At 73.7% G+C, this 48,471-nt stretch carries 40 protein-coding genes, 1 tRNA gene and 1 pseudogene (1 of these 42 cut by a window edge); 16 read left to right on the forward strand and 26 right to left on the reverse strand.

Annotated features, from left to right (window positions below):
• On the reverse strand, window positions 1–1,411 hold the 5' portion of the coding sequence (gene htpG, locus SM793_RS14390; RefSeq protein WP_320438559.1) for a molecular chaperone HtpG. Its footprint begins 557 nt before the window's first position; the window shows 1,411 of its 1,968 coding nt (coding positions 1–1,411); it begins with the start codon at window positions 1,409–1,411; the stop codon falls past the left edge of the window.
• A gap of 162 nt (window positions 1,412–1,573) precedes the next feature.
• Here htpG and SM793_RS14395 point away from each other — a divergent pair, with 162 nt between their 5' ends.
• Window positions 1,574–2,425, forward strand: coding sequence for a hypothetical protein (locus SM793_RS14395; RefSeq protein ID WP_320438560.1), 852 nt, complete (start codon window positions 1,574–1,576; stop codon window positions 2,423–2,425).
• 231 nt (window positions 2,426–2,656) lie between these two features.
• Window positions 2,657–3,883 carry an NlpC/P60 family protein gene (locus tag SM793_RS14400; RefSeq protein ID WP_320438561.1) on the forward strand — a complete coding sequence of 409 codons (1,227 nt, stop codon included), beginning with the start codon at window positions 2,657–2,659 and terminating at the stop codon, window positions 3,881–3,883.
• An 88-nt stretch (window positions 3,884–3,971) separates the two neighbouring features.
• On the opposite strand, the gene SM793_RS14405 is transcribed toward SM793_RS14400, so the two are convergent.
• From SM793_RS14405 to SM793_RS14440, 8 genes and pseudogenes are all read right to left on the reverse strand, one after another.
• Window positions 3,972–5,618 carry a hypothetical protein gene (locus tag SM793_RS14405; protein ID WP_320438562.1) on the reverse strand — a complete coding sequence of 549 codons (1,647 nt, stop codon included), beginning with the start codon at window positions 5,616–5,618 and terminating at the stop codon, window positions 3,972–3,974.
• Between the two features lie 176 nt (window positions 5,619–5,794).
• On the reverse strand, window positions 5,795–6,358 hold the full coding sequence (locus SM793_RS14410; protein WP_320438563.1) for a dihydrofolate reductase family protein: 564 nt from the start codon (window positions 6,356–6,358) through the stop codon (window positions 5,795–5,797).
• A 133-nt stretch (window positions 6,359–6,491) separates the two neighbouring features.
• Complete coding sequence (locus SM793_RS14415) at window positions 6,492–8,552, reverse strand: PQQ-dependent sugar dehydrogenase (RefSeq protein ID WP_320438564.1); 2,061 nt, start codon at window positions 8,550–8,552, stop codon at window positions 6,492–6,494.
• Between the two features lie 16 nt (window positions 8,553–8,568).
• Window positions 8,569–8,979: a carbohydrate-binding protein gene (locus SM793_RS14420; RefSeq protein ID WP_320438598.1), complete on the reverse strand. Its 411-nt coding sequence runs from the start codon at window positions 8,977–8,979 to the stop codon at window positions 8,569–8,571.
• Window positions 8,962–9,801, reverse strand: a pseudogene (locus tag SM793_RS14425) (hypothetical protein); the annotation flags it as partial. The pseudogene SM793_RS14425 and the gene SM793_RS14420, both read right to left, overlap by 18 nt.
• Before the next feature lie 414 nt (window positions 9,802–10,215).
• A complete protein-coding gene (gene pgm, locus SM793_RS14430; RefSeq protein WP_320438565.1) occupies window positions 10,216–11,868 on the reverse strand; it encodes a phosphoglucomutase (alpha-D-glucose-1,6-bisphosphate-dependent) in 1,653 nt (550 codons plus the stop codon).
• Window positions 11,869–12,126: 258 nt separating this feature from the next.
• Entirely contained in the window at window positions 12,127–12,426 is a 300-nt protein-coding gene (locus SM793_RS14435; protein WP_320438566.1) for a YciI family protein, read from the reverse strand.
• A gap of 87 nt (window positions 12,427–12,513) precedes the next feature.
• A tRNA-Tyr gene (locus tag SM793_RS14440) sits at window positions 12,514–12,593 on the reverse strand.
• 352 nt (window positions 12,594–12,945) lie between these two features.
• Here SM793_RS14440 and SM793_RS14445 point away from each other — a divergent pair.
• Both SM793_RS14445 and SM793_RS14450 read left to right on the forward strand, forming a co-directional pair.
• The gene (locus SM793_RS14445) at window positions 12,946–14,475 is read left to right on the forward strand and encodes an FAD-binding protein (protein WP_320438567.1); all 1,530 of its coding nucleotides are present in this window, start codon (window positions 12,946–12,948) and stop codon (window positions 14,473–14,475) included.
• A 224-nt stretch (window positions 14,476–14,699) separates the two neighbouring features.
• Window positions 14,700–15,038 carry a helix-turn-helix domain-containing protein gene (locus SM793_RS14450; protein ID WP_320438568.1) on the forward strand — a complete coding sequence of 113 codons (339 nt, stop codon included), beginning with the start codon at window positions 14,700–14,702 and terminating at the stop codon, window positions 15,036–15,038.
• Between the two features lie 67 nt (window positions 15,039–15,105).
• On the opposite strand, the gene SM793_RS14455 is transcribed toward SM793_RS14450, so the two are convergent.
• From SM793_RS14455 to SM793_RS14475, 5 genes are all read right to left on the reverse strand, one after another.
• A complete protein-coding gene (locus tag SM793_RS14455) occupies window positions 15,106–15,561 on the reverse strand; it encodes a carboxymuconolactone decarboxylase family protein (protein ID WP_045943066.1) in 456 nt (151 codons plus the stop codon).
• A gap of 72 nt (window positions 15,562–15,633) precedes the next feature.
• Window positions 15,634–15,831 carry a DUF397 domain-containing protein gene (locus SM793_RS14460; protein WP_320438569.1) on the reverse strand — a complete coding sequence of 66 codons (198 nt, stop codon included), beginning with the start codon at window positions 15,829–15,831 and terminating at the stop codon, window positions 15,634–15,636.
• A 125-nt stretch (window positions 15,832–15,956) separates the two neighbouring features.
• Entirely contained in the window at window positions 15,957–16,133 is a 177-nt protein-coding gene (locus tag SM793_RS36405) for a Scr1 family TA system antitoxin-like transcriptional regulator (protein ID WP_413815957.1), read from the reverse strand.
• Between the two features lie 196 nt (window positions 16,134–16,329).
• Entirely contained in the window at window positions 16,330–16,527 is a 198-nt protein-coding gene (locus SM793_RS14470; RefSeq protein WP_320438571.1) for a DUF397 domain-containing protein, read from the reverse strand.
• Between the two features lie 11 nt (window positions 16,528–16,538).
• Window positions 16,539–17,390 (reverse strand): helix-turn-helix transcriptional regulator, encoded by an 852-nt coding sequence (locus SM793_RS14475; RefSeq protein ID WP_320438572.1) that lies wholly within the window; start codon window positions 17,388–17,390, stop codon window positions 16,539–16,541.
• Between the two features lie 151 nt (window positions 17,391–17,541).
• Between SM793_RS14475 and SM793_RS14480 the strand changes: the two genes are divergently transcribed.
• Complete coding sequence (locus SM793_RS14480; protein WP_320438573.1) at window positions 17,542–17,868, forward strand: hypothetical protein; 327 nt, start codon at window positions 17,542–17,544, stop codon at window positions 17,866–17,868.
• Window positions 17,869–18,159: 291 nt separating this feature from the next.
• Here the strand turns inward: SM793_RS14480 and SM793_RS14485 are convergent, their stop codons facing one another.
• The 8 genes from SM793_RS14485 to SM793_RS14520 form a co-directional block, all read right to left on the reverse strand.
• Window positions 18,160–18,699 (reverse strand): hypothetical protein, encoded by a 540-nt coding sequence (locus SM793_RS14485; RefSeq protein ID WP_320438574.1) that lies wholly within the window; start codon window positions 18,697–18,699, stop codon window positions 18,160–18,162.
• A gap of 95 nt (window positions 18,700–18,794) precedes the next feature.
• Window positions 18,795–21,854: a bpX6 domain-containing protein gene (locus SM793_RS14490; RefSeq protein WP_320438575.1), complete on the reverse strand. Its 3,060-nt coding sequence runs from the start codon at window positions 21,852–21,854 to the stop codon at window positions 18,795–18,797.
• The gene (locus SM793_RS14495) at window positions 21,851–23,632 is read right to left on the reverse strand and encodes a hypothetical protein (RefSeq protein ID WP_320438576.1); all 1,782 of its coding nucleotides are present in this window, start codon (window positions 23,630–23,632) and stop codon (window positions 21,851–21,853) included. The genes SM793_RS14490 and SM793_RS14495 overlap by 4 nt, the downstream gene beginning before the upstream one ends.
• Complete coding sequence (locus tag SM793_RS14500) at window positions 23,629–24,060, reverse strand: hypothetical protein (protein WP_320438577.1); 432 nt, start codon at window positions 24,058–24,060, stop codon at window positions 23,629–23,631. The genes SM793_RS14495 and SM793_RS14500 overlap by 4 nt, the downstream gene beginning before the upstream one ends.
• On the reverse strand, window positions 24,057–25,244 hold the full coding sequence (locus SM793_RS14505) for an AAA family ATPase (protein ID WP_320438578.1): 1,188 nt from the start codon (window positions 25,242–25,244) through the stop codon (window positions 24,057–24,059). Before SM793_RS14505 ends, SM793_RS14500 begins: the two co-directional genes overlap by 4 nt.
• A 122-nt stretch (window positions 25,245–25,366) precedes the next feature.
• Entirely contained in the window at window positions 25,367–25,909 is a 543-nt protein-coding gene (locus SM793_RS14510; RefSeq protein ID WP_320438579.1) for a DUF4240 domain-containing protein, read from the reverse strand.
• A 129-nt stretch (window positions 25,910–26,038) separates the two neighbouring features.
• Window positions 26,039–26,902 (reverse strand): ABC transporter permease, encoded by an 864-nt coding sequence (locus tag SM793_RS14515; RefSeq protein ID WP_320438580.1) that lies wholly within the window; start codon window positions 26,900–26,902, stop codon window positions 26,039–26,041.
• Window positions 26,899–27,816, reverse strand: a complete 918-nt coding sequence (locus SM793_RS14520) for an ABC transporter ATP-binding protein (protein WP_320438581.1) — start codon at window positions 27,814–27,816, stop codon at window positions 26,899–26,901. Before SM793_RS14520 ends, SM793_RS14515 begins: the two co-directional genes overlap by 4 nt.
• 135 nt (window positions 27,817–27,951) lie before the next feature.
• Here SM793_RS14520 and SM793_RS14525 point away from each other — a divergent pair, with 135 nt between their 5' ends.
• The 9 genes from SM793_RS14525 to SM793_RS14565 all read left to right on the forward strand — a co-directional run bounded on the left by SM793_RS14525 (window position 27,952) and on the right by SM793_RS14565 (window position 44,179).
• Window positions 27,952–29,226, forward strand: coding sequence for a sensor histidine kinase (locus SM793_RS14525; RefSeq protein ID WP_320438582.1), 1,275 nt, complete (start codon window positions 27,952–27,954; stop codon window positions 29,224–29,226).
• Window positions 29,223–29,990, forward strand: coding sequence for a response regulator transcription factor (locus SM793_RS14530; protein ID WP_320438583.1), 768 nt, complete (start codon window positions 29,223–29,225; stop codon window positions 29,988–29,990). The genes SM793_RS14525 and SM793_RS14530 overlap by 4 nt, the downstream gene beginning before the upstream one ends.
• 365 nt (window positions 29,991–30,355) lie before the next feature.
• On the forward strand, window positions 30,356–30,862 hold the full coding sequence (locus SM793_RS14535) for a polysaccharide biosynthesis/export family protein (RefSeq protein ID WP_320438584.1): 507 nt from the start codon (window positions 30,356–30,358) through the stop codon (window positions 30,860–30,862).
• Window positions 30,863–31,319: 457 nt separating this feature from the next.
• Window positions 31,320–33,275, forward strand: coding sequence for a DUF6603 domain-containing protein (locus tag SM793_RS14540; protein WP_320438585.1), 1,956 nt, complete (start codon window positions 31,320–31,322; stop codon window positions 33,273–33,275).
• On the forward strand, window positions 33,272–36,136 hold the full coding sequence (locus SM793_RS14545) for a hypothetical protein (protein WP_320438586.1): 2,865 nt from the start codon (window positions 33,272–33,274) through the stop codon (window positions 36,134–36,136). The genes SM793_RS14540 and SM793_RS14545 overlap by 4 nt, the downstream gene beginning before the upstream one ends.
• Window positions 36,133–40,695 carry a hypothetical protein gene (locus tag SM793_RS14550; protein WP_320438587.1) on the forward strand — a complete coding sequence of 1,521 codons (4,563 nt, stop codon included), beginning with the start codon at window positions 36,133–36,135 and terminating at the stop codon, window positions 40,693–40,695. The genes SM793_RS14545 and SM793_RS14550 overlap by 4 nt, the downstream gene beginning before the upstream one ends.
• 50 nt (window positions 40,696–40,745) lie before the next feature.
• Complete coding sequence (locus SM793_RS14555; RefSeq protein ID WP_320438588.1) at window positions 40,746–42,515, forward strand: hypothetical protein; 1,770 nt, start codon at window positions 40,746–40,748, stop codon at window positions 42,513–42,515.
• Window positions 42,516–42,518: 3 nt separating this feature from the next.
• Window positions 42,519–43,445, forward strand: a complete 927-nt coding sequence (locus SM793_RS14560) for a peptidoglycan-binding domain-containing protein (RefSeq protein ID WP_320438589.1) — start codon at window positions 42,519–42,521, stop codon at window positions 43,443–43,445.
• A 104-nt stretch (window positions 43,446–43,549) separates the two neighbouring features.
• Window positions 43,550–44,179, forward strand: coding sequence for a transcriptional regulator (locus SM793_RS14565; RefSeq protein ID WP_320438590.1), 630 nt, complete (start codon window positions 43,550–43,552; stop codon window positions 44,177–44,179).
• Here the strand turns inward: SM793_RS14565 and SM793_RS14570 are convergent.
• The 4 genes from SM793_RS14570 to SM793_RS14585 all read right to left on the reverse strand — a co-directional run bounded on the left by SM793_RS14570 (window position 44,137) and on the right by SM793_RS14585 (window position 46,533).
• The gene (locus SM793_RS14570; protein WP_320438591.1) at window positions 44,137–44,667 is read right to left on the reverse strand and encodes a GNAT family N-acetyltransferase; all 531 of its coding nucleotides are present in this window, start codon (window positions 44,665–44,667) and stop codon (window positions 44,137–44,139) included. The two genes, SM793_RS14565 and SM793_RS14570, sit on opposite strands and share 43 nt — an antisense overlap.
• Window positions 44,664–45,506: a protein kinase domain-containing protein gene (locus tag SM793_RS14575; protein ID WP_320438592.1), complete on the reverse strand. Its 843-nt coding sequence runs from the start codon at window positions 45,504–45,506 to the stop codon at window positions 44,664–44,666. The genes SM793_RS14570 and SM793_RS14575 overlap by 4 nt, the downstream gene beginning before the upstream one ends.
• Window positions 45,470–46,012 (reverse strand): hypothetical protein, encoded by a 543-nt coding sequence (locus SM793_RS14580; RefSeq protein WP_320438593.1) that lies wholly within the window; start codon window positions 46,010–46,012, stop codon window positions 45,470–45,472. Before SM793_RS14580 ends, SM793_RS14575 begins: the two co-directional genes overlap by 37 nt.
• 104 nt (window positions 46,013–46,116) lie before the next feature.
• Complete coding sequence (locus SM793_RS14585; RefSeq protein ID WP_320438594.1) at window positions 46,117–46,533, reverse strand: hypothetical protein; 417 nt, start codon at window positions 46,531–46,533, stop codon at window positions 46,117–46,119.
• A 237-nt stretch (window positions 46,534–46,770) separates the two neighbouring features.
• Between SM793_RS14585 and SM793_RS14590 the strand changes: the two genes are divergently transcribed.
• Together SM793_RS14590 and SM793_RS14595 are read left to right on the forward strand one after the other, a co-directional pair.
• Entirely contained in the window at window positions 46,771–48,027 is a 1,257-nt protein-coding gene (locus tag SM793_RS14590; protein WP_320438595.1) for a helix-turn-helix transcriptional regulator, read from the forward strand.
• A 15-nt stretch (window positions 48,028–48,042) separates the two neighbouring features.
• A complete protein-coding gene (locus SM793_RS14595) occupies window positions 48,043–48,399 on the forward strand; it encodes a hypothetical protein (protein ID WP_320438596.1) in 357 nt (118 codons plus the stop codon).
• Window positions 48,400–48,471 lie beyond the last annotated feature (72 nt).

Below are 48,471 nucleotides of genomic sequence, written 5' to 3' on the forward strand. Positions count from 1 at the left end.
CCTCCATGTGCGGGGAGTTCTCCACCGTGGCCCGGGTCTCGCCGGTCAGGTAGTAGATGGCGTCCTGGCCCTCCTTCATCCGCTCCACGTACTCGCGCAGCGTGGTGGGCCGCTCGGTGTCGTGGGTGGAGGGGAGCGACAGCAGCTCCAGCAGGGCCTGGGAGTTGTCGGGGTCCTCGACGAGGCCCTCCTTCAACGCCCGGCCGAACTGGTCCCACAGCTTGGCGTAGCGCTCGGCGTCGTTGGCCTGCACGGCCTTGAGCGCGCCGAGGACCTTCTTGACCAGGCGCCGCCGGACGGCCTGGATCTGGCGGTCGTGCTGCAGGATCTCCCGCGAGATGTTCAGCGACAGGTCGTGGGCGTCCACCACTCCCTTGACGAAGCGCAGGTAGTTCGGCATCAGCGCTTCGCAGTCGTCCATGATGAACACCCGCTTGACGTACAGCTGCACGCCGCGCTTGGTCTCGCGCGAGAACAGGTCGAACGGCGCCTGCGCGGGGACGAAGAGCAGCGCCTCGTACTCGAAGGTGCCCTCGGCGCGCATGTGGATGGTCTCGGCGGGGGCGAGCCAGTCGTGGCTGATCTGCTGGTAGAACTCGGTGTACTCGGCCTCGGTGACCTCGCTGCGCGGCCGGGCCCAGAGCGCCTTCATCGAGTTGAGCGTCTCGACGGCGGGCTCGGCGGCGGGCTCCTCGTCGGTACCGGTACTCGCGGTGCTCCCGCTGTTCTCGCTGCTACCGGTGCTCCCGCTGTTCTCGGCGGCCATCCGGATCGGCCAGCGGATGAAGTCCGAGTACTGCTTGACGATCTGGCGGATCTTCCACCCGGCCAGGTAGTCGGCCAGGCCGTCCTCGCCGTCCACCGGCTTGAGGTGCAGGGTGACCGAGGTGCCCACCGGCAGGCCGTCGACGGCCTCGAGCTCGTAGGTGCCCTCGCCGTCGGACTCCCAGCGGGTACCGGCGTCGGTACCGGCCCGCCGGGTACGCAGGGTGACCTTGTCGGCGACCATGAACGCCGAGTAGAAGCCGACGCCGAACTGTCCGATCAGGCTCTGCGCGGCGGCGGCGTCCTGGGACTCCTTGATCTTCTCCAGCAGGCCGGCGGTCCCGGACTTGGCGATGGTGCCGATCAGGTCGACCAGCTCGTCCCGGCTCATGCCGATCCCGTTGTCACGGACGGTCAGCGTGCGGGCGTCGCGGTCGACCTCCAGGGTGATGTGCAGGTCCGAGGTGTCGGCCCCGACGGTGGAGCCGGTCAGCGACTCCAGCCGCAGCTTGTCCAACGCGTCGGAGGCGTTCGAGATCAGCTCGCGCAGGAAGATGTCCTTGTTCGAGTAGATCGAGTGGATCACCAGCCGGAGCAACTGCCTGGTCTCGGCCTGGAATTCCAGCGTCTCGACACTACTGGCCACTCTGGGGCCCCTTTCAGCACTACAGCATGACGGTGTTGATGGTGATGACGGACGGACACGGTGCGGCTCCGCACGGAGACCTACCGGCCAACGGAAATCGTAGGCCCTCCCCCCGGCGTGCCGGAGCCCAGCTCGGGCGGCGGCGGACCGTACCGTCGGCGCATGTCCCCCGGCCTGCTCGCGGCCCTGGCCGCCGCCCTGCTCACCGGCTCCGCCACCGTGCTCCAGGCGGTCGGGGCCCGTCGCGCCTCGGCCGGGCTGCCGCCGGGCGGGGCGGCGGCGCTCGCCGGGGCGTTCCGGCAGTGGCCGTTCCTGCTGGGCGTCGGGATGGACATACTCGGCTTCGGCGCCGAACTCCTCGCCCTGGACCGGCTCCCGCTGTACGAGGTCGAGGCGGTACTGGCCTCCGCCCTCGCCGTGACCGCCGTCGGCGCCGCCCAGGTGCTGAACGTGCGGCTGCGGCGCAGTGAGTGGGCCGGGGTGGCGGCGGTCTGCGCGGGACTGTGCGTGCTCGCGGTGAGCGCCGGGCGGGACGGCCCCGGCCGGGGCGGCACGGCGCTGCGGCTCGGTGTGCTGCTCGCCTCGCTGCTGCTGATCGGCGCGGGCTGGGCGGTGGTCCGCCTCACCGACCACCGCCGGGCCCCGTTGCTGGGCCTGCTGGCCGGCCTCCAGTTCGGCGTGGTCGGCGTCGCCGTCCGGGTCCTGCCCGATCCCCGGCTGCCGGACCTGCTCGCCGAACCCTCCGCCTATGCGATCGCCCTGGCCGGCCTCGGCGGTTTCGCCGCCCTCACCTGGGCCATGCAGACCGGGTCGGTCACAGCCGCGACGGCCGCCATGGTGCTCGGCGAGACGCTGGGACCCGCCGTCGTCGGCGTCCTCCTCCTCGGCGACCGCACCCGTCACGACCTCACCCCGCTGGCCGTCCTGGGCTTCGGCGCCGCCGTCCTCGGCGCCCTGACCCTGGCCCGCTTCGGCGACGCCGAACAGCCCGCCGTCGCCCGTCCGGCGGGCTGAGAACGGCGGGCCGGGGACCGTGGGCCGACGACGGTGGGCCGACGGCGGCAGGCCGGGAACGGCGCGCGACCGACACCTAGGCGCCGCCCACCCAGCGGCGGCGCGGGGCGGGTTCCCGGTCTGCCCCACCGTGCCCTTTCGGGCCGCCCCGCGCCCCGGGCTGAACCCGCGAAGATCCCCGGAACGTTTCTTCAGTGTCCGTTCAGGCCACCCGAAGGAGCACCCACCGCCATGGGAAAGCGTCGCAAGCCCAGCCCGCCGAGCCGGGCCCGCCTGGCGGTCATCACCACGGCCGTGGCCGGCGGGGCGGTGCTCGCCTCCGGCACGGCCCACGCCGAGCCCGCTCCCACCCTCGCCTCCGTCAAGGAGCAGGTGGACCGGCTGAACGAGGAGGCCGAGCAGGCGATCGAGCGCTTCAACGGCTTCCAGGAGAAGCAGCAGAAGCTCCAGGGCGAGGCCAACCGGATCCAGGAGAAGGTCGCCCGCGGCCAGGAAGCCATGAACGAACTGCGCACCCAGCTCGGTGTGGTGGGCGCCGAGCAGTACCGCAACAACGGCATCGACCCGGGCATCCAGCTGATGCTCGACTCCGATCCGGCCACCTACCTGGGACGCGCCTCGGTGCAGGACCAGGTCGCCGGCTCCTGGACGAACCTGCTCAGGCGGGCCCAGGACGAACAGCGCAAGCTCGACCAGGAGCGGGCCGAGGCCGCCGCGACCCTCGCCGACCTCGACGCCGTCGGTGCCTCGCTCAACGCCCAGAAGAACCAGGTCCAGGGCAAGCTCGCCGAGTCCGAGGCCCTGCTCAACAAGCTGAGCGCCGAGGAGCGCGCCAAGATCAACGCCCAGGAGGCCGCCGAGAAGGCCAAGGCCGCCGCCCAGCAGGCCGCTGCCGCCGAGCGTGCCAAGGCCGCCGACAAGGAGGCCGCGGACAAGGCGGCTGCGGACAAGGCCAAGGCCGCCGCGAAGGAGAACGCCGGCAAGGGCGGCGCCACCGCCCCGCCGGCCCCCGCCACCAACGCCCCGACGCCAGCCGCGAACACCCCGGCGCCGCCCGTCACGAACACTCCACCGCCGCCGGCCGCGAACACCCCGGCGCCGCCCGCCGCCGGTGGACGCGCCGCCGCCATCGTGCAGTTCGCCTACGCCCAGCTCGGCAAGCCCTACGGCTGGAGCAAGACCGGCCCCAGCAGCTTCGACTGTTCCGGCCTCACCGGCGCCGCCTACCGCGCGGCCGACGTCAGCCTCCCCCGGACGTCCCAGGAGCAGTGGAAGGTCGGCACCCGAATCGGCCGCGGCGACCTCCAGCCCGGTGACCTGGTCTTCTTCTACCCCGACCTGCATCACGTGGGCGTCTACATCGGCGACGGCAAGATGATCCACGCTCCCCGGACGGGCAAGAACATCGAGGTCCTCGCGATCGGCGTCATGCCCTACATGGGCGCCGTCCGGCCGTAGTGAAGCGCCGGGAGGCCGCCACGGCGCCGTGGCGGCCTCCTGGCCTCGCCCTGCCTCGCTGAGCTCCGGGCCCGGCCGCGCGCCGGGGTCAGACGGTGACGCGGACGGTGGAGACGGCCAGGTCCGCGTCACCGAGGTCGACGCTCCCGGTCCCCCCGGCCCCGGTGGAGCCGCCGGAGCCGGTGGCGGACCAGTGGCCGCCGCTGCGCCGTCCGGTGAAGCGGATCTCGTACGTCCCGGGGCCCAGGTCGGGCCAGGTCACGGTGGAGCGGGAGACGGCGCCGGCAGTGGCGGAGAAGTGCCGGTCCTGGTCGCTCCGGTGCTCCAGGCGCTCGCCGCCGTCCGGCGCGGCGGCGACCTCGTAGAGGGCGGCGCGGCCGGTGATCGCGGCGGTGTCGGCCTGGTAGCAGAAGCCCCAGTAGTACTCGGCCCGGACGAGGGCCTCGGCCAGGATTCCCCTGGTGGCCCGGCCGTTGTCGTCGAACTCCGCCGCACCGGCCTCGACGTGGGAGCGGGCCCGTGACCAGCCGCCGCCACCGTAGCCCTCCACCGTGGCGCCGACGACCCAGGCGCCGGTGCCGGTCACCGACGGCTCGGCGGGCGGGGCCGGGCGCGGGGGCGGCACGAAGTCCTCCACGCCCCGGTGGACCATCAGCAGCGCGCTCCGCCGGTCCCCCTCCGGGCCGTCGGTGAGGGCGAGGAGGCCCGGGGTGTGCCGGGAGTCGTGCCCCGCGACCGCGACCGGCGCCGTCCAGGCCGCGCCGTCGAAGACGCTGTGGAACAGCCGCGGTCCGCCCCGGCCGGGGAACACAGCGTGCAGGGCGCCGTCGAGCGAGGCCAGCGCGACCTTCGCGGAAACCTCGGCCTCGACCGCGACCGGTGCCGTCCAGGCCGCGCCGTCGAACACCACGTGCACGAGCCGACCGGGCCGTTCCCCGCTGCCGTCCCCGGCGAGGACGTGGATGCCGTCCCCGTGCACGGCGGCGGCCAGGAACGACGCTCCCGCCAGCGCCTCGACGTGCCCCTCCAGCCGCCGCCACCGCCCCGACGCGTCGTCACGCACGCAGTGGACACCACCGCCGAGGTCCGGGACGAAGGCGTGCAGCGCGCCCCGGTACGAGACCAGGGCCACCCCTTCGGCGCCCGGGACGGGAAGCGCGTGGCCCTCCCGCCACCCACGGGCCGTGTCCGCTCCGGCCCCCTGCGGCCGGCCGTACGCGAGTTCCACGAGCTGCGCCGGGGAGTCGGGCTCCTCGGCGTCCCGCACCGTCAGCAGGACGTGGACGGCGCCGTGGTGCACGGCCGCGGCCGGGGTGCCGCTGCTCACCGCGTTCTCGTACCGGACGCGGGTCCTGCCCTCGTAGTGGACCGCCGTGTCGACGACGGCGTCCGGGGCCCAGGTGACCGCCTCCGCCACCGCCGCCTCGGCGGCCGCGATCCCGCCGTCCAGGTCGGCCCTCCGGGCGGCCACCCCGTCCTTCAACGCGTCCAGTTCCGCCGTCCGCCGCCGGGCCTCGGCCGGGACGAGCCCCGTCCACCGCACGTCGAGGACGTCGTGCTCGCCCTTGCCGTACGGCTCGCCCCGGTGCAGGCACAGCAGTTCGTCGTCGAGCGCCACCAGGACCGGCTCGGCCGCGCTCCGGTGGCCGGGGAACCGCGAGTCCGCGCCCCAGCCGCCCTCCGTGCTGTACACCGACCGCCACAGGTTCCGGTCGTCCACAGTCTGATCAGCCATCCGCCGTGCTCCCCGCTCGCTCCACCGGCGCCGCCCCCTGGACGGGCGGGCCTCCCTGCCCCGGAACGTAGCCCGCCGCCCACCCCCGCGCAGCCAGTGGCCCGAACCGGCCGGACCACGGCCGGGGAACGGCTCGAAGGCGCGGCCTCCGGGGAGCGCCCGGACGCCGACACGCCCTACCGCACGACGCGGTAGCGGAGGTGGAGGACCCGGGAGGTGAGGGTGCGGGCCTCCAGGAGTTCGAGGTCCTCCCGGCGCTCGTGCCGCGGGAAGTACGGGATTCCGCCGCCGACCAGCACCGGGTGCACCCGGGGCCGGTACTCGTCGATCAGGCCCGCCGCGGCCACCGCGGCGGCGAGGGTCGCGCCCCCGATGGCGATCTCCCCCTCCCCCGGCTCGGCCCGCAGCCGGGCGATCTCCTCCGCGACGGTGCCGGTGGCCAGCCGGGCGTTGCCCCGCACCTCCGACAGCGTGGTGGAGAACACCACCTTCGGGAGCGGATTCCAGAGCGCCGTCCACTCCCGCTCGACCTCGTCGAGCGACTGGTCCTGCTCGGCGGTCTCCCAGTACAGCATCGTCTCGTACAGCCGCCGCCCCATCAGATGGACGCCCACCCCCCGGAGCTCGTCGAGCGCGAGCCGGAACACCTCCTCGTCCGGATCCGACCAGTCGAAACCGCCGTCGGGCCCGACGATGTAGCCGTCGAGCGAGATGCCCATCGAGTACGTCACCTTGCGCATGCCGGCCCTCCTCCGTGTCACCGGGCTCCGACACTAGGGCCGGCGGACACGGGGCGGGCCGTCATCTCCGGCGGGGTCCCCCGGACGGAGTCACCCCGCCGGAGCGGCGGCTCACTATCGGCTCAGCGGCGGCTCAGCCGATGGTGATCCGGAAGATCTTGTCCGAGCCGTCCGGCTGGTTGCCCTTGTTGTCCGCGTTGGTGGTGGTCAGCCAGAGCTGGTCGGCGCCGGGGACCTTGGTGACGGTGCGCAGGCGGCCGTAGGTGCCGACGTAGTAGGAGGTCGCGGTGCCGACCGACTCGGTGTCGCCGTTGATCGGGATCCGGTACATCCGGGTGCCGCGCAGCGCCGCCAGGTAGACCACGTTGCGCACGATGGCGATGCCGCTCGGGGAGGCGAGGTTGACCGGCCAGCTGGCCTTGGGGTCGGTCAGGCCGGACTTGCCGCAGGTGCCCTCGCAGGTGGGCCAGCCGTAGTTGCCGCCCGGCTTGATCAGGTTGAGCTCGTCGTACTTGGAGTCGCCGAACTCGGCCTCCCAGAGCCGGCCGTTGCGGTCGAAGTCGAGGCCCTGCGGATTGCGGTGGCCGAGGCTGTAGACGTAGTTGTCGAACGGATTGCCGGGCGCGGGCTTGCCCGCGGTGGTCATCCGCAGGATCTTCCCGTTGAGGGAGTTCTTGTCCTGCGCGAGGTCGGGCGTCTGGCCGTCGCCGGTGGTGGCGTAGAGGTAGCCGTCCGGGCCGAAGGCCAGCCGGCCGCCGTTGTGGTAGCGGTTCTTCTTGATGCCCTGGAGCAGAACCGTGTAGCCCCCGAGGGTGCTGCCGTTGTACGTCATGCGGACGATCCGGTTGCCCTCGGCGGCGGTGTGCATGAAGTACACGTAGTGGTTGGTGGACCAGTTCGGGTCGACGGCCACGCCGAGCAGGCCGCCCTCGCCGTCGGTGGTGACGGCGTTGGGCACGGCGCCGATCTCCGTCCTGGTGCCGCTCCTGGCCTGCTTGAAGACCTTGAAGCTGTCCCGCTCGGTGACCAGCGCACTGGCGCCGTCCGGCATCCAGGAGATGCCCCAGGGCACGGACCAGCCGCTGCTGAGGGTGGCCGGCGAGCCGGGGACGCCGCCGTCGGCCGGGCAGGCGGCGGTGGTGAAGGAGACCGGGGCGGAGGCCGGGGAGACGCCGCCGGCGGCGTCCTTGGCGACCACGGTCAGGGCGAACGGCGCGTCGCAGGCCAGGCCGGTGACGGTGGTGGTGGTCGCCGGCGGGGTGCCGGTGACGGTGGCCAGCACGGCGCCGCCGCTGCGGACTTCGTACGCCACCACGCCCTTGTCGTCGGTGGCGGCGCCCCAGCCGAGCTTGGCGGAGGTGGCGGTGACGGCGGAGACGGTGGGAGCACCGGGCGCGCTCGGCGGCGGGTCGTCGCCGGCGCCGGTGGTGCAGTCGACGGCGACGCTCGCCGGGGAGGCGTTGCCGGCCGCGTCCCGGGCGATCACGCTGAGGTTGTAGGTGGTGCCGGGGGTGAGGCCGGTGAGCACCTTGGCGGTGGTGTCGCCGGGCGTCTCGGCGAGCTTGTTGCCGTGCTCGTAGACGTCGTACGCGGTGACGCCGACGTTGTCGGTGGCGGCCGGCCAGCCGAGGGTCAGCCCGTTGGGACCGATGCCGGTGCAGGACGGCTGCCCCGGGCGGCTCGGCGCGGTGGTGTCGGCAGCGGCGGCGCCGACGGTGAGCCGGTCCAGGTTGGGGCCGCCGTTGGCGGTGGTGGCGGTGGCGCGCACGGTGTTGGTCCCGGCCCGCAGCGGCGCGTCGAGCGTCCGGCCGGTCCAGGTGTTCCAGTCCGCCGTGGCCGGGAAGGAGACGCCGGAGGCGACCACGGCGCCGTTGACGGAGATGTCCATCGGCCGGTCGGCGGCGGTGCCGTTGGCGTAGCGGAAGGTCACCGGGGCGGTGCCGGCCGAGGTGGCGGCGACGCCGAACTCGACGTAGGAGCCGGCGACGTTGGTGTAGTCGACGAAGCCCGTGCCGGTGTACCCGGTGTGGTTGGTGGCCACGGCGCCCTGGCCGATGACGGCGTTCTCCGCCTGGTAGTCGGTAGCGGCGGCCCGAGGCTGGGGCTGGGCCTGGGCCGGGGGGACGGCCCCGGTGGCGATGATCAGTGCGGCGGCGACGGTGAGACCCACGCCGCCGGCGGATGTCGGACGCATGCGCTCCTCCAGGAGGTCAGCGGACGGTGATCCGGTCGAGGTTGGGGCCGCCGTCGGCGGTGGTCGAGGTGAACCGGACGGTGTTCGCCCCGGCCCTCAAGGACACCGGCAGGGCGGCGGTCGCCCAGCTGTCCCAGTTCCCGGTCGGGGGGAAGGCCCGCCCGGCGGCGATCCGGGTGCCGTTGACGGCGATGTCCATCGGACGGTCGGCGGCGGTGCCGTTGGCGTACCGCAGCTCCAGCGAGGCCGTCGAGGCAGCCGCCGCCTGGACCGTCCACTCGGCGTAACTCCCCTGCGCGTTCTCCAGGTTGACGAAGCCGGCGCCGCTGTGGCCGGCGTGGTCGGAGTCCACGGTGCCGCGCGGGACCCGCGCCTCGTCCGCCCGGAACACTCCGGAGGGCCCGGCGGCCAACTGGTAGCCGCGCATCGCCCTGGTGAGCAGGTAGCAGTCCTGGAGCGAGCCGGAGGTGTCGCCGAGCGAGCGGTAGATGCCCCACTTGGGCCGCACCCGGTCGGCGAGGAAGGTGTCGACACCGGCCCGCTCGACGTCGAGGACGGTGGCGCCGGCACTGCGCAGGATCCACCGGACCGACCCGGAGGAACCGTCCCCCACCGTGATCCGGAAGTCCACGTCCACCCAGCGGTCGTGCAGCGGGTCCAGGCTGGTGCGCCCCACCAGTACCCCGCTGATGGGAAGTTGGAGTTCGATCGTCTGCGCGCCGGCGACCCGGCGCAGCGACTGGACGACGATCGGCGAGGTGCCGTTGCCGGGCTGCTTCATCTGCATGATGTGGGTGAAGCTGGTGGTGGCCTTGAGCGCGGACGGGATGTACATCGCGTAGGTGGTCCGCCAGGTCTGGCCGGACTTCCACTCCAGGAAGTCGCCGCCCGCCGGGCTGCGCATACCGGTGACCTCCTGCCGCTGCCGGTCGGTGGCGGAGTCCCGGTCCACCATGTGCATGGTCCAGCGGTAGGTGTCGTTCTCGACCCGGATGTGCGGGTGTCCGGCGGGGTGGGAGTCGGCGCGGTCGTCCTCGATCGTCTCGAAGGCGGCGAGCCCGTCGGCGGCGGCCGACGGCGCCCAGCGCTGCTGCCAGCTGGAGACGCTGAGCGCGGCGGCCGAGGCGGCCGGGGCTTTGGTGACGGGAGTGGTGGCGGGGGTAGTGGCGGCGGCGGTTCGGGGAAGTCCGGCGGCGGTGACGGCGGAGAGCGCGGCGCCGAGGACGGTTCGACGGGTGGGCCTGTTCACGTGACTCCTTGCGGTCGGGGGGAGAGCGCCGGAGGACAGCGGAAGGAGGAGGCGGCGAGTTGGGGGGTCCCTGCGACGAACGGGCCATCAGGGCAGGTGACGTACAGAATCCCGGCGTGAGGGTGCACGGTCAAGGTATTTGGTTAGGAAACTTTCCCAATTATTGCCACCGGCGTCGCGCCGGGCCACCCGGGGGCTTCGAACGAGGGACCGAGTGGTGGACCGGCCGGGGGTCGAACGGGACCGCCGCCGGCCAGGACATCGCGACGCGCCGCGGCCCGGTGGGTACACCCCACCGGGCCGCGGTACATCAGCTCCACTCAGCTCTACTCAGCTCGACTCGGCGCCGGGCGGCGGTCCGTCGGGCCGCCAACCCGCCGGGCCGCCAACCCGTCGAGCCGTCCCGTCAACCCGTCAGGCCGACGCCGACCCCGCGAGCACCCCGTTCACCAGCTCCCGCGCCTCCTCCTGGACCCGGGCGAGGTGCTCGGGCCCCTGGAAGGACTCCGCGTAGATCTTGTACACGTCCTCGGTGCCGGACGGGCGGGCGGCGAACCAGGCGTTCTCGGTGCACACCTTGATGCCGCCGATGGCCGCGCCGTTGCCCGGGGCCTCGGTGAGCACGGCGGTGACCGGCTCGCCCGCGAGGTCGCCGGCCTTGACCTGCTCGGCCGACAGCCGGGAGAGCAGCGCCTTCTGGTCGCGGTCGGCCGGGGCGTCCACCCGGGCGTACGCGGGGGCGCCGAAGCGGTCCGTCAGGTCGCGGTAGTACTGGCTGGGGGTGCGGCCGGTGACGGCGGTGATCTCGGCGGCCAGCAGGGCGAGCAGGATGCCGTCCTTGTCCGTCGTCCACACCCCGCCGTCCCGGCGCAGGAAGGACGCGCCGGCCGACTCCTCGCCGCCGAAGGCGATCGAGCCCTCCAGCAGGCCCTCGACGAACCACTTGAAGCCCACCGGGACCTCGACCAGCGCGCGCCCGAGGTCGGCGGCGACCCGGTCGAGCATCGAGGAGGACACCAGCGTCTTGCCCACGGCGGCGTCGGCCGGCCAGTCGGCGCGGTGGCGGTAGAGGTAGTCGACGGCGACCGCGAGGTAGTGGTTGGGGTTCATCAGGCCGCCGTCCGGGGTGACGATGCCGTGCCGGTCGGCGTCGGCGTCGTTGCCGGTGGCGATGGCGTACTCGTCGCGGCGGGCGATCAGCGAGGCCATCGCGGCGGGCGAGGAGCAGTCCATCCGGATCTTGCCGTCCCAGTCCAGCGTCATGAAGCGCCAGGTCGGGTCGGTGACCGGGTTGACCACGGTCAGGTCGAGGCGGTGGGTCTCGGCGATCCGGCCCCAGTAGGCGACGGAGGCGCCGCCGAGCGGGTCGGCGCCGATCCGCAGGCCGGCCGCGCGGATCGCGTCCAGGTCGAGGACGGAGACGAGGTCCTCGGTGTAGGAGGTGAGGTAGTCGTGGCGGCCGGTGGTCGCCGCGGCCAGGGCGCGCGTGTACGGCACCCGCTTGACGCCGCGCAGGCCCTCGCGGATCAGCGCGTTGGCACGGTCCTGGATCCAGCCGGTGGCCGCCGAGCCGGCCGGGCCGCCGCTCGGCGGGTTGTACTTGAAGCCGCCGTCGCGGGGCGGGTTGTGGGACGGGGTGACGACGATGCCGTCCGCGAGCGACTGCGGGCTGCGGCGGTTGTGGGCGAGGATCGCGTGCGAGACGGCGGGGGTCGGGGTGTAACCGTCGGCGCTGTCCAGCAGGACGGTCACGCCGTTGGCCGCCAGCACCTCGACGGCGGTGGCGCTGGCCGGCTCGGACAGCGCGTGGGTGTCGGCCCCGAGGTACAGCGGGCCGGTGATGCCCTCGGCGGTCCGGTACTCGCAGATCGCCTGGGTGGTGGCGGCGATGTGGTCCTCGTTGAAGGCCGCGTCCAGGGACGAGCCGCGGTGGCCCGAGGTGCCGAACGCGACCCGCTGGCCCGGCTCCTCCGGATCCGGGTGCAGGGTGTAGTAGGCCGTCACCAGCCTCGCCACGTCCACCAGGTCGCCCGGCTGCGCCGGCTGACCGGCCCGTGCGTGTGCCATCGTCTTCTCCCACTGGAATGTCTCGCCGTGCGCCCGGCCCGCGGCCCGGCGCTTCCTTGCCCCGTGCTCACCGATCGTAGCCAGTGCACGACCGGTCGCCGAACCGGGGCGAGGACGCGCCCGTGCCGTTTCCTCGCCGACACCGCACGGGCGCCGCACCGACACCGCACGGGCGCCGTACCGACACGGCACGGGCGCCGCGCCGACACCCGGCGGACGCCTCGCCGAAGGATTACGGACCGGCGGCGGGCCCGGGGCTCAGCCGGGGAGCTGCTGCCGGTGGGGTTCCAGGACGGGGGCGACGACGGTGGCGAGGAACTCCGTGACCGTGTAGGTCGCCAGGCCCTCGACGGCGAACGGGTCGGTGCGGACGAGGGCCTCGACCGCCGCCCGGTCCTCGCCCACGGCGAGGATGATGCCGCCGTCGCGCGGCACCTTGCGCCCGGAGGCCAGGAAGGTGCCGTCCGCGTAGTGGCGGTTCAGCCAGTCCACATGGGCGGGCAGGCGGGCGTCGATCCGGTCGAGCGGCACGGTGTACGTCAGTTCCAGGACAAACATGCGGCCGAGCCTATCCGGAGGGCCTGCCCGCCGGATCGGACGGATCCGGCGGGCAGGACGCGACACAGGGCCGCCGCGGTCCGAGGGTGGGCGAGGATGGATTCGAACCATCACAGCCGAAGCGGGGGCTTTACAGGCCCTTGGGCTCTCCCAGGCCCAGCTCGCCCTCGGTCGTCGGGATCCGTTCCTTGCGGTTCCTTGCGGTTCCTTGATCCCGACAGCTCCACTCTCTCCCGGGGCCCCGGTGCCGGACAACCGGGTTTCCGGCCACCGGTCGCCCACGGCCGAACCGCTTCTGACGCTCGTTCGCCCTGGTCGGGGGCGTGGCAGGCGGGCCCGACGGGTGTCCGGATCCTTACCCCCGCCCCTCGGTGTGGTGTAGACCACCCTCCGCACTCCGGACGAGACCGCACCGCCGGACCGACCGTTACAGCACCGATCCGTTCCCGGCCGGTGCCCGTGGACGTCCGGACTGCGATACAACACTGCTCATATGACGATTGATCGGAGAAATCTGAAATGAGCAAGTCAGCTCTGCCCCGCCGCAGCGTGATCGTCGGTGCGGCGGCCACCGTCGTCGGATGGAACACGGTGGGCCGCTCCTGGGCCGTCGAGGCTCCCGCCCCGGACACCCCCACCACACCCGCGCCCGAGGCCGCCGACACCGACACCGACGCGCTCGCGGCGCTGCCGCGACTGGACGGCACCCTGGTCGCCGACGCCGCCACCCTGGCCCGGTTCGGCGGGGACTTCGGGCACCTGGTGACCGGTACCCCGCGGGCCGTGCTGCGACCGGGCTCCGTACGCGACGTCTCCGCCCTGGTCGCCTTCGCCCGCCGCCACCGCATCCCGGTCGCGATGAACGGCCAGAGCGGCACCGGCGAGGCGGCGGAGCTGGAGTCGCACTCCAACTACGGCCAGGCCGCCGTGCGCGGCGGTGTGGCGATCGACTCCCGGGGGCTGGACCGGATCATCCGGATCACCCCCGGCCGCGCCGTCGTGGAGGCGGGTGTCACCTGGGCGCAGCTGACGGACGCCGCACTCGCCCAGGGCTGGATGCCGCCCTGTCTGACGGACTACCTGCACCTGTCGGTGGGCGGCACGCTGAGCGTCGGCGGCATCGGCGGCGGTGTGCAGCGCCACGGCTTCCAGGTGGACACGGTCGAGTCGGTGGACGTCGTCACCGGCACCGGCGAGCTGGTGACCGCTTCGGCGAGTGCCAACCGCGAGCTGTTCGAGGCCGTGCTCGGCGGCGGCGGGCAGGCGGGGCTCATCGTCCGCGCCACCCTGCGCCTGGTGCGGGCCCGGGAGCGGGCGCTGGTCCTCAACCTGTTCTACGACGACCTGGGCGCCTACCTCGCGGACCAGGAGAAGCTGATGCTGGAGCGGCGGTTCGACCTCCAGGTCGGCGACGTGTCGCGCAACGCGGCCGGGACCGGCTGGCGCTACAAGGTGGAGGGCGTCGTCCACTACGACGGCTCCGCCGCGCCGGACCGGGCGAAGCTGGTGCGCGGCCTGCGCTGCGTCGCGGCCGACACGACCTTCACCGACCAGACGGCGCGCGAGTACGCGTACCGGGTGGACGCCTTCGCCGGGTTCCTGAAGGGAGCGGGGCTCTGGTCGCAGCCCAAGCCCTGGATGAGCCTGTTCCTGCCCGCCTCGACTGCCGAAACGTTCACTCGTGAGGCGCTCGCCCTGCTGACGCCGGAGGACCTGGGCGCCGGCCTGCTGCTCTTCTACCCGTTCCGCACCGATGTGTTCACCCGCCCGATGACGGTCATGCCGGACGAGCCGGTCGGGTTCCACTTCGACCTGCTGTCCTTCCCGTTCCCGGGCGCCGACCACGCCGCCGCGCTGCGGCGCAACCGCCGGCTGTACGACCGGGCGGTGCGGCTGGGTGGCAAGCGGTACCTGATCGGCGCGATCCCGGACGTCACCCGCGCCGACTGGCGCCGCCACTACGGCACCCGGTGGGGGCGCGTGGTGGCGGCCAAGCGCCGCTTCGACCCGGCCGGGATCCTCACCCCGGGGCAGGGCATCCACTCCTGACACCGCGCCCCGCGTGCCCGCCGCGACCGCCGACGCGGTGCCCCGGCGGGCACGCGGGGCGGCCGGTCCGGCCGCCCCCTCCGGCCCTTCCGGCCCGGCCGGACCGGTCCGCCGACCAGGGCCGCGGCACCGCGACCCCGCATCCTCGCAACCCGGCTTTTCCCGCGTCCACTTGGGACGACGGTGCGGGCCGGCCGGTGTACACCCCGCGTTACGGTGGGGCCATGAGCTACCGCCACCCCGACCGCGAGCAGATCCGGATCGAACACGTCCTTTCCGCCCTCGGCAACCCTGTCCGCCTCTCCGCCGTCCGGGTCCTGAACGGCGGCGGCGCGCACAACTGCGGGAGTGTGCTCACCGCGATCGGCATCACCGCGAAGTCGACGATGACCCACCACTGGCGGGTGCTGCGCGACAGCGGCGTCATCCACCAGCTGCCGTCCGGCCGGGAGAACCTCCTCCTCCTGCGCCGCGAGGACCTCGACGCCCGCTACCCCGGCCTCCTCGACGCTGTCCTCTCCGGCGCCCACGACGACGAGCGCCACGGCACCACCACCGGTTGAGGCTCGGCGGCGCGGGGCGCGCTCCCGCGTCGGTGCCCTTAGCTCCCTTGGGCTGCCGTCCCCTCGCCTACCAGGTGTCGCCGGCGGGCTGGCGGGTGGTGGCGTTGATGCGGTTGAAGAAGTTGGTCAGGCTGATCCACAGCACCAGCGAGGCCAGCTGCTTCTCGTCGAAGTGCTCCGCCGCCGCGTTCCACACCTCGTCCGGCACCACGGCCCGGTCCGCGAGCCGCGTCACGTGCTCCGACAGCTCCAGCGCGGCCCGCTCGGCCTCGGTGAAGAACGGCGCCTCCCGCCACGCCGCCACCGCGTGCAGCCGCTCGTCGGTCTCCCCGTTCTTCTTCGCACTCGCGACGCCGCCCACCACGCAGTAGCTGCAGCCGTTGATCTGGCTCGCCCGCAGGTGCACCAGCTCCAGCACGCTCTCCGGCACGCCGCCCTTCTTCGCCGCCTTCACGACCCCGAGGATCGCCGGCATCGCCTCCGGAATCACCACAGCCGGGTTCGCCATCCGCGCGTCGGTCATGACCTGTCCTCTTTCCGTCCGTCCACTTGCTCGGTCACTGCACTGACGCACGCCGACGGAGGAATGTGACAACTACTGCGCGAGGTGGTCGAACTCCCCCGCCTTGACGCCCAGCAGAAGCGCCCGCAGCCGCCCCGGCGTGGTGGTGAGGACGGTGTCGGGCTCGTCGCTCTCCCGGAGCTTGACCGCACCGTCGGGCGCAGCCGCAAGGTAGAGGCAGTTGGCGGTGTCGCCACTGAAGGAGGACTTCTGCCAGTTGTACGCGGTCATGGTTCTTCCCGTCTCAAATACTCTGGGCGACACGGCGGATGAGGTCGCGGGAAGCGCCAGGCCCGAGCGCACTCGCTTCCAAGGGATCCAGCACAGCTCGATACTTGATCAGCTGCGGATCGGTGTCAATGAACGCTGTCCAAGCGCGCGACCTCGGCGCCGAAGTACACGATCGCCGCGCCGGAACTCGGGAAGCTCCCAGTACGGAACGGGATCACCCGCACGTCGATGCGGGGATGCTCGCTCGCGGTCAGCAGGTATTCCAGCTGACCGCGAGCAACCTCCGGGCCGCCGAATTCCATGCGTAGGGCTGTCTCATGGACGACGGCCGCCAACGGAGTCGGGCTCGCGCCGAAATCGAGTTGGAGAGTGCCCGGCCCCGCGGGGAGGCCGGGCACCGGGATCCGCACTCACCCGGCCGGTCGGCGGGTGTTGGCGTTGATGCGGTTGAGGATGTCGGCCAGGCCCGTCCGGAGGACGGGGAAGGCCGTCTGACAACTACTGCGCGAGGTGGTCGAACTTCCCCGCCTTGACGCCCAGTAGAAGCGCCCGCAGCCGCCCCGGCGTGGTGGCAAGGATGGCGTCGGGCTCGTCGCTCTCGCGAATCTTGACGGCACCGTCCGGCATAGCCGCCACCTGGATGCAGTTGGCGGCCTGGGAGCTGTACGTGGACTTCTGCCAGTTGAGGGATGACATCAACCTGCCTCTCAGATGTCTTGGGCGATGCGGGAGATGAAATCGCGCGACTCCGCCCGATTGAGCGCGCTGGACTCCAGCCGGTCCAGCATCAGTCGATACTTCACCAGGTGTGCGTAGGAGTCGAGGAACTCGGAACCATGCTCCGTGTCCAACTGCACGCTGTCGAGCTGGGGAACAGCGGCGGAGAAGTAGACCATGGACTGGCCGGATCCGGAGAACGTACCTGCGCCGAAGGGGATCACGCGAACCGAGATGTTGTCGCGGGTGCTCATCTCCACAAGGTGCCTGTACTGCGCTCGGGCCACCGCAGAGCCACCGAGCCCCATCCGCAGGGCTGCCTCGTGGATGACGGCCGTCAGCGGAATCGACTGCTCGCCGTAGAGAACCGCTTGTCGCTTGATGCGGTGGGAGACGCGATGTTCCACCTCGGGCGGCGACAGGGGCGGGAAGACATCCAGGAAGATCGCACGAGCGTGGTCGACAGTCTGTAGCAGCCCAGGAATGTGAATCACCGTGGCGATCCGCATCGCCGTGCTGTGGTGCTCCAGTTCGGCGAGGTCGAGAGCTCCCGGCGGGAGGATGTCACGATACTCCTCCCACCAGCCGCGAACTCGCCTTCCGGTCATGGCGGCGAGAGCCTCGACCAAGCCCTGGTCTGTGCAGGTGTACGCGCGAGCGAACGCGCGTACCCGATCGGCACTCACCGCGTACCGTCCCGCTTCGATTCGGCTCATGTGAGCCTGGTTCACTCCGACCCGAGCAGCGGCGGCAGTCGAGCTGAGCCCTGCATTCTCACGGAGTTTGCGCAGCTCAAACCCGAGACGCTGCTGCCGCAACGTCGGGGCACCGCTCGATGCCATCCCGACCCCTCTCACCCATCATCCAGAGTCCATGGCAAGTCTTCAGTTGACTACATGGAAGTTATGCCATCGTAGCGCTACCGTATGACATAGGCCAGTCACGCAAAGTGCTGGTCGATAGTTCACCCATGCCTCCAGTCAGGAGACTTCCATGTCCGCTACGCCCTCGCAAAACTCCCTCCCCTCCTTCGACGAGGAGCTGTGCGGGCTCGTACTCGACACCGCGCCCAGGCAGTTCGCCGTGGTCCAGGTGTACGACACCGGCGGCCAGGACGCCGACGGGTGGGTTGCGGCCTGGGGGTTCGCCGACGGCGACGGGGTGGCGCACCTCCTCGTCGTCGAAGGGCGGACGCGAATGACGCTCGCCTCGCCCGAGCGGGCCCTCTGCCTGTTCTCGGGGCGGCCGGGGCTCTCCGCCAGACTCGTCTGGCTCGCACGATCCGGCGCCGCCGCGCTGGGCCGGGCCGAGGCCGCTTGAGCGGGGACCATTCACGGCTCCGGGACGCGAGACCGGCGGAGTACGCCCGACCGGGGTCGCCGCGCGGTGACCCCGGCGGAGTGCCGCAGGCGCGCCGCGAGGGCGCTGATGCTCGGTCCCAGAGGGTGGCCCGGCTCTCCGGGGAGAAGTGCGCGAGGACCTCACGGCTGAGAGCGCCCACCTCAGCCTGTGCCGGTAGACGCCCTGGAGGCCCCCGTCCGCACCGGAGTTGAGGTCGGTCCAGGTGTAGCGGCGGACGGCCAGGTCCACGATCACCGGCACGCGCACGGGTCAGTCGAGGTCGGTCACCGCCAGGGCGTCGGCGATCAGGCGGGTGGCGAAGTCCTGGTCGTCGCCGACGATCCGGTTGATGTGCTCGGCGAGGAGGACGGAGGTGGCCTCCAGGGGGTTCATCTCGGCGCCGGTCCAGTCGCCGTACTGCGCGCGCCACAGGTTGGGGCTCAGGCCGGTGCCGGCGGCGATCAGGAGGCCGGCCATGGTGGGGATGACCTCGGGGCGGAAGGTGTTGGGCATCATCCGCATCGTGGCCACCAGGGTGGGCACGATGTGCTCGACCACCTCCTTGTCGTGCCGTTCGCAGACCGCCCGCAGCCAGTCCATGTACATGTAGATGAGCGTGCACACGCCCTCCAACAGTGCGTCGGCCTCCGCGGGGCCCAGCGAGGCGGCGAACTGGTCGACCATCCGCTGCTGTTCGGGGTCGGTGCCGGTCCGGCCGTCATAGATGGCCTTGAGCCGCGAGTCGATCACCATCAGCGCGGTGCTCACGTCACCGACGGGCGCGTTGGCGGGGTCACAGGGCGATGACACAGGATTCCTCCTCGGACGGACGCAGTGAGTAGCGTCGCATGTTCGTAGGGTGGCGTGTCGAGGAAAAGCGGAATCCGGACCCGTCCGATGTCCGGTCAGCGGACGGTGACCCTGAGGTTGGCGAGCAGGGCGGTGCCGTCGGCGGAGGTGGCGAGGACGCGGCCGGAGCGGTGCCAGTAGGTGACGGCGCCGGCGTGGCGGCGCACCCCGATCCGGTAGCCGGACGCGTTCGGCACCTGCACGGTCAGCTCGGGCGCGGAGCACGGGCCGGTCCCGGCGTACGCGCGCAGTCCGGTGCCGTCGGGGGTCGGCACGGTGAGCGCCCAGTGGTCCCCGTCGACGGCCGGGCCGAGCACCGCCCGTCCGTCCACGGTCAGTTCGGCGGTCGGGAGGCCGGAGGTCCAGCGCAGCACGGTCCGGTCGCCGGAGGCGGTGCCATCGTCGGCGTCCAGCGGTCCGGCGGCCAGCGGCTCGACGGTGAGCAGGCCGCCGGCGGCGAGCGCGACCGGGTCGGGGGTGGCCGCCGGGCTGGTGCGGGCGAGCGAACCCGTGCCGAACCGCAGGTCCGTCAGGGCGTCGTCCACCCGCAGTCGGGCCCGCAGCTCCCAGCCGGGCAGGTCCCAGCGCCACACCTCGGTGAGCGACGAGCGGGCGGCCGACAGGCCGCGGACGAGCGGCGAGCGGGCGGCCGACAGGCTGCGGACCAGTACCGCGCAGCCGCCCGCGGTTCGGGTGATGCCTCCCAGCAGCCTTTCCCCGCCGCCGAGTTCGCGCCAGACGGCGACCGGGCGCGGGGCCGAGGTGTCGAGGACGACGATGCCGCCGTCCGCCGCGGCGATCAGCCGGTGGCCGTCGTAGGAGGGGGCCAACCGCCGGGCCCGCAGGGTGATCCAGGGCCGGACGGTGCGGGTGGCGAGGTCGAGGTGGGCGAGTCCGAGCAGGTCGGGACCGTGGTCGGTCACCAGCAGCGCGCCGCCGCCGTGGTCGGCGAGGACCAGGCGGTCGGTGGGGGTGTCCCAGTGGGCCCGCGTGCGGCCGTCGGGGGCGAGCAGCCGGGCGCCCGCCTGGCCGCAGGCCACCAGCAGGGAGCCGGAGGCGAGCAGCACCGCGTCCAGGACCGGCAGGGTGCCCGGCCGTTCGGCCGCCGTGTACGCGGGGGCGACGCCGACGGGCCGGGGCAGTGGCCTCGGGCGGGGCAGGTCGGCGGCGGTCAACGGGTCGGCGCGGCGCAGCAGTCGGTCGAACAGGCTGTGCTCGGCCGTGCCGCCGGGACCGCCGGACTCGCCGCCGAGGCCGCCGTCGCGGACGGCCGCCCGGGCGGCGGCGGTGGCGAGTTCGCGGTCGGTGGCCGGGTCGGCGGCGGGGAGGCCGGCCAGGGTGGCCGCCAGCACCGAGCGGCCGGTGGTGCCCGGGTGGCCGTCGCTGTCGAGGACGGCGCGGGCGAGCGCGCGGGTGGCGGCCCCGGAGCCCAGGGCCGTGAGATCGGGCAGGGCCAGCAGATAGGGCAGGGCCCGGCCCCGGGTGGGGCCGCCGAGGGCGACCGCGTCCCGCAGGTCGGCGGCGACCGAAGGCCGCAGCGCCTGGTCCGGCCAGGCCGCCTCGACCGCGCCGAGCCGGTCGCCGGCCGCGCGGCAGTGCTCGGCCCAGGCCGCGCGCAGTTCGCGGGCGGCCTGCGGGTCGGTGGCGGCCAGCCGCTCGACGGCGGTGGCGAAGGCGCCCCGGCGGTGGGCGGTCCGCACGGCCCGGGCCCGTTCGCCGGCCCGCCACCACAGGCGGACCACCAGCTCGGCGGCCAGGTCGCGGCCCTCGGCGAGTTCGGCGGCCTGGGTGAGGCGGCCGTGCCGGTCGAGCAGGGCGACGGCCTCGGCGGGCGCCTCCAGCAGGTCGGCGAGGACGAAGGCCGCCTCGTCGAAACGGTCCTGGCGCTCCAGCCGCTCGGCGGCGGACCGGTAGAGCTCGGTGAGGTGCTGGTGCACGGTGCGGCTGGAGAACGCGTTCGTCGCGGCCGGGCCGACGCGGTGCGGGGTGGGGCGCAGTTGCCCGGTGAAACGCTTGGGCAGGGCGACGGAGAACCAGGAGCGCCCGGCCGCGGTGTCGCCGCGCTCCCGGCCGGCGAGCGGCAGGGCGTCGCGCAGGGCGTCGTCCCAGCGGTGCTGTTCGAAGGCGCGGGTGAGCTCGCGCAGGTAGCGGGCGTGGCGCTGGTGGAGGAGGTGGGCGGCGGGGGTGCGCAGGGTGAACCGGGCCAGCAGGTCGCCGAGCCAGGGGCGGCGGCCCCGGCGCGGGGCGGGGGTGCCACCGGCGGCGGGCGCGGTGGGGGCTGTGGTTTCGCCCCCGTCCTGGGCGGCGCGCCGGCCGAAGAGGGCCCCGTAGACGAGGCCCGCGCCGATCGAGGCATAGACGATGCCGCCCGGGTCGACACTCAGGTCCTTGAGTAGCCCGAGGCCGAAGAGCACCACGAACAGCAGGGGCACCACCATCAGCAGGCCGACGACGACCGCCGTGTGGCGGGGGGCGAGGGCGATCGGCCGGGTGGTCTGCCACCAGGCGGCGCCGCTGCCGGTACGCCCGCCGGCCTGCCGGTCGGCCTGCCGCCGGGCTCGGCGGCTGCGGGCGGACCGCGTCTCGGCGGTCAGCCGGCGGGCCCGCTCGGAGCTCGGCCCGATACCCGCCGCCGCCCTCAGGTCCGGCCGGGGGACGACGGGCACCGACTCCTCGACGGGCGGTGCCTCGGGCGCCGGGGCCGCGCCGACCGGACGCGGCCGGTGCAGGGCGAGGCCGGTCGGGTCGAGCCAGTCGGCGGGGTCCAGCCCGGGCAGCTCGCCGACGACCCGGGTGATCGTCGCTCCGCCCTCCGTCAGCACGAGCCGGCCGTCGGCGGTGACCGTGGCGGAGCGGGGACCAGGACCGGACGCGCCCGTCGGCGCCCCGTGCCCGGTGCGCTCCAGCGGAAGCCCGGGCGCCAGGTCCGCCCGGGTGCGAACCGGTTCGGGCAGCAGCAGGAGCCAGCGGCCGTCGGTCAGTTCGCACAGCCGCGCGTCCGCACGCCAGAGGTCGAGGACGCGCCCGGCGGCCTCCGGCACACCGATCAGCGGCACGTCGAGCACGAAGCCGACGGCGGGGACGGTCCCGGTCGGACTCCCGATGGGGGCGTTCACTCGGTGCTTCCGATCACATGGTGGATCCGGCCGGTGGTGGCGTCGCCGACCACGACCCGGCCGGGCGGGAACTCGCTAGCGATCAGCGGTTGGGCGGGGTGCACGGCCGGCGGGGCGGTGCCGCCGGAGAACCGGCTCAGCGTGCGGACGCCGTCGTAGCGGATCGCCCGCACCATCCGGCTGTCGGGGGACCAGGTGATCAGCACCGGCTCGCGCCGGTCGTGGACCAGGCCCACCACCTGGGCGTTCTCCCGGAACGACAGCCGCCGCTCGTCACCGAGCCGGGTCCACACGGTCCAGGTCCTGCCGTCCTCGGACCAGGCGGCTGTGCCGCCCGCGTGCACCAGGTGCCGGGCCGGCAGCGTTTCGGGCTGCGGCGTCCGCTCGAACAGCCTTGGCTCACGGCACCGTTCGAAGCCGCGCGGGCCCTCCGTGCGGCGGCCGACCGGGCCGTCGTCGGTGACCGCGCCGTCGGGCGCGATCCGGCGCCAGCGGCCGGCGACCGGGACGAGCAGGTCGTCCCCGGAGCGCAGCAGCGGCAGCACGGGGCGGCTCGCCAGCGCCTGCGCGACCGTGGTGTCGAGGCCGAGGAAGGCCGGGTCGACGGCGAACTCCGTGTCCCCGCCGAGCTGTCGCCCGCTGACGTACCGGAGCACCCGGCCCCGGTGCAGGTGCAGGGCGAACAGCCTCCGGCCGGTTCGACCGGCGGCGATCACCTGGCCGTTCAGGTGGTGGGTCTTGGTCCGGGTGACGGCAGCGTGCTTGTGCTCGGTCAGCCGCACGTCCGTGGCGAGCAGGGTCCCCTCGCGCCGGCCCCGGGTGAGCAGGACGGGGGCGTCGGTGGTGAAGACGGGCATGGCCCGGCCGGGCGGGCCGACCGCGCCTGCGGGCGCCGGGACGAGGGCCGGTCCGTTCCGCCGGAACTCCGCGCCGCGAAGCGCCCGGACGGCGATGTCGGCGGCGGGCAGCGGCAGTTCGACCTCGGTGCGGTCGAGGCGGACGGTGACGTGGGTGGCACCCGCCGGGCCCCAGCGGGCCACCTCGGTGGCGAGGACACGAGGCGTGCCGGAGGGCCCGCCCGCAGCCGGAGCGGGACCGGGCGGCAGGCCGCGCGCCGTGCCGGGCAGCGGACCGGGCGGCAGGCCCGGGAGCAGCCCCGGGAGCCCGTCGGCGAGCCGGGGCGAGGTGAGCAGCCAGACGCGGTCGGCGGCGTCCAGGTCGGCGGTGGCCTCCCGGGCCTGCTCGGCGGTCGGCTCGGCGGGGCGGCGGGCCGCGAGCCAGGAGGGCAGCAGGTCGGCGGGTTCGCCGGAGAGCCACCGGCCGGGCGGGTCGCCGAGCACGCCCACCAGCAGTCCACTGCCCCGGGCGGCGGCCCGACGGTGCAGGACCAGCAGTGCGGCCAGTTGGACCAGTCGGCCGGCCCCGGCCTGCGAAGGGCCGGCGTCGACCAGGGCGACCGTCCGGCCGCGTGCGACAGTGCTGCGGAACTCGGGTGCGAGGTAGAGGAGTTCGCGGTCGACGAAGCGGCGCAGGAACTCGTCGGGGTGCTCCTCGGCGAGCAGCCACTCGGCGGGCAGCAGCTGCTCCGGCCGGCCGGAGCGGCCGATCCCGCCCGTCCCGTCCGGCTCCCCCGGTCCGTCGGTCACCGGCTCGCGGGCACCGACCAGTTGGTCCAGGCTTCGCACCAACGGCCCGAGTGCCAGCGCGAGTTCGGGGCTCAGTGCGGACAGCGCCCCGGCCCAGGGGGCGAGGGCGGCGGGCAGTCGGGTGGCGCTCATCGTCCGGCCCGCCGGGTCAGGGGCGTGAGGGCGTCCGGGTCGGTGGCGGCGGGCGGCGGTGCGGCCACCAGGGCGTGGCCGGGGACGAGCAGGCAGAGGTCGCCGGGCCGGGCGCCGAGGGCTGCCCGCCAGAGGGTGGCGGCGGGCCGGGGGCGGGCGGTGGTCGGGACCAGCAACTCCTCGTCCAGGCCGAGGTACTGGGCACCGTCCGCCCACGGCAGGTCGGTCTCGGCGCCGAGCACGAGCAGGGTGGTGTCGTCGGCGAGCACGCCGAGCCGGGCGCCGTCGGTGAGGCGGTCCCGGGTGGCGGCGGCCAGGGCCGGGACGGCGTCGCCGACCGCGAGGACGGCGGCGGCGGTCAGCGGGGGCTCACGGCGTTCCCAGGTGAGCGGCACGGCGGGTGGCGGGGTCGGTTCGCCGGTGGTCACGAGGGTGCGACCGCCGTGACGAGCTCGGCGCGTATGCCGGCCAGGGCGGTGGGCAGGTCGGCCGGGGCGAAGCCGGCGTCGATCTCGCGCAGCGCGGCCTCCAGCCGCAGCCGGGAGTCCCGGCCCTCGGGCAGACCGCGGTGGTCGGCGAGCAGGGCGGCGCCGGTGCGGGCGAGTCGTTCGGCGCGGGCGGCCGAGCTGCGCGACAGCTCCTCGGCGGCGTGGGCGAGGCTCTGGTTGGCGGCCTTCTCGATCAGGTCGCCGAGGGTGTCTCGGGCCAGCGCCTGGGTGTCGGCGGTGGGCGCGACCAGCGGCAGCACCCACAGGTCGCGCGCGGTGGCGACGGTCCGGCCGTCCAGGACGGCGGCGGCGGCGACCAGACGCTGGGAGCGCACGGCCCGCCGGTCGCCGACGGGCACTCCGGCGGCGCGGAGCCTGCGCAGCGCGGAGGCGAGCAGCGGGGTGACGCCGTCGAGTTCGCAGTCCCGCGCGGCGGCGGCGAGCCGGTCGAGCGCGCCGAGCCGGTCGTCCGGGCCGCCCGGGCCGTCCTGGCGGGCCTCGATCGGGGCCGGGGCGGGCCGGCGGCCGGCCTCCAGGAGTTCCTCCAACCGGGCGTCGGCCACCGGGTCGACGAAGACCCGGGCGAGGAAGCGGTCGGCGAAGGCGGCGAGCGCCGGGTCCTCCGGCAGGTGGTTGGCGGCACCGACGCAGACCCGCAGCGGGCTGGCCAGGACGGTGCCGCCACGCCGGAACACCCGCTCGTTGAGCAGCCCGAGCAGCGTGTTGAGGACGGCCGTGGAGCCGAGGAACACCTCGTCGAGGAAGGCGACGTCCGCCTCGGGCAGCATGCCGGCGGTCTCGAACTCGACCCGGCCCTCGCGCAGGCTGCGCAGGTCGACCGGGCCGAACAGCTCGTTGGGCTCGGTGAACCGGCCGAGCAGGTACTCGAAGTACCGGCCGCCGAGCTGCCCGGCCACCCGCCGCACGGCCTCCGACTTGGCGGTGCCGGGCGGTCCGACGACGAGCAGGTGCTCCCCCGCGACCGCGCAGAGCGCCACTACCTCGGCGACCGTCTCCCGGTCGACCAGGCCGCGCCCGGCGGCGGCCACGACACCCGCGATCAGCTCGGCGTCCTGACGGAGCGCGACGGGAGGGGCCTCGGCGGGGGTGCTGGTGTCGGTCACAAGCACCGGATTCTACGACGGCCGAACCACCCACCACCAGCGTGTTTCCACCGCTCCGGCCCCTGCTGATCGCGCCCGCCGCCGCGCTCGGGCGTGGTTGGCTGGGGCACTCGACTGGAGGTCTACAGGGTCGGCCAACCCTCGCGGTTGGAGCAGGACTCGTAGTTGTAGCGGGTGGCGTGGTCCCACTCCTCGCCCGTCGCCGCCTCGTACGCCTCCTCGTGGACGTACAGCAGGGGCTCACCGCTGCGGAAGGAGTGGGCGGCGAACAGCTCCGGCTCACCGAGTACCCGCTCGTACGCGGCACGGCCGGCGGCGACCACGGCGGCGCGGGCGTAGAGGAAGCCGTCGTCGCTCAGCGGCAGCGACTCCCCCGGGTATCCCGGGTCCACGGCCCGCTGAGTGCCGAACTCCTCGCGGTCCAGGCGGTACAGGGCTTCGGCGAAGCGTTCGCCGAAGCCGAGGATCTCCTCGACCGGACCGGCCGCGAGCACCTCGGAGAGCCGCTCGCAGCCGGCGCCGAAGGTGGCGCAGACGGCGACCGCGGGCTCGCCGCCGATCAGGTCGATCAGCTGCCAGAACCGCTCCCAGGACAGCTCCCAGGACAGTTGCGGCGACAGCTGCGGGGGCAGCCCGGCCGCCGGTGACTCGTCGATGGTGCTCACGGTCGTTCCGTTCCGTTCCGTTCACGGGTGGGTCGGGACAGATCCTGGCACGGAGGACCGACAACCGGCGGCCGTCGGTCCTCGGCCGCCGATCCCCGGTCCTCGGTCCTCGCGAACGGGCCCAACCGCTCAGACGTCCCGGCGCCGGACGACCGTCACCGCGAGCAGCACGGACCCCACCGCCCACCCCGCGTAGGCGAGCCACGAGCCCGCCACCGTCGCCGGGTGGGGCGGGAGCAGCACGTTCGTCAGGTCGACCCAGGACAGCCGCCGCCACGACGTGAGCGGCATGGCGTGCGTGATCGCCGCCGACCAGGCGTGGTTCTCGTTGAACGAGGCGGGCAGCATGAAGAGCACCAGGACGCCGGCGACCACGCTCGCCGCCGCGTGCCGGATCAGTGTCGCCAGGCCGAAGCCGACCAGCGCGCAGACCGGCGCCAGCAGCGCCGCGGCGGCGACGGCGCGCAGCGCGCCGGGCTCGGCGATCGACACCCCGGCGTGGCGGCCGCTCAGCAGTGCCTGCGCCGCCCAGAAGGAGGCTCCGGCGGCGAGCGTGCCGAGGCCGAGCATCGCCGTGGCCAGCACGCCGGCCTTGGCCAGCAGGACCGCCCGGCGGTCCGGGACGGCGGAGAAGGTGGTGCGGATCATGCCGCTGCTGTACTCGGCGGCGACCACCGCGACACCGACCCCGACCGCGAGGAGCATGAGAAGGTCCACGGCCGCCACGGTGAACGAGACGTTCAGCGCCGTACCGGCCCTCCCGGCCCCGGGCGGCGGGCCGCCGGGCGCGGTGTTCAGGTAGGTGTGGCGCGCGGCGTTGAGGTTGACGGCGACGAGGACCAGCAGCCCGGTCCCCAGTACCCAGGGCATGGAGCGCAGGGACCAGAACCTGATCCACTCGGCGGCGTACAGGTCCCGGAAGCGCGGCCGGGGACCGTCCGCGGCGGCGGAGCCGACGGCGAGAACAGGAGGGATCGGAACGGTGGTGGTCATCGGGGTCCTCCGGCGGAGTGGTCGGCGTGGTCGGCGGTGAGGGCCATGAACGCCTCCTCCAGGGAGGCCGTACGGGCGGTCAGTTCGAGCAGCGGGACACGGTGGTCGAGGGCGAGCGCGCCGATCCGGGCCGGGTCCAGGCCGGTCACCAGGAGCGTCCCGGCGTCGTCCCCCGGCCGCACCTCGCCGCCGGCCGCCCGCAGGGCGTCCGCCAGCGGCCCGGGCCCGGTGGTCCGGACGGTGACACCCGGTGCGGCCGTGCCGCGCGCGGCGAAGTCCGCGAGGCTCTCGTCCGCGATCAGCCGGCCGCGGCCGATGACGACCAGGCGGTCCGCGGTGTGCTCCATCTCGCTCATCAGATGACTGGAGACGAAGACCGTCCGCCCCTCCGCGGCCAGCCTTTGGAACAGTTCGCGCACCCAGCGCACGCCCTCCGGGTCCAGCCCGTTCAGCGGCTCGTCGAACAGCAGCACCGGCGGGTCCCCCAGCAGTGCGGCCGCGATGCCCAGCCGCTGCTTCATCCCGAGCGAGTACCCGCCGATCCGGCGCCCGGCCGCGCCGTCGAGCCCGACCTCCGCCAGCACCTCCTCCACCCGTCCACGCGGCACCGCGTTGCTCCGGGCGAGCGCCCGCAGATGGGCGCGTCCGCTGCGCCCGCCGTGGACGTCGCCGGCGTCGAGCAGCGCGCCGACGTGCCGCAGGCCGCGCGGCAGCTCCCGGAACGGGCGCCCGCCCACGGTGGCGGCGCCGGCAGTCGGCGCGTCCAGGCCGAGGATCATTCGCAGGGTGGTGCTCTTCCCGGCGCCGTTCGGGCCGAGGAATCCGGTGACCAGACCGGGGCGGACGGTGAAGGTGAGCTCGTCGACGGCGGTGGTGCGGCCGTAACGCTTCGTCAGTCGGTGGACTTCGATCATGTGCTCCACACTGCCGCCCGGCCGCCCACCGGCACATCCGACCGGGGAGGACACCTCGGCGGCCCCCGCTGTCACCCCTGGTCGTACACCCCCGGTCCGATGCCGCGCTCCGCGCCCGCCTCGTACGATCAGCGCATGTCAGAGACGCTCGCGCCCCCGCCGACCCTCCCGCCCCGGCTCCGGCGGGTACCGCCCGGCGCCTGGACCGCGCTCGCGTGGTGCCTCTCGCTGCTCTCGCCCGCCCTCGGGGACGACGGCCGCCCGTCGCACGGGACCTCCACCGGCGCCGCCGACCCCGGCCTCCCGCCGGCCGTCCACCAGGACTGGTCGACCGCGGCGTTCACCACCCCGGTCGCCCTCCTCGCCGCCGCCCTGCTGCGCCGCCGGCCCCGCACGGCCGTCGCGCTGCTGCTCGCCGCCACCGTGGCGCAGACCAAGGGCTGGCGCTGGGAGCTCCAACTGCCGCCGACCGCGCTGCTCGCGGTGGTCACCGCCCTCTGTCTGGCCACCGCCGCCGAACCGCGCCGGACCTCACGCGCGGCCCTGGCCATGGTGCTGGGCGCGCTGACCCTGCATCTGGTCCTCGCGCCCGCGCTCGGCGGCGGCCTGCTGCTCACCGGCACCCGGATCGGCGCCAACGACGCGGGCGTCCTGATCGCCGTCATCGCCTGGCTGGTGGGCCGTTCGGTGCACCAGTCCCGGGAGCACGCCGAGGCGTTGAGCGCCCGGGCGGCGGCGCAGGCGGTCACCGCCGAACGGCTGCGGATCGCCCGCGAGATGCACGACACCGTGGCGCACAGCATCGGCATCGTCGCCCTCCAGGCGGGCGCGGCCCGCCGGGTCCTCGATTCCCGGCCGGACCGGGCCCGCGAGGCCCTCGCCGAGATCGAGACCGCCGGCCGGGAGACCCTGGCCGGGCTGCGCCGGATGCTCGGCGCGCTCCGACGGGCCGACGACGCCGACGGCCCCGACGGCCATGGCGGCCCCGACGCCGACGGCTCGTCCGTCCCGGCCCACGGCCCGCCCGGTCTGGCCGACCTCGACCGGCTGGCCGCCGCGACCACCGCCGCCGGTGTGCGGGTCGACCTCCGGTGGCAGGGCGAACGGCACCGACTGCCGCCCGAGATCGACCTGGCGGCCTTCCGGATCGTCCAGGAGTCGCTGGCCAATGTGGTCCGCCACGCCGGCACCCCCTCCTGCCGGGTCACCGTCGACCACCGGCGGCCCGCCGAACTCGGTCTCGACATCACCGACCGGGGCCGCGGCCGGGGCACCGCCCCCGCCGGCTACGGGCTGGTGGGCCTGCGGGAACGAGTCGCCCTGCTGCACGGCGAGTTCACCGCCGCGCCCCGCCCCGACGGCGGCTTCCGGGTCACCGCTCGCCTGCCGCTGAACGGATCCGCCCGATGACACACCCGATGACGCCCGTCCCCGTCGTTCCTGTCGTCCGCGTCCTCCTCGCCGACGACCAGCCCCTCGTCCGGGCCGCCCTGGAGATGGTCATCACCGAGGCCGAGGACCTGGAGGTGGTCGGCGAGGCCGGGAACGGCGCCGAAGCCGTCCGTCTCGCCGAGGAGCTGCGCCCCGACGTCGTGGTGATGGACATCCGGATGCCCGTGCTCGACGGCATCGAGGCCACCCGCCGGGTCACCGCCGGTCCCTCCCCGGCCCGCGTCGTCGTCCTCACCACCTTCGACGAGGACGAGAACGTCTACGCCGCCCTGCACGCGGGCGCCTCCGGATTCCTCGTCAAGGACATGGCCCTCGACGACATCCTCGACGCCATCCGGGTGGTCGCCGCGGGCGAGGCCCTGCTCTCCCCGAGCGTCACCCGCCGCCTCATCGCCGAGTTCACCGCCCGCCCGGCCCCGGGCCCGGCCGCCGCGTCGGCGTCCACGCCCCCGTCGGCGTCCGCACCCACGCCCACGCCCCCAGGAACCGACCGCCTCGCCGCCATCACCGACCGGGAACGCGAGATCCTCACCCTCGTCGGCCGGGGCCTGGCCAACCCCGAGATCGCCACCGAACTCGTCCTCAGCCCCGCCACGGTCAAGACCTACATCACCCGCCTCCTGACCAAACTCGCCGCCCGCGACCGCGTCCAACTCGTCATCCTCGCCTACGAGTCCGGCCTGGTTCCGCTGGCCGCCGGCGCCCCGGCGGACCGGCGGTGACAGCGGGTCGGACCCCGGCCGCAGAGGCCGCGGAAGCCCCGGAAGCTGCGGGGGCTCGATTCACGGCACAGGTCACGCAGTGGACGGAGCTCTCGACGCCGGACTTTGCGAGTTTGACGATCTTGCCCCAGTACAGGCGGTCGAGCTCGGCCGCGAAAAAGGGTGCCCGGGGCAACTGCCTTCCTGGTATGCGGATTCGGCACCCGGGTGGACAATGAAAGCCGGAGTTCCCGCCCCGGCCGCCGACGGCCGCCAGAGCCGCCGGAATGTCCGGCCGACCGATGGTGCGGCACGGGCCGGTGGCGTGCGACCCCCGGCCCGGATGCTCCGAACGGGCGGCCGGGCGCACCGGGAAAGGAACGACCATGTCGGCCACAGCACTGGAACTCGGGGAGATCGTCCAGATCGAGGTACGGGACGCGGCGGGGGTGGTGACGGACTTCTCGCACGACTACGCGGTCGATGCCAGCCGCCTGCTGCGGATTCCCTCGCTGAACATGATCCTCGCCGAGGGCAAGCCGCTGACGCCGGACCTGCGGGCCGAGATCGAGAACCGGTTCGTGACGGACGGCATCCTCACCATCGTCACCGTCAATCTCGGGTTGCGGGGCGACCGGGTGGACCTGGAGAACACCATCCAACCGGGGGACCTGCTCTTCGTGCGGATGCTCAATCCCGACGGCACCATCGACGCGAGTTCCGGCTCGTTCCCGGTGGACGCCTCGGGCAGCATCAACATGCCCTTCCTGGGCGGGGTCCTCGTCCGCGACAACCGCTTCTTCGAGGCAGAGCACCAGATCGAGCAGGGGTTGCTGGACGGCCAGATCTTCCAGCAGCCGCTGGTCAACGTGACCCGCGTGGAGCTCTTCTGAGCCACCCCTCCCGGTGACAAGGTCCGAGAGGCGCAAGGAATCTCACGGAAGGTATTGGAACACCCGCACGCTCGGGAATAGAGTGGGTCACATACCCGACAATTTTCCCTGCCGAGAGTTCTTTCCCGCAGGTCGACCCGCTCCTGAGGAGATGGGTCCGGCACGTCCAGGCCCACGTCCAGGCCCATTGCCTCGGCCCGTAACCGGCGTTTCATTAGATCGGCGACCGATCCCTCCCCCCCCCGGGGGGGGTGGTGCGGCATTCCGTGGTGCGGCATTCCGCGGTCCGACCGGTGGAACCGCGCCATCGGCAGGCATTTCCCGGATCGATCACAATCCGTGGCCCGGGCCGTGAATTGTCACTGCCCGTGATATTTCCCGGCGACGTGCTGCCGGCCGGCGGCCGTATGCCGCCGACGCGCCGCCGACGCGCGGCCGACGAGGAGCGAGGTGTGCCATGGGCGGCATTCCGGGGCTCGACCTGGAGAAACTGGCGGACGGTAATCTCCCGGACACGCTGAAGATCGACCTTCCGCTGCCCCCGGTGCAGTTACGCGGCCAGCTGGACCGCAAGGGCTTCACCGAGTTCTCGGGGGTGCTGAGCGCGGCGATGCCGGTCACCACGGTGACTGCCTTCGGCCAGATCTCGCTGGGCCGGCCGCCGGCCTTCATCGTGCTGATGGGCGTGACCTTCCCCGAGCCCGGACTTCAGATCGGGCTCGGTTTCGCGCTCAGCGGCATCGGCGGGGTGGTCGGCGTCAACAAGGCCGTCGACCGGGACACGCTGCTGGCCTGCATCGCCGACGGCACGGCCGGCGAACTGCTCTTCCCGCCCGACCCGGTGGAGGCCGCGCTGCGGGTGATCCCGCGCCTGGCGTCGCTGTTCCCCACCGTTCCGGGGCGGCTCGTGGTCGGGCCGATGTTCCGGATCTCCTGGGGCGGCCGGATGGTCGACCTGTCGGCGGCCGTGGTGGCCGAGCTGCCGGATCCGGTGCGGCTGTCGGTCCTCGGCATCCTGCGGGTGATGGTGCCCGATCCGGCGGCGCCGGTCATCGAACTGAAGGCGACCTTCGCGGGCCAGTACGACACCGCCGAGCCCAGCGCCTTCCTGATGGCCTCCCTGACGGGTTCGCGGATGGCGGGCATCCCGCTCGACGGTGACGTGCTGGTGCTCAGCCGGGGCGGGGACGACCCGCTGTTCGTGCTCAGCGCGGGCGGCTTCCACCCGGCGTTCCCGGTCCCGCGCGGGGTGCCGAGGCTGCACCGGCTGGCGATGGACCTCTCCCCCGCGCCCTGGCTGCAACTGCGCTGCGAGGCGTACTTCGCGGTGACCAGCAACACCGTCCAGTTCGGGGCGAAGCTGTCCCTGGCCGCCGAGATCGCGGACTGCGGCCTGCGCGGACAGTTCGCCCTGGACGTGCTGATCCACTTCAGGCCGACGATGTCGTTCACCGCCTCGATGCGCGGCGCGCTGTCGGTCGAGGTGTTCGGCGAGACCCTGCTGGGCATCGCGTTCGAGCTGGTCCTGGAGGGACCCACCCCCTGGCACGCGGTCGGCCGGGGCCGGATCAAGCTGTTCCTGTTCAAGGTGTCGTTCAACTTCGACCTGAGCTGGGGCGGCGGGCCGCCGCCGCTGCCCGCCTCCACCGTCGACCTCGCCGACGAGCTGGTCAAGGCGTTCGCGCAGCCCTCGGCCTGGAGCGTGCTGCCGCCGTCCGCCGCCGAGCGCAGCCCCGTACGGCTCTCCCCGTTCGCGAACCGGCTGCTGGCCGAGGGACGCCGGGTGCACCCGCACGGCCGGCTGGCGGCCCGCCAGCACGTGCTGCCGCTCGGCGTGGACATCGCGCGCTTCGGGCACGCGGCGGTCGACCCGCCGCAACGGTGGGACATCGTCGAGCCCCGGCTCGGCGAGGACGACGCCCGCGAGGGCTCGGTCTCCGACTCCTTCGCGCCCGGGCAGTTCCTGGACCTGACCGAGGACCAGCAGCTGAGCACCGACGCCTACGCCCAGTACCGCTCGGGCGTCCGGTTCGCCCCCGACCTCTCGGGGCCCGACGACTCGGCCTTCGTCGGGGTGGAGCTCGGCTGGGAGACCAGGATCGTCCAGGACCCGGTGCCGATGCGCGCCCACTTCCTGCGGATGATGCGCTCCCACGCCCACGTCTCCGCTGAGGACGTGGCCGCCGCCGCCTCGATCCGCGACGCCCCATGGTGGCGGACCGCCGGGCCTGCGCTCCGGGTGGCGGCGGAGCAACCGCTCGCGGCGGTGTCCAGCTGGTCGATGACGGAGCTCACGGTCGCGGCCTCGCCGCCCGCCGGCGACGCCGGACTGCCGAACGCCGAACTGCGCGGGGTGCTCCGCGGCCGGGCCGGGATCCGGGTGGTGGAGGCCTGGGAGGCGAGACTCCGATGAGCGGCGACGACCTGGAGTTCGCACCGTACCTGCAGAGCCCGGTGGGCGCGGCGATCCCGCACACCGCCACCAACCTCGAACCCGACCTGGCCCCCACCTTCACCCTGACCGGGCCGCGGAACCGGCGGCTGCCGGTGCAGGGCCGGGGCCTGCGGATGCTCGGCCCCGAGGGTGTGGTGGGTCTGGACACCCGGCACATCCTGCGCGTCGAACCGGTGCCCGGCAGCACCGACGTGGAGCCCAACTACCTGCCCTTCGTGGAGTTCGACCTGCCCGAGCTGCCCTGGCTGTTCACCCCGGCGAGGGCCTCGGACGGACGCCTGCGGCCCTGGCTGCAGCTGATCGTGGTGGAGGCCGCCGGGCACGCCGTCCAGCCGGGCAACCCGCTGCCCTTCGTCGACGTCGAGATCGGCCTGCTGCCGCCGCTCGACGAGGCCTGGCAGTGGGCGCACATCCAGCGGCCCGCCGGACAGCGGGGGCCGCTGATCTCCCGGCTGCTCTGCCCGCGCCGGCTCCAGGGCGGCCTCGACTACCTTGCCTGCCTGGTGCCGTCCTTCCAGGGCGGCGTGAGCGCCGGACTCACCGGCGGCTTCGCCGAGATCGACCAGCCGGGCGACGCCTGGCCGTTCCCCGGCCGGGACGTCTTCCGGCTGCCCGTCTACCACTCCTGGGGCTTCCGCACCGGCGAGGAAGGCGACTTCGAACAGCTGGCGACGGCCGTGGTGCCGCTGCGGCCGGAGGAGGCCGGGCCGCTGGGCGGGCGGACCGTCGACATCACCCGGCCCTGGCTGCACGGCGATCCGCTCGCCTCCGGCGACCCGGCGGCCGGCCGGCAGACCATCACCGTCCAGGGCGTCCTCACCCTGTTCGACCCGCCGCCGGGCACCGTCACCCTGGCCGCCCTGGACGACTTCAGGACCAGGGTCGCGGCGCACATCGACCGCGGCACCGAGACCGAACTCGCGCCGCCGCTGTACGGCGGCCACCCGGTGGTCGCCAGGACCGTCGAAGCGGGCGCGACGGGCTGGCTGGCCGAACTCAACCTCGACCCGGAGCACCGGATCGCGGCGGCCCTCGGCGCCGACTGGGTGCGGACGAACCAGGAGTTCCTGATGGCCCGGGCCTGGGACCAGCTCGGCGCCGTCCGGGAGGCCAACCGCAAGCTGCAGGAGACCCTCTTCTGCACCGCGGTCTGCGACTCGCTGTACCGGCGCCATCTGCAGACCCTCTCCCCCGCCGAGCTGATGGCGGTGGCCGCGCCGGTCGGCGACCGGGTCCGCACGGACAGCGGGCTGCCACTGCGGACCGAGGTAGCGGTCAGCCCGGCCCCGACCGCGATCGCCGACGCCGCCTACCACCGGCTGCTGCGCCGGCGCGGGCCGCTCGCCCGCCGCGCCGCCCTGGACGGCGACAGCCTGGCCCGGCGCACACTGACCGGCGCGCTGCTGCCCCCGCTGGCCGTACCGCTGGTGACCCGGCCGGGCACCTCGCCCGCGGTCGAGGTCGCGGCCGGCGACGCGTTCGCGGAACGCGTCGACGGCGCCCTCCACTCCGCCGCCACCCGGCACACCACCGGGATGCTGCGCACGATGGCCGCGGTGGCCCCGGCCGCGCTCGCCAACGGCTTCACGGACCAGGCCGGGGCGATCACCTCTCTGCTCGCCCCCTCGATCGGGCGGATGGCGGGCGGACCGGAGGGATTCGCCGCGGACTCCATGACCCCCGACGACCTGCTCATGTCGGAGCAGCTGTTCGACTCCGGGACGGTCGAGCCGCTCGTCGGCGACCTCACCGGCACGACGGAATCGCTCCCCGACGACTTCGGCATGACGCTCTCCGCCCCGTTCACCGTCCTGGCCGGCCAGGAGTCGATGACCGACGACCCCGGCAGCCAGCTGCTGCAGTACGGGGTGCCGATCGACCCGGACGCCTACCGGGACCGGCTGATCGGCGCGCTCGACCCGACGCTGCTGCTGGCCGCCCGGCTGGAGGACCGGATCACCGTGACCGGCGAGTCGCTGGTCGCCCTGCCCGAACAGGTCACCGACCCGGTGATGGTCTGCCCGGACTTCCCCGCCGCGATGGCGCTCGCGATCAAGGAGAGCGAACCCGACTGGTTCCTGCCCGGCATCGCCGCCGTGCCCGACGACCGGGCCGTCCTGCTGAAGGCCAACGGCCCGTTCATCGCCGCCTTCATGGTCGGCGCCAACGACGAGCTCAACCGGGAGATGCGCTGGCGCGAGTACCCCACCGACCTGCGCGGCAGCCCGTTCACCCACTTCTGGCCGCGCCCCGACGGCCTCGCCGACATCCCGCCGGTGCACGACTGGGCCCCCGACGGAGCCCTCGGCAGCCACCTCGCCCTGGACGCCAACGACCTGGACGTGCTGCTGATCCGCGGCCGGCTGGTCCACCGCTACCCCGGCATGATCGTGGCCGCCGTCCCGCCCGCCGCCGTCCAGGACCCCCTGCTCGCCCCGGACACCTGGGCGGCGCCCGTCATGGTGCTGCCCATCGACGAACGCACCTGCGCCTACGCCTTCCAGCTACCGCCCGACCAGGACATCCACGACTGGTGGATCGTGCTCGCCGAGAACGGCCGACGGCTCCGGTTCGGCTACGACACCGCGCCCGGCACGGGCCCCGGCATGAAGACCTGGGACGACCTCAACTGGGAGCGCGTCCAGGTCGGCGGCTTCGCCTCGCTCGGCCGGCTGCCGGACAACCCGCCGGTCTCGGAACAGGAGCACCCCCGCACCGACGGGCGGAGCTGGAACTCCGCCGACGTCGCCCGGGTCACCCTGCAACGGCCGTTCCGCCTCCTCCGCACCGCCCGCAGCCTGATGGGAGAAGCCCCGTGACCAGCGAGATCGCCGCCGCGCACCGCGCCGTCAGCGACGCCCGGGTCGCCCTCGACTGGTCGAGGACCGGACTCGCCGGCTACGAGAAACGGGTACTCGCCCAGGAGACCGGACTCGAGGCCGAACACCTGGCCGCCGCCCAGGAGGCGGACGCCGCCCAGACCCGCTACCAGCAGGCCCGCGAGGCCTACCGCGACCTGGCGACCGCCGAACCGCCGCTCTGGTCGGAGGACGGCTCCGACCCGCTGGTACTCCTCCCATTACGGCTGGAGACCGTGTACCGGGGCCTCGGCGGCCCCGACCCGCAGCTGTGGATCCGGGCCTACCCCGACGACATCCACGTCGACTCCCACGAGACCGGCCTCACCGCCGCGGAGCGCACCGCCACCGAGGCCTACTGGGTGGAGGTCTGGACCGCCGGGCCGAACGAGGAGGGCCGCGCGGCCGCCTGGAGCACCCTCGTCGCCGCCATCGGCCCCGGCCGGGCCTGCTGGGCCGTCCGCGCCCTGCGCCCGCAGGGCCCCCGCCCCGGGACCGAGACCCCGCCGGACGCGATCGCGCCCTCCCCCGAGCCCTGGGCCGCCGAACCGACCGTCGTCGACAGCACGTTCACCCGCGCCGCGCACAGCTACGTCCTGCCCGACCGGCTGGTGTTCTCCGGCTACGAGACCACCGGTGACGGCCAGATCGGCCTGCTGTGGCGCCAGGAGGGCGAGCCGATCGACCCGGAACTGGACGTCGGACCGGCCCCCGGCAGACCGGTGCCACCGCGCTGGCTCGGCGACTTCGACGAGGCCGTCCGGGTCGGCATGGGCGTACGGGTACCGCTGACCGGGCTGCGCACCGACTTCAGCCTGGTCACCGTCACCGGCGTGCGCGGCGGCGGCTCCGCCGACACCGCACAGCTGCTCGCCACCCTGCTGGAGGCCCACCGCTGCACCGACGGCCTGGCCGTCCTGCCCACCGGCACACCCACCAACAACACCGACGCCACCCGCTCGGCCTGGCACCCGCGCACCCCGCCCGAACCGCCGGACCGCGTCGACGAGCAGCAGGCCGCCCTCGACCCCGGCAGCACCCAGGCGGCGGCGCGGGCCGCGACCGCCCTCGGCCGGACCGCCGCCGCCGTCCTCACCGGGACCACCGACGGACTCACCGACGACGAGCACCGGCTGCTGACCCTGGTCCAGACGGCGGCCGGCGCCTTCTCCGCCGCCTCCAGCAACTGGCGCAGCCTCGACGGCACCGACCTGCCCGACCTCACCTTCCTGGTCTCGCACTACATCCACCACGTCCGCGGCCGGGGCCTGCTGCCGACACTGCGGGTGGGCAACCAGCCGTACGGCCTGCTGCCCGTCACCTCGCTCGACCTGTGGCACGGCAGCGAGGTGGACCTGCGGATCCTCAACCACATCTCCGGCTTCCGGACCCTGGTCGAGTCGCAGGCCTTCCGCTCCCCCGGGGTCGGCGCCAGCGGCGACCCGGACCAGGTGATCAACGACCTGCTGCACCGCCTGCCCGCCTCCCGGCGCCTGCGGTACATGCAGCAGGACATCGTCGACGCGCCGTTCGAGCCGCCGCCGGACACCCCGATCGGGTCCGTCCCGCACGACAGCCGGTTCACCTGGGCGCTGCCGCCCTCCCCGGACTTCGTCCCCTTCCCGGTGGAGTTCCTGTGCGACCAGCGGCCGACCGCCGAGATGGTGGAGCTCGCCCGGGCCCGACCGGTCCGCGTCATGTGGAGCTTCTGGCAGGATGCGCTTCCGCGGCTCGCCTCCGGGCAGGGGGCCTCGCCCGAGCTCCTCCAGCGGATGCTGGCCCTGTCCGCCTCCACGGAGGCGATCAGCACCGGCCGGCTGGGGCTCTTCTACCACTACGCCACCAGCGTGATGTTCACCTACGCCTTCCACGTGAACGAGTTCCTCCGGGCCGACGAGCCGGTTCCCGAGCCCGGGGTCGGGCTCAAGAACGGCGACCTCGTCACCGCGGCCGGCTTCGCGCCGCAGTTCCTCGACTGGCTCTCCCTCGCGTTCGAGCAGCTCGCCGCCGCGGAGGACCTGTCGCTCATCACCCCGCCGCCGCCCGGCCCCTCGGATCCGCCCCCGCCCGAGGGCGCGGACCTGCCCTACGCCGACACACCGCGCCTGGAGCTGCTGCTCTGCGAGGCGCTGGACACCCAGACCCACCGGCTGGACGCGTGGATGTCCTCGGTCGCCCACGCCCGCCTCGCCAAGACCCGGGCCGCCCGCCCCGACGGCACCCACCTGGGGGCGTACGGCTGGGTGGCCGACCTCCACCCGCGCCCGGAGTCGCTGCCCCCGGAGGAGCCGCTCCCCGGTGACGAGCCGGGCGAACCGGGCGAACCGGGCGAACCGGGCGAGATCGGTGAACCCGGTGAGCTGGGTGAGCCGGGTGAGACCGGCGACTCCGGCGACTCCGGCGACTCCGGTGAGCCGCAGAGCAACGACGGCTACCTCCTCGCCCCGTCCCTGCACCACGCCGTCACCGCCGCCGTACTGCGCTCCGGCTGGCTCAGCCACACCGACCGCCAGGCCTTCGCCGTCGACCTCAGCGCCGCCCGGGTGCGCCGCGCACTCGCCGTCCTCGACGGCGTCCGCTCCGGCCAGAGCCTCGGCGCCCTGCTCGGCTACCGGTTCGAACGCGGCCTGCACGACAACGGGCTCGACGCCCTCGTCGCACCGGTCCGGGACACCTACCCGATGCCCCACCTGGTCGACCCGACCGTTCCCGGCAGCGACGAGGCCAGGACCGCCGTCGCGGCCCGCGACGTCGTCGACGGCCTGGCCCTGCTGGCCGACTGGCGCGCCCACGGCCGGCAGTTGCAGGACATCCTCGGCAACCTTCCGCCCGAGAACCTGCCCCTGCTCGACGGGGCCACCACGCTGATGCTGGAACTGGACGACACCCTCGACGCGGTCGGCGACCTGCTGCTCGCCGAGAGCGTGCACCAACTGGTCGGCGGCAGCCCGCTGCGCGCCGCGTCCTCGGCCGACGGCATCACCCGCGGCGACCGCCTCCCGCAGGACTTCGAGGTGATCCGCACCCCGCGCGCCGCCATCGCCCTGACCCACCGGGTCGCCGTCCTCGCACCCCGCGCACCCGTTCCCGGCTGGGACCCGACCCGGCCGCTCGCCCAACTGGAGCCCGCCGTCGAACGCTGGTGCGAGGCCCGGCTCGGCGACCCCGGCGGCTGGCGGTTCGACTTCGGGGATCCGGCCGCACCGCTCACCCTCACCCTCGCCGACCTCGGCGTCTGCGCGCTCGACGTGGTCCTCGGCGCCGGACCGCCGGGCAGCCGCGACGCCGACCCCGCCCAGCAGGACACCGCCCTCGCCCGCCGCCTGCTGCGCCAGGCCGCCGCCCGCTCCGGCGCCGCGACCACGCCGCCCGTCACGGCGAACGGCGCCGCGCGGTTCGCCGAACTGCGCCTGCTCTGCAACGCGCTGGCAGGTGTGCTCGCCGGCGCGAAACCGCTGCTCACCTCGCACCTCGACCAGGGGAGCGGCGACGACTGGGCCGGCGCCGACCTGGCCGGCCTCGCCGCCCGGGTGGAGACCTGGCACAACGCCACCACCAGCGCCCTGGCCAACCTGGTCGAACAGGTGAAGGTGCTGCCGGGCCTCGCCGACACGGTCTCCCGCACCCTGGACAGCCTCGCCGACCTCGGGATCACCTCCGCCTACAGCCTCGGCCCGCCGACCGACGACACCGGGATCGAGGAGCTGCGGAGGCAGGCCGCCACGGTCCTCAACCGCTTCGCCGCCAACCCGCTCGCCCCGCTGCCCGGCGCCCCGCCCGAGGAGCCGGCCGAGGCGCTCGGCTGGGTCACCGCCGTCACCGCCGCGGTGTCCTCGGCACTCGCCGGCACCCTGCCCGTCCTGGCCGAACTGCGACTCGGCGGCACCCCGGCGGGCGACGCGCTCACCGCCGCCCCGCCGGAGGGCGCGGACGAGGACGGCGCCGGCAACTGGCTGGTGCAGATGGAACGCGTCAGGCCGAACGTCCGCGCCCTCGACGACGCGCTCGGCGCCGCGGAGGTCCTCGCCGACACCCCGCCCTGCGGCACGACCGTCGTCCAACTCCCCGCCGGACAGCCCTGGATCGCCCGCGGCCCGGCCCCCGTACCGTCCAGGACCAGGCCCGCCGCCCGCCACAGCGCGCTGCTGCGCACCGACGGCGCCCCCGATCCGGACCACGTCGCGGGACTCCTGATCGACTCCTGGACCGAGTCCGTCCCCGAACCGCCCCCCGCTCCCCCCGCCGACGCCCCACCGCCCGAGGGCGACGCCGAGCCCTCCGTCGAGGAACTGGGCGGACTGGCCTTCCACTACAACCAACCCGACGCCCGAGCCCCGCAGGCCCTGCTGGTCGCGGTGCCGCCCGACCCGCTGCGCGGCTGGCGGATGGAGGACGTGCACGCGATCGTCGAGGAGACCTACGCCGTCGCCCGGATCCGCGGCCTGGACCTCAACGACCTCACCGAGCTGCGTGGGCTGCTGCCCGTCCAGACCAAGACCCCGCCGCACCAGCTGATCTGATCGCTCGCCCCGGGAGCCCGGGAAGCGCGGAAAGCCCGTCAGGAGGAACCATGCCGACGATGTTCCGGTACGAGCCGGTACCCCGTGACATCGGCGTCGAGGAGGCGCTGGCGGCCCGGATCGGCGACGCCGCCCATCTGCTCGCCCGCCAGTACGCCTTCGGCGAGTTCGCCGGCGACGACGCCGCCTCGCCGGTCGACGTCGCACTCGCGCAGGAGATCCATCTGCTGGACGGCTGGCGGCCCGGCAACTCCGGGGCCGAGGGCGAGGGTGAAGGTAACGGCGAGGGTGACTGGCAACCGTACCGGCCGGGCCGGATGGTGCTGGAGGAACTGGTCGAGCAGGAGCCCGCGGCCGGGCCCGACGCCAGGCTGACGCTGGCCGCCGGCCTGCGCTGGCGCCGCGAACTCGCCTCGGCCGGCCTCGCCGCCCTACTGCCCGCGTTCGCCACCACCTGCCCCTGCGCCGTCGACGGGCCGCTCGCGCCCGCCCCGCTCGGCGCCGCCGTCCGCAGCCGACTGCCCGACCCCGTCGCGCTGGTGCCGTGGCTGGCCAGGCTCGTGGACCGGGACGAGACCGCGGCGAAGGAGTTCGGCGCGGCCGCCCCCGACCAGGAGGCCCTGGCGGGCGCGGCGGCGCGCTGGCTGGACTGGTGGGCGCCGCGCGCGGCGGACGGGGCGCCCGACGAGGCCGTACCGCCCCCGCCCCCCGCCGGCTGGAACCCCAACCGGCTCGAATACGCCTTCGCGGTGCGCTCCTCCACCGTCCCCGAGCTGGAGCTGCGGGCCCAGGAGTACCCGGGCGGGCACCTGGACTGGTGGGCCGTCGACGCCCCGCCCGCCGACATCCCGGTCACCGAGGCGGCCGTGACGCACGAGCAGCGCGCCATCGTCCCCACCCCGGCGATCTTCGGCGGCATGCCCGCCTCCCGCTACTGGGAGATGGAGGACGCCAGGATCAACTTCGGCGCCGTGGACACCAGCCCCGCCGACCTCGGACGGCTGCTGCTGATCGCCTTCACCACGGTGTACGGGAACGACTGGTTCTGCTGTCCGCTGCCGAGCCCCGTGGGCTCGCTCAGCCGGGTCGTGCACTGCTCGGTCACGGACGTCTTCGGCGGCGCGACGGTGCTCGCCCACGCCTCCCTGGAGGACCCGGAGTGGAACCTCTTCGGCCTCGGCGAGGACCGCGGCGGCTCCGCCATGGGCGGCGGCGCCGGGGACGGCACCGGACCGCCGCCCTCCCCGTGGTTCTACCGGGCCGCGTCGCTGCCCGCCGGGCTGGAGAGCCCGCCCGCCGAGTCCGTGCTGCTGCTGCGCGACGAGGCGGCGAACCTGGCCTGGGCGGTCGAGGAGACCGTCGGCGACCTGGCCGGGGAGCCGCTGGACCGCTACGCCCGCTGGGTGGCGGCCCTCCCGCCCCGGCCGGCCGCCGAACCCGGCGACCCGCCCGCCGACCGGTACCTGCTCGCCACCGAGGTCCCGGGCCACTGGTACCCGCTGGTGCCCCAGCCGGTCGACCCCGACGCCCCGGAGCAGATCCGGCTGCTGCTCGCCGGCCTGGTCCGCGACGGGAACACCCCGGCGCGGCCGCTCGGCCGGCTGCTCGCGGAGCAGCAGTGGCTGTTCGAGGAGGAGGTCCCGCGCTCCGGCGTCCGGGTGGAGCGCAGCCGCCAGTACACCCGCTGGCACGACGGCTCCGCCCACGCCTGGTCGGCCCGGCGCAAGGTCAGCGGCACCGGCTCGGGCTCCAGCGGGCTGCGCTACGACGTACTGGAGCCCCCGACCGGGCAGGCCCCCGCGCCGCCTCCGGAGGAGTGAGCCGTGCACGACAGCGTCAGGAACGGGTTCAACGCCTTCAGCGAACCGTTGGAGAGCCGTGAGCACATGATGTACCTGGACGTGAAGAGCCTGGTGTCGACCGGCGTCGGCAACCTGCTCGACGCCGACGACCCGGAGAACTTCGGCAGCAACCCCGTGCCGCTGCCGGACATCTTCACCCTGGACTGGTCGGACCGGAACACCGGCGTCCCGGCCGACCGGGCCGCCGTCGAGGACGAGTACCGGAAGATCAAGTTCAGCGGCACCGCCAACGCGCCGACCTCCCAGAAGCGGGCCGTCGCGCAGCTGCTCGTCTCCGATGCCTCGATCGACGGCCTGATCACCACCAAGCTGGACTCCTTCGAGACCTCGCTGCGCAACCGCCCGCCGTTCGCCGGATTCGACGGCTGGCCCGCCCCGGGGCAGCTCGGCCTGCTCAGCATGGCCTGGGCGATGGGGCCGAGGTTCCGCTTCCCGCACTTCGAGGCCGCCGCGGCCGGCGGCGACTGGCCGACCATGGCCCGGGAGTGCCGGATGACGGAGGCCGGGAACTCCGGCGTCATCCCGCGCAACGTCCGCAACGCCCTGCTCTTCACCCTCGCCGGCTGGGTCACCGACCAGGGCGGGGACCTCACCGACCTGGTGTACGACCCCACCCTCCCGCTCGACGCCAACCTCCGTTCGGACGCCCTGCCGGTGCCGCTCAACCTCCTGATCGGCGTCCAGACCGCGCTGGAGGCCCTGGGCTTCGACCCCCACGGCCTGGACGGCATCGCGGGCCCCGGCACCCGGGGCGCCCTCACCGCCTTCCAGGGCGCCAACGGCCTCGCCCCCACCCCCGGGACCACCGGCGTCGACGACGTCCCCGAGGAGACCGTCGCCGCCCTGGCCGCCCAGCTCGACGCCCGCGGCCTGGCCCGCTTCCCCTGACCGGCCTACGACCGGCGTCCTCGGCGTGCCCCGGGACGGTACGCGGCCGACGCGCTACTCATGAGCACCGGGGGACGGTGATCAGCGACACCCGGAGGCCGCACATGCCCAATGACCAGCAACTCCGCGACCTTCGTTCGGAATTGACCCCTCCCGACGAGGAACCACCCACCCTGGTGACGGAGTTCGCGACCGGACGCGGACGGCTCGGCACACTCGCCGTCCTCGCCGCACAGCAGCGACGGATCATCGCCTCCGACCGCCGCAGCCTCCTCCTGCTCGCCACCCGCTGCGCGGACGTACCCCTGGGCGCCTGGTTCGCCGGGCTCGCCGACGGGGAGAGCGCGGCCCTGCGCACCCTGCCCGCCTTCGCCGCCGCCTGCGGACCGACGGAGACCCCCGCGGAACCACTGCCCGGCTGCCAGGCGTACCCCTCCTACCTCGCCTGGCTCTCCCTGAACGGCCACCCGTCCGCCGTCGCAGCCGCCCTCGTCGCCAACTTCACGGCCTGGGGCGGCTATTGCGCAACACTCGCCGGGGCACTGCGACGCTTCCACGGCTTCGACGAGGAAGCCTGCGCCTTCTTCGACTTCTTCGCCCAACCCCCGACCGCCCTGGAGCAGGCAGCCGCCGACGCCCTCGGCCCGACGGGCCTCACCGCCGCCCGCGAGTACGGCCGCCTGCTCCAGGCTTACGAGGGGTTGTTCTGGACCACCCTCGCCGAACTCCCGTGAGGCCCCGTTCCCGCCAGTGCGACACTCCGCCGACCACTCGACAGGGCATAGGTCACGAGCCCGGCGCGGACGCCGGTGGGGACGAACCCGGCCCTCATCAAGACACGGCCGGACGCCACGTTGTCAGCGTGGTGCGTGGCATGGAACTCCGTCAGCCCGAGCTTGCCGGTTCCGAGGGCCACGATCCTGAGGACCCCCTCGGTTGCGTAGCCCCGGCCCCAGACGTCCGCGCGCAGGATGTAGCTCACTGCGGCGCCGCGGCGGTCCAGGTGGAGCTTGACGACCCCGAGAAGGTCGTCGTCCACGGTGAGTCCAAGGGTGTGGAGCGTACGCGGTCTCCTTTCCGCTGCCGCCAGGGCGCCCGCCACATACGCCTGGGCTTCGCGGGCGCCCATCGGCCCCCGACCGAGGAACCTCACCGATTCGGGGCCGTAGATGCACTCCACGGCCCCAGCGTCGCCATGGGCCAACTCCCGCAGCTCGATCACCCGTCGACCGCTTCAACCAACTCCGTCAACTCGGCGGCGGTCGGCCGGTCGTCGGGGCCGGCCAACAGGACGTACCGCAGACGGGCTTGAAGAGCGGGCCAGGGCATCGCGGTGGACAACGGGACCGCGCGGTGGGCGATGGCCGTACGCATGGCCTCCACCGACGCGCCCCTCCCGAGGCTGACGGCCTCGTAGTCCAGCGGCCACCTCCCGGTGACGCAGGTCCACAGGGTGCCGGCGAGTGCGTAGACGTCGGCCGCCTTCGTCGTCTCGACGGGCTGCGGGCCGTCGATGATCCGGGCGGCCAGCTCGGGGGCGGTGATGTGGATCATCGTGCCGTCGAACCTCCGCCACGGCGTGCCGTCGACCTGCCGCGACCAGGCGAAGTCCAGGAGCCGGACACCGTCCTCGGTGTGGATCCCGTGCTGTGGCTGGAGGTCCCCGTGCACCCACCCGGCCTCGTGCAGGTCGGCCACCGCACGGCACAACCCGACCGCAGCCTCCAGAGCTTCGTTCCGTCCGCCGGTGTCCTTGCGCACCGGCCGGAACACATTCCAGGTGGAAGGCCCGACCAGCCACGGGGTCACGTACCAGACACCGTTGTCGAAGCGACCGGCCGTGACGGTGTATTCGGGAAGTTGCTCCAGCACGGAGGCTTCACGGGCGGTGACCTCGGCGGCATCGCCGGTGCCGAGCTTGATGCTCACCACCCCTTGCGGACCGCTGGCCTTCCACACCGCCGAGCCCCGCCGGTCGCTGATCTCCTCCAGTTCGAGGGGCCCGCAGAGGGCACGCGCGGCATTCAGCGCCGCTGCGGCATCGGGAGGGAACTCGCCCATGCTCTCACTGCCTTCCACTCGCAAGGAACGTGCTCGAAGACGTCGCGCCCGTCATCGACCGCCACGGACAGTGCCGTGGCCAGGTCGGGCGTCCCCTCCAAGAACCTCGGATCCAACGGCCTCACACCCGCCCGCACTGGCAGGAACGACAAGGGCGGCGGCGGGATGCTCCCGCCGCGCCGGCCGGTCTCCACGGCGCCCTGGGCGAACTTCCCGACCATGACCCCGACCGGCGCGTACAGGTGCTTCAACGCCCAGTGCGGCCAAGCCAGAAGCTCACGATGGCCCTCACCCACCCAGTGCCCGCGCAGGACGACGTTCTCGCACGCGAGGACACCGTACGGCCGCGCCATCAGCGGACGGATCCATTCCGCGGCCTGCACGCCGGCGTAGAACAACTCCGCCTCCACCGCGTACCGATGGCTGCCCGGGGTGATCTCGTAGACCGTCCACCCGGTCATACCGCGCCGGATCGACGGTCGCAGGAACGGGCAGTGCTCGTCCAAGCCGGCAAGGTATCCGTCCACACCGACGGGGTGTTCCGTGCGGGCCCCGGTGAGGCGGAGCGCCCCGGCGGTCCGCCGGGACGCTCCGTCGAACGGCGCTGTGATCACAGGTAGGACGCCGTCGGGGCCGTGTCGTCGCCGTCACCCGGGGCGGGTGAACAGTTCCACTCGCCCCGGACCTCGCCGGTCTCGCGGTACCTGGCCAGGGCCTCGCTGTCGAGCGTGCCGTCAGCGCTCGTGAACCAGACTTCCGGCAGCGGCCCGTACGCCTCCTCGTACGCGCTCACCCACGTGATGAAACCGCTACCCCCGCCCTCGACGTGGGCCAGCTTGCGACCCGCGTGCTGGAGCGTGAACGCCTCGTACGCCTCCAGATCGTCGGCCAGCCGGTGCCACGCTGTGTCGATGGCAGCGGAGAACATCTCCGGCGCCGCTTCGCCGGAGTCGATCCGTCGCGCGGCGATCGCGAAGTACTTTCCCAGCTCGTCCAGCTCGGCGGTCGACTTGATGGTGCTGCTCACGGGATTCTCCCATCGGGTTGGTGCTGCTCGTCCGGGGACCGGCCAAGCAGCGGTGCACGGGTGGTACGACCGGCTCGGCTCGACCGGAGACCGTACCGACGGCCCGGGAGTGAGCGGCTGCCTCCAGTGAACGACGCGGGAGTTGTCGCGAACCAGAGCAGAAAGTTACTGTCTGTCAGGCACAATCAACGCGCTGTTCGTCCTGACCTGGGCCTGTCGATCCGAGCGGAGAAGGCCGTGGCTCCAAGACGTAAGAAGCTCGCAGAACGCCGCAAGGCGCTGGGCTACAGCCAGGAGGCATTCGCCCACGAGTTGGGAGTGGCGATTTCCACCGTCGCCCGCTGGGAGGCCGGCGCGACCGACCCCCAGGGGTACGTTCACCCCAAGCTGGCAAAGGCCCTCAGGATCACTTCCGAACGACTGGCGGAGCTCCTCGCACCTGCGGCACTGCACCCGTGCCGTCCGGTGGTCTACGCCGCCGGCCCATCTGTTGGCGATACTGACGACATGAAGCGCCGCGATATTCTGAGCTTGCTCGCCGCGACCGGCGCCCTCGTTGCGCTGCCGACCTCCGGCGCAGCCTCGCCCCGCACCGGCACGTCCGCCGCACTTGCTGAAACCGGGCCCGAGTTGAACGCGCACCTCTGGAAAGTCTTCTGCCTGTCCGACTCGAAACAGGCCGTCTACCCCATGGTTCGACACCAATTGAACCTCCTGGCCAAGGGGTTGGGTGAGCACCAGAGCGAGGCCTCGCATCAGAGGCTCTGCACACTCGTGGGAGACCTGTACCAGCTCGCGGGCGAGATCTTCTTCGACGCCAACCGGTACACCGATGCGGCCTACTGCTACACCCTGGCCGCCAGCGCCAGCAGGGAGGCCGGCGCCTACGACATGTGGGCGTGTGCCCTGACCCGGCACGCGTTCGTGGAACTGTACGAGAATCGGTTCGGCGTGGCAGCTCCGATACTGGCGGCGGCATCCCGCGTCGCCGAACGTGGAGACCACCAACTCTCGACCCGCTACTGGGTAGCGGCGGTCCAGGCGGAGGCCCATGCAGGTCTCGGCGACCTTGATGCGACCGAGCGCGCGCTCGACAGCGCCGGGCAGGTTCACAACCTCCCCGGGGAACCACACAACGGAGGCTGGCTCCGCTTCGACGGCTCCCGCCTCGCCGAGGAGCGCGGAACCTGCTATCTCGCGCTCGGCCGACCGGATCTGGCGGAGCAGGCATTGACGAGTGCCCTGTCGCAACAGCTTTCACCGCGTCGCCGGGGAGCTGTGCTCGCGGAGCTGGCGGCACTGGGGGTCGAACGCAGCGATCTCGACCAGGCGAGTCACTACACTCACGCCGCACTGGAACTGGCGGGCCGGACCGGGTCGGGCTTCATCGGGAGGAAGTTGGAGACCGTCAAGAACCGCCTCGCCCCTCTGATGACCGACAGCCGGGCCTCGGCACTGCACCAGCAGATCTCGGCGCTCGACGGCGCCGTCTGACGAAGGAGTGACGCAATGTCCGATGGACGGATCTTCCGTGAAGCGTGGATCGCGGGTGTGTCGAAGCACTACCCGGGCGAGCCCAAGGCCGGATACATCGCTCCTTGGAACGAGACGCCCGCATGGGAGCGCGAGTGTGCGACCGCCGTATTCGGCCAGGTCCGTGACTTCGTCAGGGTGAGCGGCGGGAACACGTCCAAGCTCACCCGGGAGCAGAAGGGGCGCTTCGTCGCGACGTGCTGGATCGCTCAGATCCACAAGCACTTCGAGGACCCGAAGCCCGGTTATGTGGCCGACTGGGCCGACCTGCCGTCCTGGCAGCAGGAGACCGATGCCGACATCTTCGAGGCCATCGAGCGCGCCGGTTCCTGATCCGGGGGGCGGACGGCGTTGAGGTGGGGGCCCGGGGGGGAAACCGGCCGGGGCGCGGGGGGGGGGGGGGGG

It is taken from the genome of Kitasatospora purpeofusca, assembly GCF_034043715.1.
Classification (GTDB): Bacteria; Actinomycetota; Actinomycetes; order Streptomycetales; family Streptomycetaceae; genus Kitasatospora; species Kitasatospora purpeofusca_A.

Bases quoted from the DNA above. Each gene is read 5' to 3' on its own strand.
- SM793_RS14475 (WP_320438572.1), bottom strand. From the start codon at position 17,390: ATGGCATCGAGCGGTGCCCCGACGTTGCGGCAGCAGCGTCTCGGGTTT.
- SM793_RS14445 (WP_320438567.1), top strand. From the start codon at position 12,946: ATGAGCAAGTCAGCTCTGCCCCGCCGCAGCGTGATCGTCGGTGCGGCG.
- SM793_RS14395 (WP_320438560.1), top strand. From the start codon at position 1,574: ATGTCCCCCGGCCTGCTCGCGGCCCTGGCCGCCGCCCTGCTCACCGGC.
- SM793_RS14555 (WP_320438588.1), top strand. From the start codon at position 40,746: ATGCCGACGATGTTCCGGTACGAGCCGGTACCCCGTGACATCGGCGTC.
- SM793_RS36405 (WP_413815957.1), bottom strand. From the start codon at position 16,133: ATGGAATTCGGCGGCCCGGAGGTTGCTCGCGGTCAGCTGGAATACCTG.
- SM793_RS14460 (WP_320438569.1), bottom strand. From the start codon at position 15,831: ATGACCGCGTACAACTGGCAGAAGTCCTCCTTCAGTGGCGACACCGCC.
- SM793_RS14450 (WP_320438568.1), top strand. From the start codon at position 14,700: ATGAGCTACCGCCACCCCGACCGCGAGCAGATCCGGATCGAACACGTC.
- SM793_RS14575 (WP_320438592.1), bottom strand. From the start codon at position 45,506: ATGGGCGAGTTCCCTCCCGATGCCGCAGCGGCGCTGAATGCCGCGCGT.
- SM793_RS14415 (WP_320438564.1), bottom strand. From the start codon at position 8,552: ATGCGTCCGACATCCGCCGGCGGCGTGGGTCTCACCGTCGCCGCCGCA.
- SM793_RS14470 (WP_320438571.1), bottom strand. From the start codon at position 16,527: ATGTCATCCCTCAACTGGCAGAAGTCCACGTACAGCTCCCAGGCCGCC.
- SM793_RS14535 (WP_320438584.1), top strand. From the start codon at position 30,356: ATGTCGGCCACAGCACTGGAACTCGGGGAGATCGTCCAGATCGAGGTA.
- SM793_RS14410 (WP_320438563.1), bottom strand. From the start codon at position 6,358: ATGCGCAAGGTGACGTACTCGATGGGCATCTCGCTCGACGGCTACATC.
- SM793_RS14540 (WP_320438585.1), top strand. From the start codon at position 31,320: ATGGGCGGCATTCCGGGGCTCGACCTGGAGAAACTGGCGGACGGTAAT.
- SM793_RS14455 (WP_045943066.1), bottom strand. From the start codon at position 15,561: ATGACCGACGCGCGGATGGCGAACCCGGCTGTGGTGATTCCGGAGGCG.
- SM793_RS14405 (WP_320438562.1), bottom strand. From the start codon at position 5,618: ATGGCTGATCAGACTGTGGACGACCGGAACCTGTGGCGGTCGGTGTAC.
- pgm (WP_320438565.1), bottom strand. From the start codon at position 11,868: ATGGCACACGCACGGGCCGGTCAGCCGGCGCAGCCGGGCGACCTGGTG.
- SM793_RS14480 (WP_320438573.1), top strand. From the start codon at position 17,542: ATGTCCGCTACGCCCTCGCAAAACTCCCTCCCCTCCTTCGACGAGGAG.
- SM793_RS14435 (WP_320438566.1), bottom strand. From the start codon at position 12,426: ATGTTTGTCCTGGAACTGACGTACACCGTGCCGCTCGACCGGATCGAC.
- SM793_RS14525 (WP_320438582.1), top strand. From the start codon at position 27,952: ATGTCAGAGACGCTCGCGCCCCCGCCGACCCTCCCGCCCCGGCTCCGG.
- SM793_RS14400 (WP_320438561.1), top strand. From the start codon at position 2,657: ATGGGAAAGCGTCGCAAGCCCAGCCCGCCGAGCCGGGCCCGCCTGGCG.
- SM793_RS14515 (WP_320438580.1), bottom strand. From the start codon at position 26,902: ATGACCACCACCGTTCCGATCCCTCCTGTTCTCGCCGTCGGCTCCGCC.
- SM793_RS14420 (WP_320438598.1), bottom strand. From the start codon at position 8,979: ATGCGCGGCTACCAGTTGGCCGCCGGGCCCTCCGGAGTGTTCCGGGCG.
- SM793_RS14545 (WP_320438586.1), top strand. From the start codon at position 33,272: ATGAGCGGCGACGACCTGGAGTTCGCACCGTACCTGCAGAGCCCGGTG.
- SM793_RS14595 (WP_320438596.1), top strand. From the start codon at position 48,043: ATGTCCGATGGACGGATCTTCCGTGAAGCGTGGATCGCGGGTGTGTCG.
- SM793_RS14520 (WP_320438581.1), bottom strand. From the start codon at position 27,816: ATGATCGAAGTCCACCGACTGACGAAGCGTTACGGCCGCACCACCGCC.
- SM793_RS14565 (WP_320438590.1), top strand. From the start codon at position 43,550: ATGCCCAATGACCAGCAACTCCGCGACCTTCGTTCGGAATTGACCCCT.
- SM793_RS14495 (WP_320438576.1), bottom strand. From the start codon at position 23,632: ATGAGCGCCACCCGACTGCCCGCCGCCCTCGCCCCCTGGGCCGGGGCG.
- SM793_RS14530 (WP_320438583.1), top strand. From the start codon at position 29,223: ATGACACACCCGATGACGCCCGTCCCCGTCGTTCCTGTCGTCCGCGTC.